The sequence below is a fragment of the Archangium sp. Cb G35 genome (genome assembly GCF_001896145.1).
Classification (GTDB): Bacteria; Myxococcota; Myxococcia; order Myxococcales; family Myxococcaceae; genus Archangium; species Archangium violaceum.
Genome location: NZ_MPOI01000009.1, coordinates 173,899 through 231,569, shown reverse-complemented (window position 1 = coordinate 231,569; position 57,671 = coordinate 173,899). Strand labels below are relative to the sequence as shown.

Genomic DNA, 57,671 nt, shown 5'->3' with positions numbered 1-57,671 from the left:
GAGAGGCTGCCATCGCCGATGTAGTCGGTGTAGCCCGGGTCCACGCCGTAGTCGAAGACGTTGTGCCACTCGAGGCCATCGGTGGTGAACTCCACCACGGCGCCGTCGAAGCCGGGGGGAGCGCCGCCGTTGTCGGTCTCGAAGGAGTGGCGGTACTTGAAGCGGAAGATGAAGTCCGCGTCGGCACCCGCCTTCACCCACGGAGAGGTGAGGGCGATGTCGGCGGTGAAGGGCAGGTCACGGCCGTTCCAGAAGCGGTTGCCGTTCTCCACCACGCGCTGCCAGGGCTGGGTCGGGCCGGAGCCGTTGACGGACGAGGTCCACGTGGTCGCCTGGCCCTCCACCGTGTCCAGGGCGCTGGTGCCCACGGACTCGTCGGTGTTGACGAGGCCGTTGTAGTGCACCGGCCGCAGCGCGTCCGGGAGCGAGGGCTCATCGAGCGCCAGGGTGATGCCCGCGCGGGGCTCGGTGCCGGTGGTGCTCACGAGCTGGAGCTGCAGCTTCCGGGTCACCGTCTGTCCGGGCGCCAGGGCCGGGAAGGCGATCGTGTTGCCCGCGGGCGTCGCGAACGTGGCGGTGGAGCCGGTGGTGGCGAGCGTGGCGTTGAAGGCGCTGGTGTTGCCCTCGCCCACGTTGCGCAGGGTGACGGTGAGGTTGCCCGTCTCGCCCACGTCCAGCACGCCGTCCTGGTCACACCCGGTGACGTTGTCGTCCAGCTTGACGCTCACGACCTCCAGGTTGTTGCCGGTCTGGTAGCTCTCCACGACGCCGATGAAGTCCTGGGAGTCGCGGTCCGGCGCCTTGGCGCCGAAGCCCATGCCGCGCCTGGCGAAGGCATTGACGAAGCGCGTGTAGTCCGCGGGATCCGACGCCTTGGCCACCGACAGGAGGGCGTCACGCGCCTCGATGTAGGTGGGGCTCGACGGGGTGGCCTTGTAGGCGGCCACCAGGTACTGCTTCATCCGGTTCTCCGCCTCCGCGAAGGGGTAGGCGTTGAGCAGCGAGACGTAGCACTCCCACAGCATGGTGGTCCAAACCTCGCCACCGTTGTGGACCTCGGAGTTGGCCCGGCCGTCGTGGCCGAACGCCAGCGCGTTCGTCTCCGGCAGCGGGTTGCCGTTGGCGATGTGCTTGAAGGTGAGGGCGTTCTTGCTGAACGAGGTGGAGTACGGGATGCGGCGGATGCCGTAGTAGGCACCGGGCACGCCGGGGCCGCTGGTGACGTAGGCGGACACCGAGTAGACGCCCTGGAAGAGCTCGTTGCCGGCAATCGTCCGGTCCGACTCGCGCACCTGCATCATCAGGGCGTGGAAGTCGCCCCAGCCCTCGCCCATCGCGCCGCCCTGGTAGTTGACCAGGCCGTTGGCGTCGCCGATGAGGCGGTTGCTGATGTAGTGACCCCACTCGTGGGCGACGATGGCGCTGTCCAGCGTACCGTCGCGGGCCGCGCCGGGCTTGAACTTCACCAGGCTCACGTTGACGGGGCCCCCCGCGAGCGCCGACTTGATGGCGGCGCCATCCGTCTGCAGCACGGCCACCACCGGGATGGTGATGCTGGCGTCCTCACCGATGGGGGTGATGCCGCCGGGCGCGTTGTTGGCGAGGATCACACCCGCGGCGCCCGCGAGCTGCGCGTTCTTGGCCTTGATGGTGAAGGAGCAGGTGCCGCGATCCATCAGGGCGATCTTGCCAGTGATCTCCGCCGCGTTGGTGAAGGCGGCCGTGCTGCAGCCGTCGGTCACCGTCCCATGGCGCGCGACCACCACGTCCTGGGTGAGGTTGTACTCCTGCGAGCCGAACTGGGCGGCGTAGCCGGTGACCTTCAGGCTCGTGGGGGTGTTGACGTCCACGCTGAAGCGCGAGACCGGGTTGAACACGTACATCTGCATCCGCGGCGGTGCGCCGTCCGCGGGAGTGGACATGTTCGCGTTGTCGGTGCTGCCGTAGTCCTGGGCCTCGGCGCGCATCCGGTCGCCCTCGACACCGCCGCGGCCGAAGTTGTAGGCCTGCGCGTTGCCGGAGGCCTCGTCGAAGCCGGCGGCGTAGAACGAGTCGTGCAGCCAGTTGGTGACGTAGAAGAGGTTCGTCACCGCCGCCTGGCGCTGGGTGGCGTTGAAGCTGGGCGCCTGGGTCAGGTCGTATACGTAGTCGAAGCCCGGATCGGAGGCCTCGCCCGTGAGGACCGCGCGCACGTCGTTGGTGCCGGGCTGGAAGCCGTCCGGCGCCACCAGGTCGGCGTAGGCGTCCACGTTGTTGCCCACCGTCTCGGTGGAGCCCGCGGGGAGCCACGGATCATTGCCGGGCAGGCTGGAGATAACGATGCTGTTGGGCAGCCGGTCCAGCGGCACGTCCACGCCATCCGGAACACCGGGCCGGTAGGGCGTGGTGTCGGTGCCGTGCGGGCCGTCATGCGGGGTATAGGGCGCCGTCGAGTCCGCCCACACCTTGTAGCGGTAGCTGGTGCTCCCGGAGTGCGCGGACAGGTTGTTGCGCATCAGCAGCGAGCCGTCCACCGCCGACACCACGAAGGAGTGGTAGTCCGAGCCCGTGCCGTTGCGGGCGCCGGAGTTCACCTCCACGTACCAGGCCGGCACCAGGCCGTCCGGCATCGTGTAGTAGACCTGCTTGGCGCGGGCGGGCACCACCAGGGCGTGGGTGAGGACGGGGGCGGAGCTCGCGTCCAGCTCGTAGTGCGAGTAGGGCCCGTTCACCTTGCCGGTGGACACGAAACCACGCGCCGGCATGGAAATACCGGTCTGGTCCTGGAAGGCGATGGCGATGGCCTGCTCGGCGGGGAGCCTGAAGGCGTTGGCCGCGCCGAGGCTGGCCTGGCGGGCCGACTGCGCGGGCGCCAGGTAGCCGGAGACGGCCACCAGGTCGAGGTTGCGGTCCATGATGACCTTCACCTCGTTGCGGAAGACCTCGATGCCGTCCACCTTCTGGCCGAAGCGGGCGATGACGGGGCCCTTGCCGGTCTGGTGCACCGACTTGAGCACCGCGGCGGACACGTCCTCGGAGCCCACGCGGTACAGGTCCGCCACCGACTGCAGGTGCGCGCGAGCGGCCTGGTCCGGCTTGCGGGCGCCCAGCGCCTTGCTCATGCTCGTCGTGGAGCCCGAGACCTCACGGGTGCTCCATACGAAGCTCGGGACTCCGAGCCGATCCTCCATCTGAGAAACACGCAGGCCGCGCGTCCGGAGAGCGTCGTCCTTGGCGGCGAGAGCCATCTCCTCCTGGCGAGCCAGGAAGGCGTCGAAATTTCCTCGAGTCGCGGCCAGGGCACTTCCGCTCGCGAGGGGCGTGAGCAACAAGCTGGCCCACAACGTTTGCCTCAAACGCATGCAGCCTCCATCTGAAACTGGGGGGGTTCCCGGTCTCCACATCCCCTACTGAACGAGCCAGGGTCCGGGAGGTCGCATGATAGTCGCAATTTCGACAGGTCGTTCAAGCACCCCCCAATCGCTGGCGCGTCTTCCGCGAAGCGGGCAATGGAGTTGCATGAGGCCGAAGCACCGGATTCCCGGCGCGATTTACATGGATGGCTGAGCTTCGCGGTTTCCTGTGCGCGCGTTTCTCAATTTCGAGAGAAACGATTGATCAGATTGGCGAGCGCCATCACCAGTTCGATGGGATCCACGGGCTTGGGCACGTACACGTGGAAGCCCGCGCTCAGGGCACGCGTGCGATCCTCCAACCGCGTATAGGCGGTGAGGGCGGCGGCGGGCACCTGGCCTCCTCGCGCTGGGGGCAGGGCGCGCACCTGGCGGATGAGCGTGTACCCATCCGCGTCCGGCATGCCGATGTCCGAGACGAGCAGATCCGGCGGGGCCCGCTGCAACTGCTCGAGCGCCTCGGCCGCGCTGGAGGCGGAGGACACCTCCGCGCCGCGTTCCTCCAGCAGCGCGCGCAGCAGCTCGCGGATGCCCTGCTCGTCATCCACCACCAGCACGCGCACGCCGGAGAGATCCGGCAGGTACGCGGCCAGCGAGGGATCCGGAAGCATCGACGCGATGCCTGGAGGCGCGCCCTCCGCGCCGCGCGCCGCGATCAGGGGCAGGCGCAAGGTGAAGGTGGAGCCGCGGCCCTCGCCCTCGCTGTGGGCCTGGACGGTGCCGCCATGCAGCTCCACCAGGTGGCGCACGATGGCCAGTCCCAGCCCCAGGCCTCCGTAACGGCGGGCGGAGCCTCCCTCGGCCTGCCGGAAGCGCTCGAAGACATGGGGCAGGAAGGCGGGATCGATGCCTTTGCCCGAGTCGGTCACCTGCAGTTCCACGTGCTCCTCCACGCACCGCAGCCGGGCCGACACCTTGCCTCCATCGGGCGTGAACTTGATGGCGTTGGTGAGCAGGTTCCACGCCACCTGCTGCAGCCGCTGGGCATCTCCCTGGACGGGGCCCACCCCGGACTCCAACTGGGGCTCGAGCTGGATGTTGCGGGCGGCCGCCACCGGGCGCACCGCTTCCAGCGCCGCCTCCACCACGGGCGCCAGCTTCACCGGCTGCATCTCCAGGCGCAGCCTCCCGGCGACGATGCGCGAGATGTCCAGCAGATCATCGACGATCTGCGCCTGGGCCCTGGCGCTGCGCTCCACCGTTTCCAGGGCGCGCATCTGCTTCTCCGGGGTGAGCGTGTTGGTGCGCAGGATGCTGGTCCAGCCGAGGATGGCCGTGAGCGGGGTGCGCAGCTCGTGCGAGACGGTGGCGAGGAAGTCGTCCTTGGCGTGGTTGGCCTCCTCGGCCCGATCGCGCTCCTGGCGCACCTGCTCGAACGCCTGGCGCGCGCGTTGCCGCGCGGTGATGTCCGCCGTCACGTCCCGGAGCAGGACGAGCACTCCCTCTCCGGAGGGGAACACCCGGGCCTCCAGCCAGACCCCGAGGGAAGCGAAGTACTCCTCCGCGGTGACGGCCGTGCTTTCCGCGAGCGCGCGGTGGCAGGCCCGGTGGAGCTCCGTCTCCTCCAACCCGGGCAGCTCCGCCCAGAGCCGTCGGCCGAGCAGCAGGTGCCGGGAGCGGCCCAGGATGCGCTCGGCGCTGGCGTTGACGTAGGTGGGCCGCCCCTGGACGTCGAGTGCGAGCACTCCGTCCGTGACGACCTCGAGGTGCTGCTCGAGTCGCGGCGGCGCGTGGCCGTGCGTGTCCGTCAGGGGAATCATGAAGGAGATCGTGACAGGTCGAACTCCCGCTTGCCTGCTCCTGCCTGTGGCGGCTCCGGGCCAACGCCCGGCAGTGAACGGGGTAAGTGGGGATTCTCAGGTCGCGAGACCGCCAGCGTTGGGCGCCCCACGCTTGCCTGCCCTGCTACGGGCGAGGCGCCTCTGGCTTGTGCCCGCGGAGCCTCGCCGTTATCTGGGGCGGCGTGTCGGAGCCAAAGGAAGTCCAGCCCCGGTGGGAAGGGCTGGTGTTCGTCTGCCGCAAGTGCATGAAGCGCGCGGGGGCGGAGGACGTGCGGAGCACGCTCAAGGAGGAGCTGGGCCGGGGCGTGCGCGTGGTGCGCAGCAGCTGCCTGAAGCTGTGCCCCAAGGGCCGCGTCACCGTGGTGGTGGGCAGCGGCGAGGGCATGCGCTGCCTGCTCGTCGATCCCGAGGAGGACGCGGACTCGCTCGTCCGCGCCGTCTCCCGTGCGCTCGGCCGTCCGCCGGAGTGACTACGGGATCACGCCCGCCTGCCGCAGCAGGGTGGAGAGATCGTAGAAGGCCTGGTAATGGCAGATGCGGCCGTCGCGGAACTCCCAGCGGTCCACGCCGGTGATGGACATGCGCTTGCCGGTCGGCTGGGCGCCGTTGGGCAGCGGGCCGGTCATCGTCCCCGACAGCCGCCAGTGGAACATCACCGACTTGCCGTCCGCGGCGAGGTAGGGCGGATCCATGATGTCGCAGGTCAGGTCCGGGAAGGCGGTGAAGGAGCCCTCCAGCAGCATCATCGCCGTGGCACTGCCCTTGCCGGGCTGCGGCAGCATGGGGTCCGCCCAGTGCACGTCCTCGGTGATCAGCGCCTGGAGCGGGTTCGAGGCGGACTCCTTCTTCGTCCATGCGGCGGCGTAGCGGCGCGCGAACTCGTTGATGAATTCCTGGGTGATTGCGGCCATGCGAGAAGGCTCCTCGGCTGTTAGATGGGGGTCCGGAGCCTGTCAGTTCGCTGTTCAACCTGCCAAGGACGCGGCGAGTACAGTGGTGCCCCCGCTCCGGGAAGGATGTGGCACAACGCCACGGTCCCGGAACGCCACGATCCCAGGGGGGTCCCCAGGGTTGTGGCGGGACGCTACAGTTCGAGTCTGGCTGGATTCGTGGAACTCCAAGAGAAGGAGCGTTGGCATGTCCGTCGCAGTGGGATCCCCCGACATGATCAATCGGGTGGAGACGTTGAAGAGGGACCACGGCCGGTTGCGCGTGCTCCTCAGCGCGTGCGACGGAGCGGGCCCGTTGGAGCTGCCGGGTCTGTTGCGGCAACTCAATGATGTCTTCGTTCCCCACCAGCGGGCGAAGGAGCAGCTCTACGAGGTGGTGGTGGCGAGCTGCCAGGAGTCGAAGGACGCGACCTCGCTCACGCTGCTCAACATCTTCCGCACCAACCTGACGGTGATGTCCAACGCGGTGCTCGGCTTCTTCTCGCACGTGGACTCGGATCCGGAGCGGCTCCGCCAGCGCTTCCGGACGGTGTCCGCCGCGCTGCGCTCCCTGATGGAGACCGAGGAGAAGTCCGTCTTTCCCCTGTGCCTGCGCCAGCAGACGCGCATGAAGCAGCCCGCCCAGGCGCTGCGTATCCAGACCCTCTCCTCGCCGTCGTGGCAGGCAGGTGGCCGATGAGCTTCGTGCCGCCCAAGGACATGTCGGTGCTCGACAACGCCGAGCGGATGTCCTCCTTCGACGCCCCGCTGCTCGATTCCTCGCCGGATCCGGAGCTCCAGGCGCTCGTGACCGAGGCCACCGCGTTGACGGGCTTCCCCATCGGGCTGGTGAGCCTGGTGGTGCGGAAGATCCAGTTCTTCCGGGCACAGGTGGGGCTGCCGCCGGATCTCTCCGCGACGCTCGCCACCGATCGCTGCACGTCCTTCTGCCAGTTCGTGGTGGCCCGGGGTGGGCCCCTGGAGATCGAGGACACCTCGCGCGAGCCCGGCCTGCCCAGGGATCTGGTGGAGCGCTACGGCATCCGGGCCTACGTGGGCTTCCCGTTGAAGGTGCGGGGGCAGACAGTGGGCTCCTTCTGCGTCATCGGCGCGCAGCCCGCGCGGCTGACGGCCGAGGTGCTGACGAAGCTGGAGCAACTGGCCGGGCGCGCCAGCGCTCGTCTGGAGACGCTGGCATGCCAGACGCCGGCCCCGGCGTCCGGCTCCGAGGCCGAGGAGAAGGCCCGGAACGCGTGGCTGGCCGTCGCCGAGGCCCAGCCGTTGCTGAGCCTCAGTGAGCGTTTCGCCGACGGGCAGATGTCGTTCGAGGAGTTCCAGCGCAGCCTCGGAGCCCTGGCGGGGCTCACGGACCCGTCGTCCGACTGACCCTCGTCCGGGCCGCCCGCGCTATGCTGCGGGCGGAGACCGAGGGGGCGCATGAATCTTCCAAGAGAGCTGGTCGAGGCGGTGCGCAGACACCAGGTGGTTCCCTTCGTGGGCGCCGGTGTGAGCATGGGGGTGAAGCGGGGGCTGTTTCCCTCGTGGAAGCAGCTTCTGGAAGGGCTCGCGGAGCGGCTGGAGCAGGAGGCGCTTCCGGAGCCGGTGGTCGCCGAGGTGCGGAAGTGCATCGCAGGGGGCGACTTCCTCACGGCGGCGGAGCTGGGCTTCAAGGAGATGGGGGCCTTCCGCTTCAACCGCTTCCTGCGCGAGCGGCTGCGCGTGCACCCGCCGGCCGACGCGGAGCTCTCGGTGGTGCGGGCGCTCTGGGGCCTGCGGCCCGAGGTGATGCTCACGACCAACTACGATGACGTCCTGCTGTGGGGCCAGGAGGGCGCGGAGCCCATCTCCAATGATCAGGACGACGAGCTGCACCTGATGGACGCGGAGGCCTCGCCGGACGCGCCGCGGCTCTGGTACCTGCACGGCACCATCCACCGGCTCTCGACGCTCATCCTCGGTGGGGCCGACTACGCGCGGCTCTACGGGGATGGGACCCAGCAGCATGGACGCTACTCGCACTACACGAACGCGCTGGTCCGGCTGCGCGAGTGGATCCGGGCCAGACCCTTCCTCTACGTGGGCTTCAGCTTCAGTGATCCCTACGTGCTCAAGCAGATAGAGCACGTGCTGGGCATCACGAAGGGACGGCACGTGCCGAGCTTCGCGCTGATGAAGAAGGGAAGCATCGAGCGCGGCGCGCTGTGGCCCCGCTACAACATCCAGCTCATCGAGTACGAGGATCACGGTCCTCCGCTGGCGGCCTGCCTGAACGCGCTGTCACGGGCGGCTTTCGGCGAGCCATCCGCGCCGCCGGGGAAGGTCCGTCCCGCGACGGGCATACCCGCGCCCGCGCCCGCTTCCATCAACAGGGGGCCCGCGATGGGGCCCGCGGCCGCATCGGACGACGCCTCCGTGCTCGAGCTCCTCACGTTCCGGTCCGGAGAGCCTCGCGCTTCTCCCGCACAACCGGCGCCCGCTGCCCCGCCGCGGCCCACTCCCGTTCCACTGGAGTCAGCTCCCATCCCGTTGGATCCGCCGCACGTTCCGCGGGAGGCGCTGGAGCATGTGTACACGCACATCCTCCGGCACCGGCACCGGCTGGTGCTGTTCGCCCCCGAGGACGGCGGAGAGGAGTCGATCGCGCGCCGCGTGGCACGGCAGTACGGGGAGCGGGTCTCCTGGCTGGAGCCGCCGAACGTGCCGGACTGCACGGAAGCCGACTACTGCCGGGCCCTCGCGGAAGACAATCGCGTCACGAGCTTCGACGCCCTGGTGGAGCACCTGCGCCAGCGGGCCGAGGGCCTCGGACGGGAGCACCTGTTCGTCCTGCGCTACGAGTGGGGGCCGTTGGGGCACCTGGACACGCTCGGCAAGCATCTGCGGCGGTTGATGGAGGCGCCGTCGAAGGTGGAGTTGCACCTGCTGGTGGCGGGAGGAGGGGCGCGGGGCGGGTGGCTGCTGCACAACGTGTCGAAGTCCTCCGTGTTCTCGGACGCGGTGAAGCGCGAGGTGCCCGACTTCACGGTGGACGAGGTGTGGCAGTTGCTCGACGCGGCGAACCTGGATGGGGAGCGGTGGGCCCGGGATGTCCACGAGGCCACGGGCGGTCATCCGGGCCTGCTCGAGGAGATCCTGGCCGGGGCGGGGGCGCTCGACCGGAAGTCGGTGACGGAGAGACTGGCGCGCAGCCCGTGGCTGCGAGGCGCGCTCCAGGAGCGGCTGCGTGAGGACGAACGCAACGGCGCCTCGGGGAAGCGGAGCTGCCGCTTCGTTCTGGAGGAGTTGCTCGCGGGCCGGCCCGTGAACGCGCTCGAACCGCTGGACTACCACCTCGAGCAACCGGAGGTGCGGCTGTACTTCGCCGGGCTGGTGCGCGGTGACGAGGAAGGGAGGACCGTGCTGCGGTGCCGGGCGGTGGAGCTCGCCGCGAGGGACGAGCTGGCGCGCAGGGACGGGCGGTCGTGAAGAGAGGGCCGGTGCTCCAGGGAGACACCGGCCCCGCGCGTCTCAGCCGAGCAGCGAGGCCACGATGGCCGGCCAGTCGGTGGTGGGAGGCAGACGGCCCTCGGCGTGCTCGGGGCGGCCACCGCCACGGCCACCGGCGGCCTCGGCGGCGCGCTTGAGGAAGGCCCCGCAGCCGAAGTTGGAATCACTGCCCCGGGTGATCAGCACCGACAGGCCCTCGGGGGTCCGGCCGGCGAGCAGCACCACGGCCTCGGGCCGGCTCGTCAGGCGTGTGGCGACGGAGCGCAGGTACTCGGGCGTGGCGCCGTCGAGCACCGCGACCACGGGCTTGCCGGGGGACTGCTCGGCCTGGGCGGCGAGCTCGGCGGCGGTGGACTCGGCGAGCTTCGCCCGGGCGGCGCCGAGTGCCTCACGAACCTCGGTCAGATCCCTCCGCAGCTTGTCCACGGATGCGGGCACATCCAGCGGTCCGCACGAGAAGCTCTTGCCGAGCGCGCGCAGGGTGCCGGCCTCCTCCCACAGCTCGCTCCGGGCGCGGCGGCCTGCGGAGAAGAGGACGCGCCCCTTGCCCTTGTTGCGCTCCACGCCGAGCACCCGCACCATGCCCACCTGCGCCGAGCGCGTGCAGTGGGTGCCACCACAGGGCGACACGTCGAAGTCACCCATCTGGATGACGCGGATGTTGTCCGTGACCTTGGGGGCGCGGCGCAGGGGGAGGGCGGCCAGCTCCTCGGGCGTGGGGAAGAAGGCGCGGATGACGATGTCGTCGTCGATGATGGAGTTGACCAGGTCCTCGGCCTCGGCGACGCGGCGCTCGTCGAGCACGTCCAGGTCCACGTCGATGGTGCACAGCGTCTCGCCCAGGCGCGAGGACACGGTGTGCGCGTTGGCCACGTCCACCAGCGCGCGCGAGAGCATGTGCTGGCCGGTGTGCAGCGCCATGTGGGTGCGGCGGCGGAGACGGTCGATCTCCCCGGCCAGCTCGGTGCCGGCCTCGGGGAGCGAGGCGCCCTCGGGCAGCTCCAGCATGTGGTGGACCACCCCCGCGTCATCCACCTGCACGTCACGGATGGCCCGGCCGCCGAGCACGCCCCGGTCGGCCATCTGGCCACCGGCTTCGGGATAGAAGGCGCTGCGGTCGAGCACGACGGAGGGAGCACCGTTCCACATGCCATGCGCGAGCACGCGCCCGGTGAACCGGAAGAGGAAGGGATCGCTGTAGTAGAGGCGCTCGGTGGGGGTCATGGCTCCGGGAGGGATAACACGGGGCGCGAGCCGGCGGACGAGGATGCTCGCCCGGCGGACGGGGGAGACCCCTGGGGCTACCTGGGCCCGTAGCGCGTCTTGAGCTCGGCCATGGACAGGCCGCTCCAGCGGGAAAGCAGCTCCACGACGTCCCGGGCATGCAGGAAGTGCAGAGTGTCTCCGGAGAACACGGAGAGGAAGACGCCGCCACAGTGGGGCAGTCTGGCGCCGCTCGACTCGAGGTAGTCCACGAGCCGGGGCAGGGTGTGGTCGAGCAGGAAGGAGCGGACGTTCCCGGCGGGCAGCACGAGCTCGTAGCTGGTGGCGCCGGAGAGCTCGTCTCCAGCCTCGGCGCGGACGCGGGCGATGGCCTGGTTGGCCTCCAGGGCGGGGGCGCGGTCGAAGGCGAGGCGGAGCAATTCGTCGGCGGCGGCGTCCATGCGTGGGCTCTCCTGCCTGGATTCCCACCATGGCCCTCCGGGAAGTGCAAGGGGAAGCCTCGGCGAGTGTCGCCGGGACGGGGGCGGACGCGGTGGCTGGCCGTCCCTTCCACGGGGGAGCGGGGCAGGGCCTGCGATGGCGGCCTCGCGTGGTTAGGCTCGTCCCATGGGTGACGTGGAACTCGCGGAGGCACTCCGGCGGCAGGGCATCTCCGACACGCGGGTGCTCGAGGTGATTCGGGAATTGGACCGGGCGGCATTCGTCCCGGAGTCGATGCGGGACGTGGCCGGACTGGACTCGCCACTGCCCATCGGCCATGGGCAGACGATCAGCCAGCCATTCATCGTGGCCTTCATGACGCAGGCGCTGAACCTCCAGCCCGGCGAGCGGGTGCTGGAGATTGGAACGGGCTCGGGCTACCAGACGGCCGTGCTCGCGCGGCTGGGGGCCGAGGTGTACACGATGGAGAGCCTCCCGGAGCTGGCCGGTCCGGCCCGGGAGCGGCTGGAGCGGATGGGCTTCAATGGCATCCATTTCCGGGTCGGCGATGGCTCGGCTGGCTGGCCGGAGGACGCGCCGTTCGACGCCGTCCTGGGCACGGCGGCCCCGGAGCGGTTGCCCCCGGCGCTCTACCAGCAACTGCGGCCGGGCGGCCGGCTGGTGCTGCCGGTGGGTCCGAGGCACGGCTCCCAGGAACTGCTCCGGGTCATCCGGCCCTCACGCGGGGAAGCTCCCCAAGTGGAGAAGCTGCTGGGCGTGCGCTTCGTGCCGATGACGAGCACGCCACCGCCTGGGTTCGTGCACTGAGGCGTTATCCGCTCGGGAACCGGGTTTCTCAATTCCTGTCAGACAGTTGGTGCGGCAAGCATTGTAGGTGGAACCCCGCGCGTGGGACGTCGCGGGGTTTGTTGTTTTCGCCATCCGGAATGGCTTTGTCGTTTCTGGTTTCTCAAACTTCTGGTTTCTCAAACTCCAAAAACATTGCGCGCTGAATTGAATTACATTTTGTTGACTACTTGTCCGTCGTTGAACTCGTGTGGTAAATGTGAATTTCCGGCAGTGCGTCTTGGGATTCGGGACACTGCGGCTTCCAGGGGGCACGCGCGCGAGCGCACCAATCGCCGGGGTTCACCCGAGTGAGCCGTGCCCCACACTGGCTTGCTCGTCTCAAGGAGTATCAATACATGAAGGACACGGCGTACCGGCCTGCCGGTAAGCGCGTACGGGCTTTGTCCACGCGCGCACTCGGAGTGGCTTGGCTTGCGACGACGCTGGCGTGCGGAGGCTCCGCGAAGGAGCCCAGCACCCAGCAGTCCGCGGGCTTCCGTTTTGACCCCTCACTCCACAAGGTGCAGATCAGCGCGGACAAGGCCGCTGCGCTGGAGGCGCAGGGAGCCTCGGTCCTCGCGGACTATGGTTCCTACAAGCTGTTGCAGGTGGATGACGCCACGCTCAAGCGGCTGCCCGCGCTCAAGGACGCGGAGCTGCGCGACGACTACAATCACATCCTGCTCAACTCGGGTGTGATCGACACCATGTCCGAGCACGGGCAGTCGCTGCGCGGCATGAGCAAGACGGCCGTTGGCAAGCGCTTCCACATCGTGCAGTTCGCCGGCCCCGTGCAGCCCGAGTGGTACAAGGCCCTCGAGGCCACTGGCGTCAAGGTGGTGACGTACATCCCCAACAACGCCTACCTCGTCTACGGCAACCCCGCCGCGATGAACTCGCTGGCGAAGCACACCGGCACGGCTTCCATCATCCAGTGGGATGGTGAGTACCTGGCGGACTTCAAGCTGCATCCGTCCGTCAACAAGATCGCCACGGGCGCCTACGCCATCCAGCTCGTCAAGGATGAGGTGACGAACGAGGAGACGCTGGCGCTCATCCGCAAGCTGCAGTCGCACGAGGCCATCGTCCGTAAGTCGATGGACTACGTGAACGTGGTGGCCTTCGTGGACCGCCAGGCGATCGATCAGCTGGTGCAGCGCCCGGACGTGCTGTCCATCCAGTCGCGCATCGAGCCCAAGAAGTTCGACGAGCGTCAGAACATGATCCTCGCCGGGCAGCTCTCCGGCACCACGCCCACGGGGCCGGGCTATCTGGCCTGGCTGGCGGCCAAGGGCTTCACCCAGGAGCAGTTCACCGCGTCCGGCTTCGGCGTGGACGTGAGCGACAGCGGTCTGGACAACGCCACGGCGACGCCCAACCACTTCGCCCTGTACGTCAACGGCGATGTCGCCAACGCCAGCCGCGTGGTCTACGCCCGTCTCGAGGGTACGCCGAACGCTGGCAGCACCAACCAGGGCTGTGACGGCCACGGCACCCTGAACTCCCACATCATCGGCGGCTACGTGGGCCTGACCGGCGCGCCCCACGAGGACACGGCCGGCTACAAGTACGGCCTGGGCGTGGCGCCCTTCGTGAAGCTGGGCTCCTCGGTGGTGTTCGATCCGGGCCGGTTCACGAGTCCCGACTACGCGAACCTGCAGTCGCGCGCGTACCGTGACGGCATGCGCATCAGCTCCAACAGCTGGGGCTCCAGCAGCAGCGCGTACACCATTGACGCGCAGGAGTACGACGCCCTCGTCCGCGACGCGCAGCCGGAAGGCTCCGCGGTGCCCAACCCGGGCAACCAGCAGATGATCATCGCCTTCGCGGCGGGTAACGACGGCCCGACGACGAACTCGGTGGGCAGCCCCAGCACGGGCAAGAACGTCATCACCGTGGGTGCCTCGGAGAACGTCCATCCCTTCGGTGGCGCGGATGCCTGCAATACCCCCGACGCCGAGGCGAACAGCCTCCTGGACGTGGCGTCCTTCTCCGGCCGTGGTCCCACGGATGACGGCCGCAAGAAGCCGGACATCATGGCGCCGGGAACGCACGTCTCGGGCGGTATGGCCCAGACGGATGGGCAGCGGGCCAACCCGCCGGCCCTCCCCAATGGCCAGGCGCTCTCCTGCTTCGACGCCTCCGGCGTGTGCGCGGGCTACAACAGTGACTTCCACCCGCCGGGCCAGCAGTGGACCTCGGCCTCCTCCGGCACCAGCCACTCCACCCCCGCGGTGGCCGGCGGCGCGGCCCTCCTCTACCAGTACTTCATCAATCAGGGCATGGCCCCGCCGAGCCCGGCGATGGCGAAGGCCTACCTGATGAACTCCACCCGCTACATGTCGGGCACGGGGGCCAACGACTCGCTCTACTCCAACAACCAGGGCACCGGTCTGATGGACCTGGGCATGGCCTTCGACGGCTTGCCCCGCATGCTGGATGACCAGAACCCGGACAACCTCTTCACCGCCACCGGCCAGACGCGCACCTTCTCCGGTGCCATCTCGGACTCGACCAAGCCCTTCCGCGTGACGCTGGCGTGGACGGACGCCCCGGGTTCCACCACCGGTAGCGCCTGGAAGAACAACCTGGACCTCACCGTGACGGTGGGCGAGAACACGTACAAGGGCAACGTCTTCACGGGTGCCAACTCCGTGACCGGCGGCACCGCGGACGTCGCCAACAACGTGGAGAGCGTCTTCCTGCCGGCCGGCACCGAGGGCTCGTACACCGTGACGGTGACGGCCACCAACATCAACTCGGACGGCGTGCCCAACAACGGCACGGCGCTGGATCAGGACTTCGCGCTCATCGCGTACAACTCCTGCAACCTGGCGCCCGCGACGCCCGAGAGCGTGACGGCCGCGGTGGCTGGTGACAACGCCATCGACGTGAGCTGGACCGCCAACGACGCGACCTCGTACAACATCTACCGGTCCATCACCCCGGGCGGGCCGTACACCCGCGTGGGCACCGCGACGGCGTCGCCGTACCATGACGTCGGCGTGTCCGGTGGCACGACGTACTACTACGTGGTGCGCGGCGTGAAGTGCGCCGAGTCGCCCCGGTCCACCGAGGTCTCCGCGACGGCCACGGGCGTGTGCACGCTGCCGCCCACCTTCGCCGGCCTCACCTCCGCCAGCAATGGCGCCGCCAGCACCTGCGCCAGCACCCTGAGCTGGTCCGCCGCCACGCCCGTGTGCGGGGGAGCCGTCAGCTACTCGGTGTACCGGAGCACCACCCAGGGCTTCGCTCCCTCGGCGGCCAACCGGATCGCCACCGGCGTGACGGGCACCTCGTTCGCGGATGACCTGAACCTGACGAACGGCGCCCGGTACTACTACGTGGTGCGCGCGACCGAGGTGAGCTCGGCCACGCTCGAGGAGTCGAACACGGTGGAGAAGGCGTCCGTGCCCACGGGCATCATCACCCCGGCCGTCGGCTTCTTCGACGACTTCGACGCCAACCGTCCCGCCAACGCCTCCGCGTACTGGACGCCGACGGTGCTCGCCGGCAACGCGGCCACGACGAACATCATCTCCGGTTGCCACTACCAGTCGGCCACCAACGCGTACCGCATGGGTGCGACCAACACGAGCTGCGGTGGACAGTACCTCGTCAGCCAGCAGCACGTGCTGGCGCTGGGTGGTAACGGCTCGACGGCGGGCATCAACGGCTTCGCCGTTCCGGCCACCGCCATGGGTCCCCAGATGACGTTCAACATCTGGTACGACTTCGAGACGCGCTACGACGGTGCCTGGCTCGTCTACAGCACCACGGGCGCCAGCGGTCCGTGGACCAACGTGTCCGACGCGGTGTCGTCGACGCAGCCGTACATCTCGGCGGGCGGCTACGACAACACGCTCAACAGCTCCTCCACCACGCGCATCTGGACCGGGAACAACGCGGGCGCCAACGGCTCGCTCAAGGCGGTCACCGTCAACCTCGACGCGCTGGCGGGCAGGACGGTGTGGTTCGGCTTCCGCATGCACAGCGACTCCACCAGCAATGGTGAGGGCTTGTACGTGGATGACGTGCGCGTCTCGGCGGACGCGGCGGGCACCTGCACCACGAACGTGCCGCCCGCGGGCCCTGCCGTCGGCTACAGGGTGGACGGGCTCGCCAACCTGGTGTCGGCGGGCAGGCCGGCCACCTTCGGCCTCTCGGCCGTTGACTCGGCGGGCGTGGTCGCCACCAGCTACACGGGCAGTGCGTCGCTGAGCAGCTCGGATGGCGCGGCGACCCTGCCGGCCACCGCGTCCTTCACCAACGGCGTGGCGAGCGGTCTGTCCGTCACCTTCGGTACGGCGGGCGTTCAGTCCATCCGCGCCACGGGCGTGGAGAACCCGGACCTCGTGGGCGGTGCCAGCACCAACGTCACCACCGCGAGCAAGCTGGTCTTCACCACCTCTCCGGCCAACACCGTCGCGGGCGTTGCCTTCGCCCCGAGGGTGGGCCTGGTGGACGCGTCGGGCACGGCGGTCACGTTGGGCTCGTTCAACGTCAACGTCTCCATCCAGAACAACGCGGGCGGGGGCACGCTGTCGGGCACCACGTCCGTGGCCATGGTCAACGGTGTCGCCAACTTCACGGGCCTGTCCATCAACAAGGTGGGCACGGGCTACACCCTGAAGGCGAGCGTCGCCGGCCTGGAGGATGGCATCAGCTCGGCCTTCAACATCACCCCGGCCGCGGCGGCGAGGCTCGTCTTCTCGACGCAGCCCTCCAACACCGTGGTGGGCTCGGCCATCACCCCGGCGGTGCAGGTGGCCATCCAGGACGCCCTGGGCAACCAGACCACCTCCACGGCCAACGTCACCCTCGCGCTGAACGCGAGTCCGACGGCCACCCTCTCCGGCACCACCACGGTGGCGGCGGTTGCGGGTGTGGCGACCTTCCCGGGTCTGTCGACGACCAAGGCGGGCTCCGGCTTCAAGCTGTCCGCCACCTCGGGCTCGCTCACCGCGGCGAGCAGCGATGCCTTCTCGATGATCGCTGGCGCTTCGTACCGGGCGGCCATCACCCGTCAGCCCACCAACGTGGATGCGGGTGCGCCCATCAGCCCGTCCGTCCAGGTCACGCTCTACGACGAGCATGGCAACCTGGCGACGCACTCGTCCGCGCCGGTGTCGGTGTACCTGGGCAACAACCCGGGGAACGCGACGCTGGGTGGCACCACCACCGTGAATGCCGAGGCGGGCGTGGCCACCTTCGACAACCTGACGGTGAGCCGTCCTGGCTCCAACTACACCCTGGTGGCCGGCACGAACGGCGTCTACCTGGGCACCAGCGTCGGCTTCGACGTGCGTGAGGGCGCGGCTTCGCGGCTCGTCTTCACCAGCACGCCGGCGGACAAGACGGCCGTGGGCTCCGCGTTCACGGTGCGCGTGGCGGTCCAGGACAGCGCTGGCAACCTCCTCACCAGTGCGACGCCCGAGGTGACGCTGTCGCTCGTCACCGAGTCGGGTGCCACCCTGGGCGGGACGAAGACGGTCACCGCCGCTGGCGGCGTGGCCACCTTCGGGGACATCTCCGTGGACAAGGTGGGCACGGGCTACGTGCTCCAGGCGGAGTCGGCGGGTCTCTCCTCCGGCACCTCCCCGGCCTTCAGCGTCGTTCCGGATTACGCCGGGACGGGGCGGCTGGTCTTCCGCGGTACGCCGGGCAGCGCCACGGCCGGGGACAACCTGGCTCCGATCGAGGTGGAGCTGCGTGACTCGCTGGGCAACCTGCTCACGGACAGCAAGGCCCTGGTGACCCTGGGCCTGGGGACGAACCCCGCCGCCGGCTCGCTGCTGGGCTCGGCGTCGGTGGCCGCGGTCAATGGCGTGGCCACGTTCGATGCACTCTCGCTGCGCAAGGCGGGCGCCGGCTACACGCTGGTTGCCGCGGCCGAGGGCTTCACGGGTGCGACGAGCGCGGCCTTCGCGGTGGCTCCGGGCGCGGTGGCCAGCTACTCGCTGGCGCTTCCCCCGAGCATCACGGCGGGCCAGGAGATCACGTTCTCCGCCACGGCGTATGACGCCTACGGCAACGTGGCCACCAACTTCTCCGGCCCCATCGCGGTGACGAGCTCGGACACGGCGGCGGTGCTGCCGGCCAACGTGCTCTTCGCCGAGGGTGTGAGCTCCGAGGTGAAGGTGACGTTCAAGTCGCTGGGCCTGAAGACGCTGTCCCTGGGCGAGGGTGCCCTGAGCAGCGTCGCGCAGACCAACGTGACGGCGTTCGCGCAGCCCACGGTGTCCATCACCAACCCCGCGGGCGGCACGGAGGTGTCCGGCAAGGTCACCATCACCGCCCAGGGCGCGGTGGCCTCCGGTACCACGCTGAGCCAGCTGTCCATCCTGGTGGATGGCGTGGTCATCGGCTCGGGTACGGAGAGCACGCTGTCGGCTGAGTGGGACAGCTCCGGCGCCACGGGCGGCAAGCACAGCATCACGGCCGTCATCACCGATGGTGCTGGCAACGTGGTGTACTCGGCCCCGGTGGGCATCAACGTGAAGGCCGAGGAGCCGGCGAGCTGCGGTTGCGCCGCCACCTCGGGCGCGGACGCGAGCCTGTACCTGGGTCTGTTCGCCCTGGCCCGGTACGTGTCGCTGCGCCGCCGCCAGTCGAAGAAGGCCGCCTGATGTGTGACAGGGTCCCGGGCGCCAGACGGCGCGCCGGGGCCAGGCCGGGCGGGGAGGTCTTCTCCGCCCGGCTGTCACCCAGACGAGCAGGTTGAAACGAACGCGCTGGTGTGGGTCAAACCCCGCCAGCGCGTTTTTTCATTGGGCGGGCGGGCGCGGGTGCATTGCCCGGGTGGAGCGGGGCCGCTAACCTCCGGATCATGATCATCTGCCCCGTGTGCGAGCACCAACAGGCTCAGGGCACCGAGTGTGAAGTCTGTGGGAAGAAGCTGTTCACGACCGCGCCGGTGGCGGTGCCGGTGACGAGGCTGGCCGAGCTGGAGCAGACGCAGCTGGCGGGAGGGCGCGCCCCGGTGCAGACCGCGGCGATTCCCGACCTGGAGCTGACGGCCCAGCAGGCGGTGCGGGAGGTCGCCGTGCAGCCGGTGCCCGAGCTGGACACGGGCCGTTCCGCGGCGGCGGGCAACGTCATGGTGGCGCCGGTCCAGGACATGGACACGGGCCGGGCGATGTCCGACGGGCTGAAGACGGCGGCGCCCACGGGTCCGGTCGTCTGCCGCTACTGCCGCAACGTGCAGGACATCGGGAACGTGTGCGATCGCTGCGGCATGCGGCTGCCCAAGGCGCGCATGGCGCGGCCCGAGGCGTCCGCGTCCAGCGGCCCGCCGCAGGCCGGTGAGCGGACGTCGTGCCCGAAGTGCCACACGCCGGGGTACGCGGGCCGGGCCTGTGTGACGTGCAGCACGATGATTCCAGCGGCGGAGTGAGCACCATGGGAACGCCTGCCTTTCACGCCGAGTACGCCTGCAGCGAGGGCTGTGGCTTCCGGGCCTCGTTGCTGGAGGTCGTCTACCGCTGCCCGAAGTGCGAGGGGCTGCTGGAGGTGGCGCACGACGTGGAGGCGCTGCGCTCGGTGGCCGCGGAGGAGTGGAAGCGGCGCTTCGAGCAGCGTTTCGGGGCCTCGCGGCTGCCGTACGCCTCGGGCGTGTGGGGCAAGCACGAGTGGGTGTACCCCCAGCTTCCGGCGGAGGACATCGTCTCGTTGGGCGAGGGGAGGGTGCCGCTCAAGGCGCTGCCGCGGATGGCGGCGGAGCTGGGGCTGGCGAGCCTGGACCTGAAGGAGTGCGGCGTCTCGCCGACGGGCAGCTTCAAGGACTGGGGGATGACGGTCCTGGTGTCCGCGGTGAAGCACATGCGGGCGAGGGGCGTGCCCATCCGGGCGGTGGCGTGCGCGTCGACGGGAGACACGTCGGCGGCGCTGGCGGCCTACTGCGCGGCGGCGGGGATTCCCTCGGTGGTGTTCCTGCCGAAGGACAAGGTGTCGCTGTCGCAGCTGGTGCAGCCGGTGGCGAACGGCGCGCGGGTGCTGTCGCTGGACACGGACTTCGACGGCTGCATGAAGCTGGTGCAGCAGGTGACGAAGGACTCGGGCCTGTACCTGGCCAACTCGATGAACTCGCTGCGCATCGAGGGGCAGAAGGTGGTGGCCATCGAGCTGTGCCAGGACCTGGGTTGGGAGCCGCCGGATTGGGTGGTGATTCCGGGCGGCAACCTGGGCAACGCGAGCGCGTTGGGCAAGGGCTTCGAGCTGATGCACGCGCTGGGGATGATCTCCAAGCGGCCGCGGATCGCGGTGGGGCAGGCGCAGCGGGCCAATCCGCTGATGCGCTCCTTCCGCGGAGGCTTCGCGGAGCTGGTGCCGGTGAAGGCGGAGAAGACGCTGGCGTCGGCGATCCAGATCGGCGCGCCGGTGTCGTTCCGGCGAGCGGTGAAGATGTTGAAGGCGTTCGACGGCGTGGTGGAGGAGGCGACGGAGTCGGAGCTGGCGAACGCGGCGGCGAGGGCGGACCGGGAGGGCACGTTCGCGTGTCCGCACACGGGCGTGGCGCTGGCGGCGCTGGAGAAGCTGGTGGCGCAGGGAGTGATCGCCCGGGGAGCGCGGGTGGCGGTGGTGTCCACGGCGCACGGACTCAAATTCCCAGACTTCAAGGTGGGGTACCACCGGAAGTCGCTGGAGGACGTGACGAGCCGCTACGCCAATCCCCCGGTGGATCTGCCCGCGAATCTTGATGCGGTGAGGGCCGCGCTGTCCGACCTATAGTGCCCCGCTTCACTCGTCGTCTCTTCAGGAGAGCGCATGAAGAAGTGGGTTGTCGGTATGGCCCTCGTTGTCTGTGGATGTGGCGGTAACAACCTGGTCGGTACGTGGAAGGGGAGCGCGTCCGGCTGGGATGTCACCCTGAACGTGAAGGATCAGGTCTCGAGCACCATCGTCGCCGTGACCGGGACGATGAGCACCAACAAGTCCGCCTGTTTCAACAACGCGCCCCTCAGTGGCACGCTGGCCGAGACGACCGTGGACTTCGGTGCGGTCGGGTCGGGCTCGGAGAGCTCGGCCACGGTCATCCAGATCGACGGCGAGTATGACGGCGACGAGATCACCGGTTTCTTCGAGGTGACCAGCGCCACCGAGGCGTGCGATGTGGCGCGGACCTCCATCACGCTGACGCGTCAGTAATCTTCGCTCCCAGGCCCTCTTCTCCTCTGGGGGAGAGGGTCGTGGCCGGGGTTTCTCGTCCCCCGGGTCGTGCAGTCCGGCGAGGTTGACCCGTGAATCCGCATGACTGGCATTGCCGGTAACGGCAGTCCCATGTCTGGAATCAGGGCGAGAGGGTGAATTTCAAACACGGTGGTTGTTGGGCTTCGCACAGGAATGTCAGTGCTGAGCAGGCGTGTGACGCAATTGTCACACCGGGCGGGCAGGGTGCCGCGGATACGAACCTGGAGAGAGCCCTTTGCGCAATCGCCTGCCTTTGAGTCCCTGGAAGCACTGTCTGTCATTCACCGTGCTCCTGGGGTTGCTGTGCCTCTCCAGCATTGGATGCGACACGACCCACCCGCAGCCTCCGGGTGGGGAGCCGCCCCAGGAGAATCCCGAGCCTCCACCGCCGCCTCCACCCGTGGGCACGGCGCCAAAGGGCACCAGCCTGTTGCTTCAGGTCGTCGATGACGCGGGCAACCCGGTGCCAGCGGCCGCCGTCACCTCCCAGGGCAGCCTGTTCCCCGTGGACGGCTCCGGGCACCTGCTGCTGGAGAACCTGCCTCCCGGGCGCGTGCTGGCCCGCGTGGATGCGCTGGGCTTCACGTCCGCCACGGCGGTGGTGGAGTTGCGGGAGGGTGCCCACGCCGGAGCGAGGGTGAAGCTGCTGCGCCTGCCCGAGCCCATTGCCTTCCAGGCCAGCGAGGGCGGCACCCTCCAGACGCCACAGGTGCGCGTCACCATTCCTCCCGACGCCGTCGTGGATGCACTGGGCCAGCCTGTTACCGGAACGGTGGACGTCACCATTGTTCCGTTGGACCCCACCACTCAACTGGCGGCCATGCCGGGACCGTTGGAGGCCACGCGCGTCGCGGAGGGAGAGACGGTGCAGCTGGAGAGCTACTTCATGGCGGAGGTGAGCCTGTGGAGCAACGGGGCTCCCGCGCAGCTGGCGCCGGGTAAATCCGCCACGCTGGAGTTCGTCCTGCCGGAGGCGCTGGCCAGCCAGTTCCACGAGGGAGACAGCGTGCCGGCGTGGTGGTTCGATCTGGAGGCGGGGCAGTGGAGGGAGGAGGGGGAGGGAATCATCCAGCCGGCCACGACACAGCCGGACAGATTGGCCTGGGTCGTCACGGTGAAACACTTCACGTGGTGGAATTGCGACAAGCCCTGGACGGACAAGAGCTGTGTGAACGTGCTCGTGGTGGACGAGAAGGGAGCACCCGCCAAGGGCGCGGTGGTACGCGCGGAGGGAGTCAGCTACTCGGGTGCCAGCATGGGCGCGTCCACCGGGGCCGATGGCCGGGCGTGCATCGAGATCAAGCGGGGCAACACGGCGAACGTGTTCGCGGGACTGGCTGGTGAGCCCGCGTCGGGAGCGGTGACGGTGACGGGGACGGAGGCGGCGGCCGTGTGCGGCAGCGGTCCGTGCACCGAGGTCCGGCTCACCCTGTCGGACACCGTCATTTGCGAGCCGGGGGCATACGAGACGTGTGCATACCCGGGGCCAGCGGGAACGGAAGGGAAGGGGATGTGCCGGGCGGGACGCCGGCAGTGCAACGTCCTCGGGACGGAGTGGAGTGCATGCCGAGGGCAGGTGCTGCCAGCGGCGGAGAACTGCCGGACACCCTTCAATGACGACTGCGATGGGGAGGTGAACGAGGAGTGCAGCTGTTCCGGCCAGGAGGGCTCGCCCTGCTATGGCGGGGCCAGCGGCACCCTGGGAGTGGGAGCCTGCCGAGCGGGGACGGTGGCGTGCGACAAGTTCGGCAACGTCGTCTGTGAGGGGCAACGGCTCCCGCGGCCGGAGACGTGCTCGACGCTGGAGGACGACAACTGCAATGGCAAGAACGAAGGCTGCGAGCCCACATCCGAGTGGCTCTGGGCCGTGGACGCCAAGAGCACGAGCTGCACGTCCTCCACGGAGATGCTGGGCATGGCGGTGGATGGCGAGGGCAACACGCTGACCCTGAGCGACTTCGATGGCACCACCACCCTCGGGGGCACGGTCTTCACGGGAGATAAGGGGGACATGCTCCTGGTGAAGGTGGATGCCAGGGGCGAGCCTGTCTGGGCCCAGCTCCTCGACATCCACGGAAGCGGCTCCTATTCCTCCACGAAGGAGGACATCGCCGTGGACGCGATGGGCGCCGTGGCGGTGGCGGCGTCCTACTACGGCACCCTCAGTATCGATGGTCTCTCACTGGTCAACGAAGGCCCTCCGAAAACGTTCGTGGCCAAGTTTGCTCCCAACGGCAGCGTGCTGTGGGTCCAGAGCTTCGGTGGGATGCTCGGCAGTGGGGCGGTGGCCATGGACGCGGCTGGCAACGTCGTCCTGCTGGCGATCTACGACGGCGGCGGCATCTTCGTGGCGAAGCTCGAGGCGGGCACGGGTGAGACCCTGTGGAGCCGGAGCATCCAGGGTAGCGGCACGGTGCTCTTCGCCAATAGCCTCGACGTAGATGAGGCAGGCGATGTCCTGCTGGCGGCCACCTTCAACGGCACGCTCGACATCGATGGAACCGTGCTCACCTCCTCCGTTAGCTGGGATGCCTTCGTCACGAAGCTCGAGGGCACCACGGGGAAGGCGCTCTGGAGCCGGAATACGGGCCGGGTCGCAGGAGAAGGAGCTGGGCCGGCGTACATGAAGGTGGCGGGGGCGGGCTCGGTGTTCGTGCTGAAAGTGCACAGGGGAGAGATGAAGCTCTCCAAGCTCTCCGCGGGCGGTGAAGAACTCTGGAGCCGAAGCATCGCCGACAGCGCCGAGGAGCTGCACCTGACGGCCGATGCCGCGGGCAACGCACTGGTCACCGGGACGTTCTCTGGCACCCTTGACCTGGGAGGTGGACTTCGTCGGTCCACCGGCTCGGCTGCGTTCGTGGCCTGGTATGACTCCGAGGGCGGGTATCTGAAGGACCACGTCTTCCCATCGCTGAGCCGCGAGGTGGACGGCGCGCCGCTGGGAAGATCCTGGGGAATCGGAGCGGGCGTCGACCCCGAGGGAAACCTGCTGCTGGGAGGCGGGTTCAACGGCACCGTGGACTTCGGGCTGGAGCAGGTGAGCGCGTGCGCTCCCACCACCTTCGTGGTGAAGCTCGACCCCACCCCCGCAACTCCCAGCCACTTCAAGCCCATCATCACCCGGGCCACCAGTTCCTCGGAGACGGCCACGCCTGGCCAGGTGCTTACCTTCGAGGTGGAGGCCTGGGACCCCGAGGGCTCGGCGCTTGGTTTCTCGTGGGCCGCCACCACGGGCTCGCCTGGCACACCGGACCATGGTGCCACCACGAGCCGGCTCACCTGGACGGCGCCTTCCTGCATCACCGCCGGCGCTCACCCGAGCATTACCGTCACGGTCACCAACGCCTTCGAGCAGACGGCGGAGGGGCGTTTCGTGGTCAGGGGATTGCCGTCCTGTGAGTGGACCTCGACGGCCTCCACGGCCGCGAGTCGCAGTGGTCACACGGCGACGCTGCTGCCGGACGGCAAGGTGCTCGTCGCGGGGGGCACGGGCTCGAGCGGCCCCCCCGCGACGGCGGAGGTGTACGGCCCGGCCACGGGCTCCTGGAGTGCTACGGGCTCCATGCTCTCGGTTCGTGGCAGCCACACGGCGACGCTGCTGTCCGATGGCAAGGTGCTCGTTACGGGAGGCTCCAGCGCGAGCGATACTCCCCTCGTGACGGCGGAGGTGTACGATCCGGCCAAGGGCACCTGGAGCGCGGTTGGCTACATGGGCTCGGCTCGCTCGAACCACACGGCGACGCGGTTGCCGGACGGCAAGGTGCTCGTCGCGGGGGGGTATGGCCGCAGTCCTGTCTACCTCGCGACGGCAGAGGTGTACGACCCTGCCACGGGCACCTGGAGCGCTACCGGTTCCCTGATGTCTTCTCGTTATGGCCACACGGCGACGCTGTTGCCGGACGGCAAGGTGCTCGTCGTGGGGGGATATGGAGTGGGCAGTACCCTCCTGTTGGCAGAGGTGTATGACCCGGCCACGGGTACCTGGAGTGCCGCGGGTCCCATGACGTCGTCTCGTTACGGCCTCACGGCGACGCTGATGCTGGACGGCAAGGTGCTCGTCGCGGGGGGAAATGACAGCCGTCTCGCCTACCTCGCAACAGCGAAGGTGTACGACCCGGCCACAGGGACCTGGAGCGCCACCCGCTCCATGGCCATGCCTCATTCTGGCCACACGGCGACGCTACTCCCCGATGGCAAGGTGTTCATCACGGGAGGAACCAATGGCACTGCTCCGCCGGCAGCGGAGGTGTACGACCCGGCCCTGGACACCTGGAGCAGTGCTGGCTCCATGGCCTCGTTTCGTCGTCACCACACGGCGACACTGCTGCCTGGCGGCAAGGTGCTCGTCGTGGGAGGAGAGGGCGCTGGCATGTCGTCGGCGGAGCTGTACACGCCCTGAGCCCGGGGTGTGACGAACCGTCCCGTGACGCCCTCTCCCCCTGGGGGAGAGGGCCGGGAGGACGCCGGGTGGCCCGTGTCCTCAGTTCTCGAAGTACTCGGTGTCCGGCGTCGCGTTCAGGTAGGGCCGCAGGGCGTCGGCGACGTCGTCGGGCAACACATCCAGCGCATGCTCGCGGAAGGCGGAGAAGTCACCCGAGGCGAGCGCGTTCCCCAGCGAGGCCTCCGCGTTGTACGGATCCGCGATGACGGTCTCGAACGCCGCGAGCGCGTCGCCGTGCTCCTGGATGAACCGGAACGCCTCATCCCCGCTCAGGCCGAACGCGGCGAGCGTCTCGAACATCGGGTTGGGGTTGCCGAACGGCACGTAGTCGCCCAGGCCGCCGGAGAAGGCGAACAGCGGCGGCTCCGTCTGGGTGAGCAGCTCGCGGATCTGCTCCGGCTCGAGCCCCAGCTCCTGCAGCCGCTCGCCGTAGCCGTTCTTGGTGTTCGCGACGAGCAGTTGCACCTCCGCGTCCGACAGGCCGAGCGTCTCGTGGAGGATGTCGCGCACCTCGCCCAGGTCGAAGTCCTCGAGGTCGGGGCCGAAGTCGCCATTCAGGAGACCGCCCACCAGGCGGAGCGTCTCTCCCAGGACCGTGGCCACCACGTCCACGGCCGTCCCCGCGACGGGGATGAAGCCCGCGACGTCTCCCACCAGCGACACCACCGAGCCGGCGAGGTTGAAGATGTCACCCGGCGAGACGCCATCCCTCAGCGCCTGGATGTCCTGGTACGCCTGGATGGCGTCGGCGCCCAGCCCGAGGATCGGCAGGAACTTCGCGCCGAACTTCGCCACGTCGGCGGCCGCGCCGGCCTTGCCGATGGTGCTGAGGATGCCGGAGGTCAGCTCGATGCCCGCGGCGCTCGTGGTGAGGGTGTTCTTGAGGGCCTCCAGGTACTCGCCCTCGGCGAGCTGGGACGGGAGATCGTAGAGGCCGAGCCCGAAGGTGGCGACCGCCAGCGACTTGCCGAGCGGCGACTTGTCGTCCCAGGAGTTGAGCAGATCCTGGGCCTGGTCCGGCGAGTAGGTCCCGGCGCGGATGGCCCGGATGTCATCCATCATCTGCCGGAAGTCCCCGGGGATGTCGTGCAGCGACTGCGCCGTCTCCAGGCCGCTGACGAGCGACGCGAACTTCTCCATCGCCGCGTCGAAGCCGCCTTCACCGGCCTCGGCGATCGCCTCCGCCTGCGCGTTGCCCACGGCCGGCGCGATGAGCTCATCGGCCAGCTTCTTCTCGAAGTCCTCGCCGTACTCCCCGCGCAGCGCGTTGGCGAGCCCGGCGTTCTGGTTGATCCGCCCGGCGAACAGCAGCGCCTCGTCCGCGTGGTTCGGGGTCTTGGCCAGGGCGCTGTAGCTCTCGAAGAGCGTCTTCTGCGCGTCGGTGTCTCCCTGGGCCGCGAGTGCCTCGAGCTGCTCGGTGCTGGCGGCGAGGGTCTCCGAGAGCTTGTCTCCCGCCGCGAGCGCTTCGTCGCGGATTTGCGCGTTCTCCGGCCGCTCCCAGAAGGCCTCCTTGTACGCCTCGACCTCCTCGGGCGTCAGCGCGGGCCCGAGCTGGCCGAGCTCCTCGTTGAGCCGCTGCTCCACCTTGCTCAGGTCTTCCGCCTTCGCCTCGTAGTCGGCGCGGACCTCGTTGATCGCGTCCGTCGAGGTGTTGAGCAGCGCGTTGCCCGCCTCGACGCGGCCGAAGTCGTTGATCAGCTTCTCCGCCACCCGGGCGGAGAGCGTCGAGCCGATGCCGTCCTCGGCCAGCTCGCCGAGCGCGTCATCGAACTGCCACAGCTGATCCGAGCCCGCGGGGATCGCATCGGCGAGCTTCTGGGCGATCGACGTCGCCACCCGGTCCTTCCCGGCCTCGCCGGCGAGGTTCATCGTCGCGTCGAGATCGCGGAGCGCTTCCCGGTTGGTGTCCTGATCGACGCTGTTTTCCCTCGCGCCGTTGGCGAGATCGGTGGAGAGCCGATCGATCGTCTCCTGGGACGAGGAGATCAGCGCGTCCACCTTGGCCGGATCGTCCAACTCCTCGGCCTGCTCGCGGAGCTCCTCGGCGGCGGCCTCCGCTCCGCCCGACGCGTAGGCCTGCTCGACTTCGCGCGACGCCTCGAGAACCTCGGGCGGGGTGGCGACCGGGCCCACGAAGCCGGGATCGCCCGGGGCCGGAGCGGCTGTCTGACCCACGAAGCCATGCTGGCCCGGGGCCGGGGCCGGGCCATCCGTCCGGGCCGCGGCGGGGGTGAACGCCGGCGTATCCGTCCGGGCGGCGAAGGGCGTGGTGAGCGCCACGGGGGCGCGCTTGCTGGTGGGCGACTCGAACGCGCTCGCCGGGCTGAAACCGCGCGGCTTGTTCGCCACCTGCTGCGGCTGCGTCTCACGCTTCGGGGCGGGGGGAGGCGGCGGGGGAGGGGGGCGGATGTTCCGCCTGTTGGGTCCGTCGATCATGGTGGGTCTTCCTGGTTGCTGGCGGTACGACAGCCCCGCTGATCCGGTTACACCGATTTATCGAATTCTTGGAGTATCGAATCTCTGTTCTGTAGGTGTTGCTGCGCCAGGTGCCTACCCACCCCAGACGCCCTGTGTGCGGAGTCGACGTGGCCTCCTCCTTCCGCTAGGTTGCCGCCCCCGTGAACGCAGAAACGCAGCAGAATCTCCACGAGCAGCTCGAGCGCCTCCAGGAGGCGCTGTCCACGCGGCAGAGCACGCTTCTCTTCGCCCACGCGGGCGTCTCTTTCGTCGTGTCCTTCATCTTCGGAGGCGCGACGGCGAAGCTCTTCTGGGACTCGACGAGGGCGCCGTACGTGGCGTGGCTGGGCCTGACGGTGACGCTGGGGCTGGTCATCTACGGAGTGGTGCGCTACCGCCAGGGCCGCACGGTGCTGGCGGACGAGCTGGTGCGCTTCGAGACGATGATGGAGCTGCGCCACCGGCTGGGACTGGACGATCCCAAGGCGTTGCTGCCCCGGTGAGCCCGGCACGCAAACCCGCGCGCAGCGGGCAGCTGATCGTCCTGGAAGGCCTGGATGGGGCCGGAACCACGACCCAGGTGGAGCGGCTGGCGTCGGCGCTCCGGGCCGAGGGCCAGTCCGTGCTCACCACGCGCGAGCCGTCGGACGGGCCGGTGGGTGTCCTCATCCGTCAGGCGCTGACGGGGCGGCTGGTGCTGCCCGGAGGCGCGGGGCCCCTGGCGCCCGAGACGCTGGCGCTGCTGTACGCGGCGGACCGGACGGATCACCTGCGGGCCAAGGTGCTGCCGGCGCTGGAGGCGGGGCAGGTGGTGCTGAGCGATCGCTCGGTGCTGTCGTCGCTGGCGTACCAGGGGGCGTCGCTGCCCATGGAGTGGGTGGAGTCCATCAACGCGCACGCGGTGCCGGCGGACCTGACGCTCTTCGTCGAGGTGTCCATCGAGGTGGCGGCGCGGCGGCGGGCGGCGCGGGGAGGGCCGGAGGAGCTCTTCGACGCGGAGGAGAAGCAGCGCCGCATCTCCAAGCAGTACGAGGCGGCCATCCGGCTGCGGGGCAAGCGCGAGCACGTGGTGCGCATCGACGGGGACCAGCCAGTGGAGGCCGTGACGGCCGCGTGTCTGGCCCAGGTGCACAAACTGCTCGGACGCAAGCCCACGCGCGCGGCGGTACGGTAGAGTCCCGGCCGCATGGAGCCCACGGGCGCAGCGGCGGTCATCATCGGCAACGAAGTCCTCACGGCGAAGGTGGTGGATGCCAATGGCCCCCACCTCATCAAGCGTCTGCGGGAGGTGGGCATCCCCCTGCGCACGCTGGAGATCGTCCCCGACGAGGTGGACATCATCGTGGAGGCGGTGGCGCGGGCGCGGCTGCGCGCGAAGTACGTCTTCACCAGTGGAGGCATCGGCCCCACGCACGACGACGTGACGGTGCGGGCGGTGGCGCTGGCCATGGGGCGCAAGGTGGTGCGGCTGCCGGAGATGGTGGCGCTCATCCGCGAGAAGGCGGTGGACGAGCCGACGGCCGAGGCGATGCGGCTGGCGGACGCCCCCGAGGGCGCGGTGCTGCTCCCCCAGCCGGGCAGCTGGTACCCGGTGCTGACGGTGGGGGACGTGTTCATGCTGCCCGGGGTGCCGCAGCTCTTCCGGACGCAACTGGAGGCGGTGCTGGCGAGGCTGCGCGGCACGCCCATGCACCTGCGCGTGCTGTACCTCAACCAGGGGGAGAGCGCGGTGGCGGCGGTGTTGGACCGGGTGGCGCTGGACATGCCGCACGTGGCCATCGGCTCCTATCCGATGTTCGACCACTCGCTGGACTACCTGGTGAAGGTGACGGTGGAGAGCGTGGAGCCGGACGCCGTGGAGCAGGCCCTGGCCCGGCTGCGGACCGGGCTGCCCGAGGGCTCGGTGGTCCGTACGGAGTAGTGTGGTGTGAGGGACATCTCCAGGTTCCTGTGAACCCCCTCACAGACAGGGAAGCCCCGGGCACGCACTCTGGGCGTGGATGAGCTCCACGACCCGGACTCCGGGGGAGCCCTATCAGAGGGGGGAATGATGTCCGATACGTTGCGGCAGCAAGGGGCAGGAGTTATTGAGTCCTTCGCTCATGAACCAGCGGAAGTGATGCTCGAGGGCTACGAACAACTGGCGGAACTCTGGGCGCGGCAAGGCTTGCTGGTGCGTGCCATTGCCTTGTGCAAGGTCATTCTCCGGCTGGATCCGGCCCATGAGCCGGCGCAGCGGCTGCTGGCGGAGCTGGATGCCCGCCGGGTGGATCCCTCCGCGCCGCCCGGGCCCGCCGTCCCGAGGACCCGGTTCCTGGAAACGGTCGCCGAGAAGGTTCCCTCCGAGGGCCAGGCCTTGCCCCGCGCCTCGTTGCTCTCGCGGGTGGGCCCGCGGGAGCTGCTGTCGATGATGGAGACGCTGGAGCCGCGGGTCTTCCAGGCGGGCGAGAGCATCGTCGAGGAGGGTCAGCCGGGCAGCTCCATGTTCGCCATCGTCGAGGGGAGCGTGGAGGTGGTGAGGACGCTCAAGTCGGGGAGGCGGCGCACGGTGGCCTTCCTGGGTGAGGGCGAGTTCTTCGGGGAGATGTCGCTGCTGGCCAGCACCCCGCGCTTCGCCACCGTCCGGGCCTTCGAGCGCACGGCGGTGTTGGAGCTGACGCGGGAGCAGTTGGAGCAGCTCCTCCAGACGCACCCGTCGGTGGAGGACGTGCTGCTGGGCTTCCACCGCGAGCGCCTGCTGGAGGACGTGCTCCGCGGCAACCCGCTCTTCCGCAGCCTCGGCCCCGAGCAGCGCGAGGCCCTGGCGCGGGACTTCCAGATCTGCACCCGGCCGGCGGGCACGCTCCTGCTCGAGCAGGGCCGGGAGGTGGACGCCTTGTACCTGCTGCTGCGGGGGCGGTGCCAGGTGCTGCACCGTCACGCGGATGGGAGCCAGGTCCCCCTGCGCACGCTCGGGGAGGGGGACATGTTCGGGGAGATCGCCCTGATGCTCGGCCTGGCGGCCACGGCGACCGTGAGCGCGGACACCCCCTGCGTCCTGCTGCGGCTGGACTGGGGCAGCTGCGAGCGGCACCTCCTGTCCGACCCCGGCGTGTGCGAGGCGCTCTCGCGGCTGGGCAACGAGCGCCTGCTGAGCAGCGCCGGGCTGTACTGGGAGCCCGGGACGCGAGGCGGCACCCCTCGGGCCTGAGCCCCCACCTGCCGCCGGGTGCCTACGCGCTGGTGCCCGGCGGGTTGGGGTTGTCCAGGTTCACGGGCGGTCCGCCGTTCCGGAGCACGGAGTGGCGGTAGCCGTAGGCGAAGTAGAGCGCGAGGCCAATGGCGAGCCAGATGCCGAAGCGCACCCAGGCGTGCGAGGGCAGGCCCTGCATGACGAAGAGGCAGGCGCCGGCTCCCGCCAGGGACACGGGCCACACGAAGGGCACCTTGAAGGGCCTCGGGCGATTCGGCTCCAGGATGCGCAACACGGGGACGCCCAGGCACACCAGCATGAAGGCGGACAGCGTGCCGATGTTGGTCAGATCGTAGGTGGCGGCGTCATCGGCCACCAGGGAGCCGACCGCCACCATCACTCCGGTGGCCAGCGTGGTGACATGGGGCGTGCGGTACTTGGGGTGGAGCTTCGCCGCCCACGGGGGCAGCAGTCCGTCACGGGCCATGGCGTAGAAGATGCGCGGCTGGCCGTACTGGAAGACGAGCAGCACCGCCGCCATGGAGACCACCGCCCCCAGGGAGATGATCCAGCTGAACTGCGTCAGCCCGGCCACCTCGAAGGCATGGGCCAGCGGGTCCGAGGACTTGAGCTGCTGGTAGGGGATGAGGCCCGTCGCGACCGCTCCGACGATGACGTAGATGAGGGTGCACACGGCCAGGCCGATGAGGATGCCGCGCGGCATGGTGCGCTGGGGATTCACCGTCTCCTCGGCGGCGGTGGAGATGGCGTCGAAGCCGATGTAGGCGAAGAACACGATGGCCGCCGCCTGGTGGATGCCGGGGAAGCCATTGGGCGCGAAGGGCGTGTAGTTCGCCGGGTTGACGTGCATGGCGCCCACCCCGATGAAGAGGGCGAGCACCAGCAGCTTCACCACCACCATGATGTTGTTGACCCGGGTGCTCTCCTTCACTCCGATGACCAGCAGCCAGGTGATGGCCATCACGATGAGGAAGGCCGGCAGGTTGACCAGCACGGGGATGCCGAGGACGCGCGGCGCCGTGTCCAGCAGGGCGCGGATGGCGGGGTCCGAGCTCGCGTGCACGTTGTAGTAGCCGTGCGTGAGCCAGTCGGGGATGTGCACCCAGGGGGAGATGAGCGAGTTGAAGTAGCCGGCCCAGGCGATGGCCACCGCCACGTTGCCCACCGCGTATTCGAGGATGAGATCCCACCCGATGATCCACGCGACGAGCTCTCCGAGCGTCGCGTAGGAGTAGGCATAGGCGCTGCCGGCCTGGGGGATCATCGAGGCCAGCTCGGCGTAGCAGAGCGCGGCCAGGGCACACACGGCCCCGAGCAGCAGGAAGGACAGCACCAGGGCGGGGCCGGCGCCGTAGCGGATCACCTCTCCGGTGGGCAGGGTTTCACCGGCGGCGGCGGTGCCGAGCGTGGAGAAGATGCCGGCGCCGATGACCGCGCCGATGGAGAGCATGACCAGGTCGCCGGTGCCGAGCGCGCGCTTCAGGCCGCCGGACGCCTCGGTGTCGTGCACGAGGTCGGCGATCTGCTTGCGTTGGAAGAGGGAACGCATGGGGGATGGGCGATTAGCACGATCCCACCCGCCGGGTCTCCCCCTGTGCTTGCCGCGATGCGTTGGCTTCCCCCCCTGGAGGGGGGAAGAAGTCACCGGCCGGTGCTCATGGGGCTTGTCCTCGGGCCAGGGTGCGGCTAACTCCGCGTTCCGCGAGACTTTTTCGGAGGAAGGACGGCAGTCATGCAGGTCGTCAGTGTGAAGAAGGCGCTGGATGGTTCGATCGCACCGGACACGAAGGTGGAAGTGCGCGGCTGGGTGCGCACGCGCCGGGACTCGAAGGCGGGCATCAGCTTCGTCAACGTCACCGATGGCTCCACGTTCGATCCGATCCAGGTGGTCGCGCCCAATACGCTGCCCAACTACGAGAAGGAGGTGCTGCACCTGACGGCGGGCGCCTCGGTGGTGTGCCGGGGCACGCTGGTGAAGTCGCAGGGCAAGGGCCAGTCCTTCGAGGTGCAGGCCGAGGAGGTGAAGGTGCTCGGGTTCGTGGATGACCCGGACACGTACCCCATCCAGCCCAAGCAGCACACGCTGGAGTTCCTGCGCGAGGTGGCCCACCTGCGGCCGCGCACCAACACGTTCGGCGCCATCACCCGCGTGCGCCACGTGGCGGCGCAGGCCGTCCACCGCTTCTTCCACGAGGAGGGCTTCTTCTGGGTGAACACGCCGATCATCACCGCCAGCGACGCCGAGGGCGCCGGGCAGATGTTCCGCGTGTCCACGCTGGACGCGGTGAACCCGCCCCGGACGGACGGCGGGAAGATCGATTGGGGCAAGGACTTCTTCGGTAAGGAGGCCTACCTCACCGTGTCCGGCCAGCTGAACGTGGAGGCCTACTGCCTGGCGCTGTCCAAGGTGTACACGTTCGGACCCACGTTCCGCGCGGAGAACTCGAACACCACCCGGCACCTGGCCGAGTTCTGGATGATCGAGCCGGAGATCGCCTTCGCGGACCTCAACGAGGACGCGAACCTGGCCGAGCGCTTCCTGAAGTACGTCTTCAAGGCGGTGCTCAACGAGTGCGGCCCGGACATGAAGTTCTTCGAGGAGCGCCAGCAGAAGGGCGTCATCGAGCGGATGGAGAAGTTCATCAACTCGAGCTTCGAGCGGATTGACTACACGGACGCGATCGAGATCCTGAAGAAGGCGAAGAAGAAGTTCGATTACGCGCCGGAGTGGGGGAACGATCTGCAGACGGAGCACGAGCGCTACCTGACGGAGGAGCACGTGGGCCGGCCGGTGGTGGTGATGAACTACCCGGAGAAGATCAAGGCGTTCTACATGCGCCTGAACGAGGACGGGAAGACGGTGGCGGCGATGGACGTGCTGGCGCCGGGAATCGGGGAGATCATCGGCGGGAGCCAGCGCGAGGAGCGGCTGGACATGCTGGACAAGCGCATGCAGCAGTTCGGCCTGAAGCCCGAGCACTACCAGTGGTACCGGGATCTGCGGCGGTACGGCACGGTGCCGCATGCGGGCTTCGGACTGGGGTTCGAGCGGCTGATCGTCTACATGTGCGGCCTGCAGAACATCCGCGACGCCATTCCGTACCCGCGCGTGCCGGGCTCGGCTCAGTTCTGAGCCTTCGCCTCCCATGAAAGACATCCGCGAGCAACTTGAGAAGCTGACTCCCAAGCAGCGCGCGCTCTACGAGCTGATGCTCAAGGAGAAGGCCCGCCCCCGGCCGGCCCTGGTGCGCCGCCAGGGCCCGGGCCCGGCCCAGGCCTCCTTCCCCCAGCAACGGCTGTGGGTGCTCCAGCAACTCGAGCCGGATTGCTCTTTCGCCTACAACGTTCACATCACCGTGCGCTTCACCGGCCCGCTCGACGTGGGCGTGCTGGAGCGCTCCTTCAACGAGGTGGTGCGCCGCCACGAGTCGCTGCGCACCACGCTCGGTTCCGAGCAGGGCGCTCCGGTGTTGGTGCTGCACCCGGAAGTACACGTGCCTCTGCCTGTCATCGAGCTGGGCGCCTTGCCCCGGGTCGAGCAGCAGACGGAGGTGGAACGCCGGACCCGCGAGGAGTCCCTGCGGCCCTTCGACATGGAGCGGGCTCCGCTCATGCGAGGCACGGTGCTGCGGCTGGCGGCGGATGACCACGTGGTGCTGGTGACCATGCACCACATGGTCACGGACCGCTGGTCCCTGGGTGTGCTGGTGCGCGAGCTGATGGCGCTCTACGCGGCCTTCTCCCAGGGCCAGCCCTCTCCGTTGCCCGAGCTGCCCGTGCAGTACTCGGACTATGCCGCCTGGCAGCGCGAGCAGATGCGGAACGAGCAGCTTCGCGAGCAACTGAGCTACTGGAAGCGCCAGCTCACGCCGCTGCCCCCCCCGCTGGAACTGCCCACGGACAGGCCGCGTCCCTCTCGCAAGAGCTACCGGGGTTCGCGCGAGTTCATCCGCCTGCCCGTCTCCCTCACCCGCGCGCTCAAGGCCGTGGCCCAGCAGCAGGACTGCACCCTCTTCATGCTCCTGCTGGCCGCCTTCAAGTCCGTGCTCTACCGCTCCTGCGGCCAGACGGACATCTCCGTGGGCTCGCCCATCGCCAACCGCAAGCTGCCCGAGTTGGAGCTGCTCATCGGCTTCTTCGTCAACACGCTCGTGCTGCGCACGGACCTGGGCGAGGACCCCACCTTCCGCGCCCTCCTGCAGCGCGTGCGCTCCACCTGTCTCCAGGCCTACTCCCACCAGGATCTGCCCTTCGAGCAGCTCGTGGAGGAGCTGCACCCCGAGCGCCATCTCAACCGCAACCCGCTCTTCCAGGTCATGTTCTCCTTCCAGAACACGCCCCGTCAGGACCTGGCCGTGCGGGGCCTCGGCTCGCAATACCTGCTGGTGGATCCGGGCTCCTCCAAGTTCGATCTGCTGCTGGAGCTGCGCGAGGAGGTGGAGGACGAGATCACCGGCTGGTTGGAGTACGACACGGACCTCTTCGACGGCGCCACGCTCGCGCGAATGCACGGGCACCTGCTGCGGGTGCTCGAGCGCGTGGCGGTGACGCAGGAGGATCGGCTCTCCGCGCTGCCCCTGCTCTCCGAGGCCGAGCGCCACCAGTTGCTGGTGGAGTGGAGCGGCCCGAGGCGCGATTACCCGCTGGAGGAGACCCTGCACGCCCGGGTGGAGGCCCAGGTGGAGCGCTCGCCCCACGCGGTGGCGGTGAGCTTCGAGGGCCACCTGCTCACCTACCGCGAGCTCAACACCCAGGCCAACCGGCTCGCCTGGCACCTGCGAGGGCTGGGCGCCGGGCCCGAGTCTCGTGTGGCCGTGTGCCTGGAGCGCTCCACCCACCTGGTGGTGGCGCTGCTGGCCACCCTCAAGGCCGGCGCCGCCTACGTGCCCCTGGATCCGGGCTACCCTCCGCAACGTCTGGAGTGGATGCTGGAGGATGCGCGGCCCCAGGTGCTGCTCACCCAGCGGTCGTTGCTCGGCGGGCTCCCCGCGCGGGCCCTGCCCACCGTGTTGCTGGACACCCCCTGGGACGAGGGCCAGGGGCTCTCCGAGGAGAATCCGCCCCCGCTCGCCTCGCCCGGCAATCTCGCCTACGTCATCTTCACCTCCGGCTCCACCGGCCGCCCCAAGGGGGCGATGAACACCCACCGCGCCATCTCCAACCGCCTGCTGTGGATGCAGGAGGCCTATGCGCTGGGTCCGGGGGAGGGGGTGTTGCAGAAGACTCCCTTCAGCTTCGATGTGTCCGTGTGGGAGTTCTTCTGGCCGCTGCTGGTGGGCGCGCGGCTGGTCGTGGCCCGGCCCGGGGGCCACCAGGACACGGCCTACCTGGCCTCGCTCATTCACGCGCAGCAGATCTCCACGCTGCACTTCGTTCCCCCCATGCTGCAGGCCTTCCTCCAGGAGCCGGAGCTGGAGCGCACCTGCGCCAGCGTGCGCCGGATCATCTGCAGCGGCGAGGCCCTCCCCGCGGAGCTGTCCCGCCGGTGTCTGCGGCGGCTGCCCCAGGCGGAGCTGCACAACCTCTATGGCCCCACCGAGGCGGCGGTGGATGTCACCGCCTGGGCCTGCCAGCGCGAGGACGAGCGTCCCTCGGTGCCCATCGGCCGGCCCATCGCCAACACCTTCGTGCGAGTGCTGGACGCGCAGGGTGGGCTGGTTCCGGTGGGGGTGCCGGGCGAGCTGTACCTGGGGGGCGTCCAGGTGGGCCGTGGCTACCTGGGCCGCCCGGAGCTGACGGCCGAGCGTTTCGTGAGCGACCCCTACGGCCCGACACCGGAGGAGCGGCTCTACCGGACGGGGGACCTGGCACGCTGGCTGCCGGATGGCAGCATCGACTTCCTGGGCCGCATGGACTTCCAGGTGAAGGTGCGCGGCTTGCGCATCGAGCTGGGTGAAGTGGAATCGGCGCTGCTGGGAGCACCGGGGGTGCGCGAGGCGGTGGTGGTGGCGCGGGAGGATGTGCCCGGGGACAAGCGGCTGGTGGGTTACGTGGTGCCCCAGTCCGGCCACACCCTGGACGTGTCCGCCGTGCGCACCCTGCTGCAGCAGCGGCTCCCCGAATACATGGTGCCCTGGACCCTGGTGGTGCTGCCGGCGCTGCCGCTCAGCCCCAATGGCAAGGTGGAGCGCAAGGCCCTGCCCGCGCCGCGAGGAAACGCCGAGCGCAAGGCCTCGCGTCCCCCCCAGGGGCCCGTGGAGCAGACCCTGGCCCGCATCTGGTCCGAGGTGCTGCGTGTGGAAACCGTGGGCGCGGAGGACGACTTCTTCGCGCTGGGAGGGCACTCGCTGCTGGGGTTGCGGGTGGTGTCCCTGGCCCGCCGCGAGGGCTTGGAGATGGAGGTGCGCCAGCTCTTCCAACACCCCACGCTCGCGGCCCTGGCGGCCACGTTGAGCGCCCCGGCTCCGTCCTCGCGGCCTCCGCTCCAGGCCGGCGCCTCCCCCACGTCCGAGGGCGACGAGGAGCTTCCCCTGTCTCCCAACCACGGCTGGTACGTGGAGACCTTCGACGTGGAGGACCACGAATGGGGAATGACCCTGTTGTGGGACGTCCCCCCCGGGTTCGACCCGGAGCTGCTGCGTGCCAGCGTGGCCCTGCTCTTCGAGCACCATGACGTGTTCCGCTGGCGCCTGTACCGGCGCGAGGGGCGCTGGGCGCAGCGGCTGCTGCCCTCGGTGGAGGTGCCCGGGGTGGAGGTGCGCGATGTGAGCGGGCTCACGCCCCAGGCCCAGCGCCAGACCCTGGTGGAGGCGGGCCGGCGGTTGCTCACGGGCCTGAACCTCGTCCGCGGGCCGCTGTTGTCCTTCGAGCTCTTCCGGCTCGGCGGCCAGGGGCCCGGCAAGCTCCTCATCTGCATCCACCACTGCGCCTACGATGCCTACTCCCTGCGGGTGTTCTTCGAGGACCTGAGTGCCCTCTACCGGCAGCTCAGCGCGGGGCAGACACCCCGGCCCCTGGAGGTGCCCACCGGTTACCGGCAGTACCTGCGAGCCCTGCGGGACCACGGCCGCTCCGGGGCCCTGGAGCAGGCTCGGGCCTTCTGGCTGGACGAGGCCCGGCTGCGCCCGCTGCCCCCCATGCCGGTGGACATGCCGGGCGGGCGCCACACGGATCTCAACTCGCGCCGCCTTCCGGTGCCGCTGCCCCGGGAGCTGCTCGGCGGGCTGCGGACCTGGTTGGGCGCCCATCCGGAGGCGAGCCTCAACGACGTGCTGCTCTACGGTCTGGCACGGGCCTATGTGCGGTGGGCGGGCACGGGGGCGCTGCGCCTGGATGTGGAGCACAATGGCCGCACGGATCTCCTGCCGGGGGTGGATCTGCTGCGCACCATGGGGTCCACCACCCTCAAGGTGCCCGTGCTCCTCGAGGTGACGGCGGACGAGCCACCCGGGCAGGCCTTCGCCCGTGTCCGGCGCTCCCTGCGCGAGACCCTGGGCCACGCGCTGGGCCACGGGCTGCTGCGCTATGGCCAGCACGAGGCCGAGCGGCAGCGCCTGGCCTCGCGAGGCTCGCCCCAGGTCTTCTTCAACAACCGGGGCGTGACGCTCACGGGGAGCGAGGTGGTCTCCTCCACGGAGGCCTCCTTCGAGTACCTGGTGTTGCCGGGGCCGGAGGGACAGGAGAACCCCGTGTCGTATGAGCTCATGGTGGAGTGCGACGACACGCCCCAGGGGCCGGTGGTGACGTGGGTGTACAGCTCGGCGCTGCACCGGGATCAGACGATGCGGGCGCTGGCGGGCGACATGCTCGAGCAGCTGCGGGCATTGCTCGAGGCGGGGTGATGAGCACGGCCGCGGCCAGCACCGAGCCCCCACCGGGGGAGAGCCCGGAGCAGCGGCCCCTGGCCGGGCCACTCGAGGGCACCGCCCTGCGGATGTCCATCCTCCGCTTCGCCCTGCCGGCGAGCGTGGAGGTGGTGCTGCATCAGCTCTTCGGGCTGGTGGATCAGATCTTCGTGGCCAGCCTGGGGGAAGCGAGCTTCGTGGCGGTGGGCCTCACCACACAGGTGGTGTCGCTGGCCTTCGTCCTGCTGGCGGCGCTGGGCAGCGGGGCCGCCATCCAGCTCGCGCGGTACGCGGGGGCGGGGGACGCGGAGGCCTTCTCGGCGGCGGCGGCGCGGATGCTCCAGGTGGCGGTGGGGGTGGCCGTGGTGGTGTCGGTGGGGGTCGCGCTGGGGGCTCGCCCGGCCATGCAGGCGTTGGGCGCGGCGCCCGAGGTGGTGGACAAGGGCGTGTTCTTCACCCGGCTGGTGGCCTGGAGCCTGCCCTTCATGGCGCTCATGGAGCTGGGCAACCAGGTGCTGCGGGCGAGGGGAGATGCGCGCAGCCCCATGGTGATCGGGCTCGCGGCGCTGGCGATGAACAGCGTGCTCAACTACGCGCTCATCTTTGGCTGGTGGGGGCTGCCGCGGATGGGGCTCGCGGGAGCGGGAGTGGCCACGCTGCTGGCACGGGTGCTGGGCTTCGGGCTGGTGTGCGGGCTGCTGTTCTCACGCCGGCACGTCCTGCGGGTGCGCTGGAAGGACATGGGACGGCTGGAGTCCGGACGGTTGCGGGCGCTGCTGGTGCTGGCGCTGCCCGTGGCGGCGGGGCAGGGCGTGTGGCTCCTGGGCATGATGGGCTACACGCGGGTGTACGCGGAGCTGGGGACGCGGGAGCTGGCGGCGGCCAATGTGATCAACCAGCTCGAGGCGGTCTGCATCCTCCTCTCGTTCGGGTTTGGCATGGCGTGCCTGACGCTGGTGGGGCAGGAGCTGGGCCGGAAGGATCCGGCGCAGGCGCGGCGGGTGGCGGCGGAGTGTCTGCGGCTGGCGCTGGGCGTGAGCGTGGTGACGGGCGCGTTGCTCGCGGGGGCGGCGCTGGTGCTGGAGCCGCTCTACCCGGGCCTGGAGGCGGGCACACGGGCGCTGGCGATGACGGGGCTCCTGGTCTCGGCGCTGATGCAGCCGGTGAAGGCGCGCAACATGGTCATGGCGCTGGGGGTGCTGCGCGGCGGAGGGGACGTGCGCTTCACCATGGTGTGCGAGGCCTTCATGCTCGTGGGCATCGTCTGCGCATGGGCGTTGGGGGTGCCCCTGGGCTGGGGGCTGGTGGGCGTGCTGGTGGGCAGGGCGTGCGAGGAGCTGCTCAAGCTGGCGGCCTTCTCCTGGCGCTACGCCTCCGGGCGCTGGGTGCATGAGGTGCGCTGAGCGAGAACCTTGTGGGGGGGAGGCGTTTGGGAGACCGTAGGGCCCTTGCAAGGAGAAGCCTCCGCAATGTTCCACCGCGCACCCTGGGTGCCCGCGCTGCTGGCCCTGGCCTGTCTCATGGGGCCGGGAGCCTCCGCCGCGGAGCCGGGTTCCCATGAGATTTCCCTGGGGCTGACCTCGTTCGGCTACCGATCCTTCCTGCGCTTCAGCCCGATCATGTACGCGGGGGAGCTGGCCTGGCACCACCCGTTGGCCCGTGAGGGCGCGCTGCGGGGGCTGGTGGTGGGCGCGGGCCTGCGGGGCGGGCCGGTGCCAGCCTACACGCCGGTGCGCGTGCCACTTGAGGGCTTCGCCCGGCTCCGGCTGCGTGCCCGGGTGGGCGCCTGGGAGCCCGAGGCCGGCCCCGAGGTGGGGCTGAGCGGCTTCACCACCGTCTACACCCGGCCCCTGCCCGCCGAGACCGAGGACGCGGTGGAGGAGCGCTACTTCTCCCGCGTGTACGTCGCGTTTGGAGCCGCGCCGCTGCGCTGGCGCCTGGGGCGGGTGACCCTCAGCGCCCTGGAGTTCCACGTGGCCACCTGCTCCTGGCCTCCCGGCGCGCTGGTGCGGCTGCACGTGGGGCTGTTCTCGGCGGGGGTGTCCCTATGAGGGCCGCATTGTCCCGGTGGGGGGTCGCGGTGGGCACGCTGCTGGTGCTCGGCTCCTGCTCCTCCCGCCCCCCGCGCCTGCCGGCGGGGACGGACCTGGAGGCGTTGCGCTCGCTCATGGGCGAGGTGAGCCAGGAGCGGCTGATGAGCACGGTGCGGGAGCTGGCCCAGGTCCACCAGGAGGACACGCCACTGGACTGCCACCGGTGGCCGGAGGTGATTCCCTTTGGTGACAACTGGTGCCACCTGACGAGCGCTCGCGCCACCGCCCTGGTGCAGTCCCGGTTCGAGGCGCTGGACCTGCGGGTCCGGCTCCAGCACGTGGACAGCGACATCTACCCCACCACCAATGTCATCGCGGACCTGCCCGGCCACACCCACCCGGAGGAGGTGGTGCTGGTGGGGGCGCACACGGATGCCTTCTTCAGTGGGGCGGATGACAACAGCTCGGGCGTGGCGGGAATGCTGGAGCTGGCGCGTGTGCTCTCCTCCCGCCGCTTCGCGCGCACCGTGCGCTTCGTGGGCTTCGATCTGGAGGAGGTGGGCAGCGAGGGCAGCTTCCGCTACGTCCAGCGGCTGGAGCCGGGAGAACGCCTGGCGGCCGTGCTCGTCCTCGAGTCCATTGGCTACTACGACAGCAGCCCCGGCTCGCAGCGCACCATGCCCGGGTTGCCCTCGCGCGATCGGGGAGACTTCATCGCCGCCATCGGCAATGCCCCCTCCAGCCGGCTGGTGAGCGAGCTGTATGCGATCAACGAGGCCCTGGAGATAACGGACGTCCTCCCCATCCTCTCGGCGGGCCAGGGCATCTCGCCGATGGTGGAGGCCCTGCTGCGCAGCGACCACGAGGGCTTCTGGCTCGCGGGCCACCAGGCGCTGTTCCTCACGGACACGGCGCCCTTCCGCAACCCGAACTACCACAAGATCACGGACACGCCGGACACGCTCAGTCCCGAGCCTTTCACCCGCACGGTGAAGCTCGCCACCGCCTGCGTGGCGGCCTGGGCCGGAGGGGTGCCATGAGCCGGCGGCTCGAGGTGGGCCGTGCACGTGTTGGCGCCATGCGCGCCCTGGGCCTGGCGGTGGTGCTGGCCTGTGCGACGGCCCGGGCCGGGCCGGGACCGGGAGACAGCCCGCACCGGTTCACCGTCTACTTCACCACCGGGGGCGCGGCCTATCTCTCGGAGGCCCGCACCTTCGGGGGCATTGGCGGTGGCCTGGGGCTGCGTGACACGGTGGGGCAGTACCTGTTGCTCCAGGCGGACGTCAGCTACCTGATGATGGTGGGCAACGCGGGGGTGCTGAGGGTGGGCGCGGGCCTGCAGCGGCCAGGGGTGTATGCGCCCGCGGCGCTCTTCACGCTCTCGTGCTTCTGGGGGGAGCGGTTGAGCTTCCTCACCCCCCAGCACCCGGAGCCCGTGGCCGGCCCGGCGGTGGCGGCGGGCCTGCTGCTGGCGCCGCTGCGCTTCGTCCATGACCGCACCGGGGTGTCGCTCTTTCAGCTCAACGTGGGGGTGGGCTCGGATCTGCCCGGCGCGGGGCTCGGCCTGCGGGTGGACGTGGCGGAGGTGGGCATCTCCTTCTGAGGCTAGTCCGCGCGCATGGCCTCCACCGGATCCAACCGGGCGGCGCGCGCGGCGGGGTAGATGCCGAACAACAACCCCACCCCGGAGCTCATGCCGAGCGAGAGCGCCACCGCCCAGGCGGGGACCACCGTGGGCACCCCCGCCACCCAGCGCGCGAGGAAGGTGACGCCATAGCCCAGCCCCACCCCGAGCACGCCCCCCACCAGCGCCAGCATCACGGCTTCCGTGGCGAATTGCCCCAGGATGCGCCGCTTGCGCGCGCCCAGTGCCTTGCGGATGCCAATCTCCCGCGTCCGCTCGGTGACGGACACCAGCATGATGTTGAGGATGCCAATGCCTCCCACCAACAGCGACAGCAGGCACACGCCGAAGCTGGCGGCGCTGATGACGGCGGACAGCTCGTTGAACATGCGCGTCATCGACTCGTTGGTGTGCAGCTCGAAGTCGTTGGGCTGGCCCTCGTTCAGTCCACGCCGCCGCCGCATGAGCACGGTGACCTCGTCCTCGGCCTGGCTCATCAGCTCGCCCGAGAGCGCCTGCACCTTCACGTCCAGCGAGCGGCTCTTCCCATAGAGGTTCTGGAAGGTGCTCATGGGGATGTAGACGATGTTGTCCATGCTCATGAGGCCCAGGAAGCTGCCTCGGCGCTGGAGCAGGCCCACCACGGTGAAGGGGCGATCCTGGATGCGCACGGTGCCCCCGAGCGGCTCCGTGCCCTTGGGGAAGAGCGCGTCGGCCACGTCCATTCCGAGCACGGCCACGTAGCGCTCCTCCTGCTCATCCACCCCGTGGAGGAACCGGCCCTGGCTCACCACCAGGGAGCTGGTCTCCACCGCCTCGGGCGTGGCGCCCTTGATCTCCACCGAGGGCCGTGTCTGCGCATGCACCGAGGCCACCTTCTGCCCCCACTGCGGCAGGCTCGCGGACACCTGCGCCACCGAGGGACAGGACTGACGGATGAGCGCCACGTCCTCCATGGTGATGTTCTTGCGCTTTGCGTACTTCTGCCAGTCGAAGCGGCCCAGGCCCAGGGGCCACTTGTTCAACTCGAAGGTGTTGGAGCCCAGTTGCGCCAGGTCTCCGTTGACCTTCAGGCGCAGGCCTTCGATGAGCCCCATCATCGCGATCACCGTGGTGACACCGATGACGATGCCCAACAGGGTGAGCAGGGAACGCAGGGGATTGCCCACCAGGGTGGTGAGTGCCAGGCGGAGGTTGTCCAGGAAGGCGAGCATGGGGGGAGCTCACTCGTAGCGGAGCGCTTCCACGGGATCGAGGTTGGCGGCACGGGCGGCGGGCCAGATGCCGAAGACGAGGCCCACCAGCGCCGAGAAGGATACCCCGCCGATCACCGTGAGGGGCTGGATGGCCGCGGCCAGCGGGGTGATGAGAGAGACGAGCTTGGCGGCGCCCAGGCCCACGAAGGTGCCCAGGGTGCCACCGAACGCGGAGACCGCGGAGGCCTCCATGAGGAACTGGAGGACGATGGTGCGCTTGCGTGCCCCCATCGCCCGGCGGATGCCTATCTCCCGGGTGCGCTCGCGCACGGAGACGAGCATGATGTTCATGATGCCAATGCCTCCCACCAGCAGGGTGATGAGGCCCACGCCCACGGCGACGCCGAAGAGGGCGCCGGTGAGCTGCGCATAGGTGTTGGCGATCATCTCCGGACGGTTGATGGTGAAGTCATCCGGCTGGCCGGGAGGGGTGGCGCGGGCGCGGCGGAGCAGGGCCACCAGTTGATCCTCGGCGCGGTTCACGTTGTCGGCGCTGTCCACCTTCATGGAGATGGAGAGGCTCTGGATGCGGCCGAAGCGTTGGACGAAGGTGCCGAAGGGCACCAGCACACGCAGATCCTGGTTGGTGTCCAGCAGCCGGCCCTTGCGCGCCAGGGTCCCCACCACCATGAAGGGGCGCCCGTCGATGCGCACCGAGCGTCCCAGGGGACTGACGCCCGGGAAGAGCGAGTCCGCCACATCCGAGCCGAGGACGGCGACGGGTTGGCTCATGGCATCATCCCCGGGGGTGATGAAGCGCCCGCGGGTCACCTCCAGGGCGGTGATCTCCTGGTAGTCCTGGGAGACTCCCTCGATGTCCACGGAGGAGACCTGGCGGGAGTTGGAAGCGACATCCGCCTGGCGCTCGACGAAGGGGGAGACATGGGTGATGAAGGTGGACTGGGCGCGCACCTGCTCGACATGGGCGAGGGTGAAGGGCTTGCGGTTGCGATACATCCACCAGTCGCCGGCGATGACCCAGGGGAAGCGCGAGGCCATGAGGGTGTTGGGCCCGAGCGAGGCGAGCTGTTTCTGGAAGGAGACGTTGAGGCCCTGGATGATGCCAACGATGGCCAGGAGCGTGGCCACGCCGATGCTGATGCCCACGGTGGTGAGCACGGTGCGCAGGCGGTTGGCGAACAGGGAGAAGAGAGCGATGCGCGCTCCCTCCAGGAAATCAACTCGCAGTGATGCGGCCCTCATGCACGGACGCTCTTACCACGATAAGCGCCCGCCAGGCCCCGCCATCAAGGAATCTGGCCGCTTTCTGGAGGCGCACGCTCCGTTGCTGATGCACCAGGCCATGGCGCGAGGTTCGGCTGGGGCGAGTCGAACACGCGCCAGGAGTACTGCTCACCGCCCGCCGAGTGGTTGGGCAGGTGGCAGTGGACGATGAAGTCCCCCGCGGCGGTGGGAAAGTCTCCCGTGCCCGAGGTGGTCAGCGTGATTCCACTGCCCGGGCTCAGCAGCTGGGGTGCCTCGAAAGCGGAATCGGGGATCTGTTTCGCCCGCTGGCCCTTGCGCCACCCATGCAGGTGGTGGACGTGGAACTCCGCGCTCCCCGCGTTCAGCACGCGCAGTTTGACGGGCTCGCCCAGGTACGAGCGCAGCCGTAACGGAGCCGCCACCCTGGTATTCGCGGGGCGAGCGTCCTCGTCCTCGGGGGACTCCTCGCGCTCGAAGTAGGGCTGGCTGCGGTAGTTGATGCCGAAGGCGCCGGGCCTGAACGGGCCCGCCATCTCGTCCTGGAGGGGGAGGAGCTCGCCCCGGGCGGAGCGCACGTCCGCGACCTCGGGTGGGCCCATGGCGTGGTACAGCAGCGCCATCTCGCGGAAGTCCTGGCCCTCGGGCACGTCGATGAGGGCCTCCCAGCCACTGCCATCGCGGAGTGGCTCGCCTGTCGCGACGCCGCGGTACACGGATCCGGCGGGCTCCAGCAGCAGGGCTCCGAAGAGTCCGCGTGCCTCCCGCTCACCACCGTCCTCCGAGTCGTGCAGGAGGTAGGCGCCCTCCGCCTCCGGTGACTCGGGCAGCGCGAGGACGTACGTGAGACTCTGTCCAGGGCGTACGGCCGTACCGGGGACGAAGCCTCCCTCCGAGCCCCTCACGGTAGCGCGCAGGCCCTCGATGCGCAGGGCCGCGGGCTCCGTGGGCAAGCGATTGGTGAAGCGCAGGACGAGGCACTCCCCCACATTGGCGCGCAGCACCAACGGCTGGGGCTCCCGCTCCTGGAGCGCGGGCAGGTCCTCCTCGAGGATGTACATGAGCCCTCGGGGCACATGGTCCCCATGTGGATTGAGCGGGAGGTCCACCGGGACGGCGGCCACGGCGTACGTCCTCACGCGGGCCCCAGGGGCACAGCCGCCCTCGCGCTCCGCGAGACCGGACATGGCCGGGGCAGGGCGCCGTCCATCCGACTCCCAGGCGCAGGACGCGCCCACCATGACGAGCAGCGCGAGCGGAGACACGACGGCACGTGCGCCGGACATGACTGGCTTCGAGCGGCGGCGCAGGAGCAGCAGCGCCAGGGGGAAGACGGGCACCTGGAGCACCAGCGCATCCCGCACGCCGGCCCACGCGGCCTCGGCCAACGAGCCCCCGTCCTGGTCCCCAGTGGCGGAGAGGTCCGGAGCGACCGCCGCGCAGAGGAATCGGCTCTCGTCACCCACGTCCTGGGGTGTCGCGGAGACGGGCTGTCCCTCGGCCGCCGCGGGCGGGGGAGTCCGCGCGAGCTGACGCTGGACGAGGCCCCGGCCGGTGGCCACGGAGACCAGCAGCAGGAGGAAGCACAAGGACAGCGTGGCGGCGGATTCCACCGTCGTCCTGTCCCGGCCTCCGCGCCGGGCGAGCCAGTGCTCGCAGCCCACCGCCGCCCAGGCCACGGGCAGCAGGAGCGCCGCGTCCCAGGCGAGCCGGGAGCCCAGTGCCTCCGCTCGCGGGCCGAAGCCTCCCGAGAGCAGCCACAGCAGGCCCACCTGCCAGCCCATCAAGCCGAGCGTGAGGAGGACGCCGAGCCCCCATCCTTTGCGTGCCATGCTCACTCCCCGGTCCGCAGGTTCACGAGGTAGCTGATGAGATCCGCCATCTCCTGGGGCGACAGCGTCTCGCCATACAGGGGCATGGTGCTGGTCTGGGCGCAGGGTCCCTGGCCGGAGCACTCGGGGGCAATGAAGGCGCCCGGGTTGAGCAGGGACTCATAGGCGTACTGCGCGGCGCTCATGCCCGAGACCCGCGTGGCGCCCACCCGCGAGAAGTTGGCCAGGGCCGGGCCGATGCCGCGGTTGTCCGGCTCGGCCGGGTTGCCATGGCAGGAGGCGCAGGCGAGCCGGCCATGGAAGAGGGCGGAGCCCGCGCTGGCATTGCCCGGGGGAAGCTCTTCCACGCGCCGGGGCCATCCGGGAGGGCCCTCGTTGGGATTCGTCGGCCGCCGGGTGGAGAGCAGGAGGGTGCGCTTCGTGCCGCGTGCCCACTCCAGCCGCAGGACGGAGGAGGTACGCGGGACGTCGAAGCCCAGCGTCACGGACAGCAGCTCCGAGGGCCGCATGGTGAACGCGGCGGAGCCCCTCGTCGCGGGCCGCCACTCCGTCCCCGCCGTCGCATCGGTGAGCAGCAGCTCCCCGGGGTTGAAGTCACCCGGGAGGTTCCGTGGGTTGAAGACGGTGAGCTCCACGGTGAGGCGGCGCTGTCCGGGGGCCGGTGCTCCGGGCAGGGCGGGCAGGGTCGCCGTGTCCCCATGGTCCGTCGGCTCGTGCAGCCAGACGGCCCGCTCCAGCCGCAGCCGGAGCCCACTCTGCTCTGCTTCCCTTCGTGGCTGGGTAGCCCAGGCCTGGAGCGACAGCGCGCCTCCCGTGAGCGTGGCGAGCAGCGCGAGCCCGCACGCCACCCACCGCGTGCCACTCCATCCGCGCTGACGGGTGCTCCTCTCCAAGGGTGGATGCATGGTGGCCCCGCGTGACTACGGCTCGTCCGCGCCCGGTGCGGAGACGGGGACGGTGAGTTGGACGGTGCCTGCCTTCTCGAAGTGCAGCGTGAGCGGCAGGCTCGCCGGCGCGTCCTGGAGGGCGTACAGCATGAGGTGCTTGCCCCCCGGTGCCAGCTCGACACGGCCTTTCGCTGGCACCACGAAGCCCTCGGGTCTCGGATGCATCTGGAGCAACTCCCCCTGCGCGATGACCTCGTGCAACTCCACCCTCGCGGCGGTGGTGGACTCGGCGGAGACGAGCCGATCCTCCCGTCCGCTCGTATTCACCAGCGTGAGATAGACGGCCCCGACGCGAGCCGGTGTCAGCCTCGCGCGGGCCTTCTCCACCCGGACTCCGGCCGCGGGCGTCCCTTCCTCCGAGAGGAGCCGCTCGACCTCCTGCTGCAGCCGCTCGACGGACACGGTGTACGGCATGCGCGCGCGCAATGCGCCCGCCTTGTCGACGAGGAAGAAGGCCCCGGTATGGTCCACCGTGTAGGGCATGTCTCCGGTGAAGGGGTGCTCGCGGTAGCGCTCGCTGTCCGGGTAACGGCGGGTGGCGGTGACACGCCATGCGGACAGCATGGGCGCGAGCGCCTCCGCGTCCAGCCGCAGGCCCGTGAAGCGCGGGTTGAAGGCGTGCACGTACGTCTCCAACTGCTGGGCGCTGTCACGCTCGGGGTCCACCGAGACGAAGACGACCTCCATGTCCCGCGCGGCCTCGCCCAGCCGCTTGTGGAGGCGCTGGAGCTGCGACAACGTGGTGGGGCACACGTCCGGGCAGGCCGTGTAACCGAAGGACAGCAGCACCACCTTGCCCCGCTGCTCGCTCAGCCGGAACACTTCGCCCGAGGCCCGGGGCGCTTCCAGGGTGGGAGCGGGCTGGACGGGCACCACCGCGAAGTCCTCGCCCCGCTCCTTGCGGCAACCCGCCACGAGCAGCACGGTGGCCAGTGCTGGCAGCAGCTTCCGCGCCCATCCCACCATTCCCTGGACCCTGCGACCTCCCATCACGCGCCTCCCGGCCGGGCAGCCAAGGGGCTGAGTTAAGAGGGCGATGCCGCGCTGGCGAGCCCCCCTGGAGGATGAGGCTCCTGTCGGATATCGCGCGAAGGCGCCTCAACTGTACGTGTGGGAGTCCTCCTCGGCCGATGTGGGGCTCAGCGGGAGGCTGAAGCAGAACGTGGAGCCCTCGCCCGGGTGGCTCTCCAGCCAGATGCGGCCTCCATGCGCCTCGATGATCTGCCGACTCAGGTGCAGCCCCAGGTACACCACTCCCGTGTAGCCCGGTGCCCCCGGAGGCAGTGGCTCATACAGGGGCTCGAAGACGTGGGGCTGGCGCTCCGGGGGAATCCCCGGCCCCTGGTCGTGCACCGACACCACCGCCTCGCCGCCGACGCGCTTCGCCCGGAGCTCCACCGGCCCGCCGGGAGGCGAATAGCGCACGGCGTTCTCCAACAGGTGGGCCACGACCTCTCCCAGCAGCTGGCGCTCGGCGTGGATGAAGAGCGCCTCCACGGCCTCGATGTGGATGGGGTTCTCCGTGATGCGGGCGAACTTCTCCACCTGCTCCTTCACCAACGCGTGCAGATCGAACCGCTGGCGCTCCAGCTTCGGGGGCCCGGGAGCCATCCGCACCGCCGCGAACAGGTGCTCCACCAGCCGGGAGATCCGCCGCGTGTTGCGCGCGATGGTGGTGAGCCCCTTCTGCTGCCGGGGCGTGAGCACCTCCAGGTTGAGCAACAGCTCCGCCCACGTCTGGATGGACGTCACCGGCGTCTTCAGCTCGTGGGCCGCCGCCGACATGAACTCCTCGCGCAGCCGCAGGGCCGTGCGCAGCTCCTGGAACAGGCGGGCCTTCTCGATGGCCACGGCGAACAGCCGGCCCACCATGGCGTGGAACTCCAGCGCCCGGGTGGAGACGGGGCGGGGCTCCCGCGTGAAATAGGACATGACCCCGACCAGCCGCTCGTGGGCGTGCAGCGGAATCGCCACCATGCCCCGGTAGCCTCCCTCCCGCGCCAGCCACCCGGAGCGTGCGGGGGCGCCTCCCTCCCGCACGTCCTCGACCACCTGGATGCGCTCCTCCCGGGCGGCCGTCGCGGTGAGCAGGGGCGCGTCGAATGGAATGCGGCGCAGCCCTTCCACCGCCGCCGCCGTCAGCTGGTGCGAGGTGATCATCGACAGCTCCTCGCGCTCCGAATCCGCCAGCCACAACCCGATGCCGTCGGCTCCCAGGGCATGGAGGCTCTGCTCGATGACCACGCGGGCGATCCGCTCCAGCTCCGTCTCGCTGACGAGCGCCTGGCCGATGCGCGAGAGCGCCAGCTCCCGCTCGAACATCCGTGACAGCTCCTGCTCCTCCTTCCGGCGCCGGGTGATGTCGCGCACCACCACCTCGCCGAAGAGGAGCCGCCCGGACGCATCCCGCACCGGAGCGCCATGAACACTGAGCAGGCGATCCCGGCCATCCCGGCCGCGCAGCAGCACCTCCACGTCGGTGAATGTCTCTCCGGCCAGGGCCCTGCGGATGGGCAGCTCCGCTGGCGTCATGGGACGTCCGTCCGGATGCCGCACTTCCTGGAGCAGCAGGTCGCCCGCGGACGAGCCTCCCAGCTCCGAGCGCTCGCCGAGCCCGAGCAGCCGCAGGCCCGCGGGGTTGGCGTCCACCAGCCGTCCCTCGGGGGTGGTGAGGAAGATGGCATCCGGCACGCTGGCGATGATGGCGGCGAGCTGCTGGGCCTGGTGCTCGGCCTGCGCGCGCAGGGCATCCACCTCCACCTGGCGCCGGGCGAGGTGGGCCGCCATCTCGTTGAACGAGGTGCCGAGCTCCTCCAGCTCATCCCCCGTGGAGATGTACACGCGCCGCCCCATCTCCCCGCGCCCCAGCGCCTGCGAGGCGCTCCGCAACTGCCGCACCGGCCGGGAGTAGAAGCGCGCCAGCACCGCGGCCAGCACGATGTTGAGCAGCAGGATGCAGCCAAAGGCCAAGAGCCGCGTGCGCGCCCGCTCGTGGATCGGCGCCATGGCCACGTCGGTGGGGATCGTCACGCCCACCGCCCACGGGTAGCGGGGGACCGGGACGAAGGCTCCCAGGCGCTCGTCGCCCTGGAGCGGACTGGTGAACTGGGCCATCCTCGAGGGCGTGCCGCGCAGCGCAGCCCGGAGGGGCTCGAAGCGGGCGTAGGTGTTGCTCTTCTCGAAGGAGAGCTCGGGATGGCCGGTGTGGAAGGCCAGACGTCCGTTCTGGTCCGCCAGGAAGAGTTCCTGCCCCGGCTGGAGCCGGGCGCCCACATAGCGCTGCTCCAGCAGATCCGTGCGCAGCACCACGTTGAAGACGGCGATCGGCTGCCCGTCCGCTCCCCGGATGGGCGTGCTCACCAGCAGTCCCGTGCGGATGGGACGCCGCAGCTCGAGCACCTCGGAGATGACCGGGGCGTTGGTGGCCAGCACCTTCTGGAAGTACGGGCGATCACCTATCCAGAGCCGGGGCTCGTCCGGCACGGTGGGATTGCTCCAGCCCCGGTTGACGCCCGCGGCATCGAAGACGGCCACGGAGTCATAGAGCGGACTCTGCGCGGCCAGATCCTTCAGGTGAGGATCCAATTGTTCCGGATCCAGGGTCCGCAGCAGCGGATCCTTGGACACGGCCCAACCAAAACTGATGGCGGCATCCAGTGTTTCGGAGGCCTGCCCGGCGACGGCCTGGGCCGTCATGAACTGGACGTCGAGGATGTCCTGCTGCGTCCGGTCCAGGTCCGACAGAAGATCAGCGAGCAGCAACCCCAGCACCGGCAGGAGCACGATGATGAACGCGACCAGTAGCTTGGCGTGGATACGCAGGTGAAGCATGTCCGCTCTGGTTCGCTGGCTTCCTCGGCAGAAGGTTGGTTCTCAGGATTCGAGCAAGGTGTGGCCTCGGCCCTCGCCTGTCCACTCCCCCCATTCACGCGGCGTGCCGCTCTGACTGCAAACTTCCGATGGGGCCGGGGAAGTCACCGCCTCCCGTGTGCCCGGCCGGTCCCCAGCCCACCGGCGGCGTCGTTGTTGTAACTGAGTTGCATATGTTCTGATGTGGCGATAGAAGCGTTCCACCATGCCCAAAGGCAACCGAACCATCATCTATCTGGTGTCCACCGCGGGCACTGGCCACTACTACACGACGACGAAGAACAAGCGCTCCACGCAGGAGAAGCTGGAGAAGAAGAAGTACGACCCTCGCGTGCGCAAGCACGTGGTGTACCGGGAGGGCAAGCCGTGAGGGACGGACGTCTGCCCGTCACCGTGCTCTCGGGCTTCCTGGGCGCGGGAAAGACGACGCTGCTCAACCACGTGCTCAACAACCGGGAGGGCCGGCGCGTCGCCGTCATCGTCAACGACATGAGCGAGGTGAACATCGACGCCCGGCTGGTGAAGGGCGGGGCATCGCTGTCGCGCGTGGACGAGAAACTGGTGGAGATGAGCAACGGCTGCATCTGCTGCACGCTGCGCGAGGATCTGCTGGTGGAGGTAGGAAGGCTGGCGCGCGAGGGGCGCTTCGAGCACCTGCTCATCGAGTCCACCGGCATCTCCGAGCCCATGCCGGTGGCGGAGACGTTCACCTTCGCGGACGAGCAGGGCCGGAGCCTGGCGGACGTGGCCCGGTTGGACACCCTGGTGACGGTGGTGGATGCCTTCAACTTCCTGAAGGACTGGGAGGACACCGAGGAATTGCGTGAGCGCGGGCTCGCCGCCGGCGAGGAGGACGAGCGCACGGTGGTGGACCTGCTGGTGGAGCAGGTGGAGTTCGCGGACGTGCTGGTGCTCAACAAGACGGACCTGGTGTCACCGGAGCAGCTGGGGGAGTTGGAGTCCATCCTCCGCCAGCTCAACCCGGGGGCGCGGATCGAGCGCTCGCGCCACGGCCAGGTGCCGCTGTCCTCGGTGCTGGAGACGGGGCTCTTCGACATGGAGAAGGCCCAGCGCGCCCCTGGCTGGCTCCAGACGCTGCGCGGCGAGGCTGTCCCCGAGACCGAGGAGTACGGAATCGAGAGCTTCGTCTTCCGCGCGCGCCGCCCCTTCCACCCCGGGCGCCTCTGGGAGTTCATCCACGGGAGCTGGAAGGGCCTGCTGCGCTCCAAGGGTTTCTTCTGGCTGGCCACGCGCATGGACGTGACGGGCGTGTGGGCCCAGGCGGGCGGGGCCTGTGCCTTCGAGCCCGCGGGGCTGTGGTGGGACGCCGTGCCCCGGGAGGAGTGGCCCGAGGAGCCCGAGGTCCGCGCCGAGCTCGAGCGGGAGATGCAGGCCCCCTGGGGCGACAGGCGCCAGGAGATCGTCTTCATCACCCGCCAGGTGGACCAGGTGCTGCTGCGCCGGGCGCTCGACGAGTGCCTGCTCACCGGCGAGGAGATGGCCCCGGGCCCGGCGGGCTGGAGCCAGCTCGAGGATCCCTTCCCACCCTGGGTGATGGTGGGCGAGGAAGGGGATGAACCGTCCGCCGGGGACGCGGCCTGACTCAGTAGTGCCAGGGGAAGCGCTTGTAGTTCTTGTCGCGCTTCTCCAGGAAGGAGTCGCGGCCTTCCTGGGCCTCCTCGGTGCCGTAGGCGAGCCGCGTCGCCTCGCCCGCGAAGAGCTGCTGGCCCACCATGCCGTCGTCGGGCAGGTTGAAACCGTACTTCAGCATGCGCATGGCCGTGGGGCTCTTGTCGTTGATGATCCGCGCCCACTCCAGCGCCGTGTCCTCGAGCTGCGCGTGCGGCACGGACGCGTTGATGGCGCCCATGGCGGCGGCCTGGTCCGCCGTGTACTCCAGGCCCAGGAAGAAGATCTCCCGCGCCTTCTTCTGGCCCACCTGCCGCGCCAGCAGCGCCGAGCCGTAGCCGCTGTCGAAGCTCGCCACGTCCGCATCCGTCTGCTTGAACATGGCGTGCTCCTTGCTGGCCAGCGTCATGTCGCACACCACGTGCAGGCTGTGCCCGCCGCCCGCCGCCCACCCGGGCACCACGGCGATGACGATCTTCGGCATGAAACGGATGAGCCGCTGCACCTCGAGGATGTGCAGCCGGCCCATGCGGCCCACGTCCGGCTTGTTGGCCGCGTCACCCTCGTACTTGTAGCCGTCCTTGCCGCGGATGCGCTGGTCTCCGCCCGAGCAGAACGCCCAGCCGCTGTCCTTGGGCGAGGGGCCGTTGCCGGTGATGAGCACGCAGCCCACGTCGGTCGTCACGCGGGCGTCCTCCAGCGCGGTGTACAGCTCGTCCACCGTCTTGGGCCGGAAGGCATTGCGCACCTCGGGCCGGTTGAAGGCGATGCGCACCGTGCCGTGCTCCACGGAGCGGTGGTAGGTGATGTCCTCGAACTTGAAGCCTTCCACCTCGCGCCAACGCGCGGGATTGAAGAGGGCGGAAACGGTCATGGTCGTGACTCCTGGAAGGGGCCGCGACCCTAGTGACGCCCGCCCCGAGCGTCAATCGAGGCCCGCGCGCGCGGAGACGGGTGGCAAGCAATGGGTGACAAGGAAGGGCGGAGCATGCTTGTAGGGAGGGCATCATGCGCTCCCGTCCTCTCCTCCGCGCGTTCCTCCTCATGGCCCTGGCCGGAGGCGTGCTGCTGTGGCCCCGGCCCGGAGCGGCCCAGGGTCTTCCTCCCACCACCGGTGAGCAGCGCGCCGTGGAGGTGGACGTGCACGCCTCCGATGCGGGCACCACGCTTTCCGCCGAGGACGCCCGGCGGTTGGGGTTCTCCACGGATGGGGGCGAGGCCACGCTGGTGCCGCCGGTGCTGCTCCAGGAGTCCCCCGCGGCGTACCCCGAGGGCCTGGAGGGCGTGGACGGCGAGGTGGTGCTGGAACTGCGCGTGGACGAGCAGGGCGGGGTGGCGGAGGTGTACGTCACGGGCGGCACCCAGGAGAAGGCGCTGGTGGCGTCCGCCGTGGCCGCGGCGAAGGGGCTGCGCTTCTCGCCCGCGACGCTCGGGGGCCAGCCGGTGTCGGTGCGCCTGCCCTTCGTCTACCGCTTCGAGTCGCCCCTGCCCGAGTCCTTCATGAGCCACCTCGCGGGCACGGTGCGCGCGAAGGGCACGCGCCGGCCGCTCGTGGGCGCGGCCGTCTTCCTCGATGGGAGCACCACCCCCGCGGCCACCACGGACTCCGACGGGCGCTTCTCCCTGAAGACGCTTCCCGGAGACCACCGGCTGGAGGTCCGCGCGCCCGGCCATGCGCCGGAGCGCTTCGAGGAAGTGCTCGTCCAGGGCGAGACGCTGGAGGTGCTCTACCGGCTGGAGCCCCTGGTGGTGAATCCCTACGAGACGGTGGTGCGCGACGAGCGCGAGCGCACCGAGGTGTCACGCATCACCCTGCACGAGCAGGAGCTGCGCGAGGTGCCCGGCACGGTGGGAGATCCGTTCCGCGTGGTGATGCTGATGCCGGGCGTGGGCAGCCTCGCCTCGGGCATCTCGTACCCGGTGGTGCGCGGCAGCCAGCCGGCGGCCACCGGCTTCTTCCTGGATGGCGTGCGCATCCCCATGCTGTACCACCTGCTGCTCGGGCCCGCGGTGGTGCACCCGGACTTCATCGACTCCATCGACTTCCACGTGGGCGTGCCACCGGCGCAGTACGGGCGGCTGCTGGGCGGCGCGGTGGAGGGGCGCATCAGCCGGCCTCGCGAGGACCGGCTGCACTACACCGTCTACGCGGACCTGCTCAACAGCGGCGGCTTCGTCGAATACCCCTTCGCCTCCACCGGCACCAGCGTCAGCGTGGCGGGCCGGGTCAGCTACGCGGGGCTGGCGATCGTGCCCCTGGCCGAGGCCCTCAATGAGGCTGGCTCGGATTACTCCCGCTCGCGCGCCAGCTTCTGGGACTATCAGGCCCGAGTGGAGCAGAAGCTGGGGCAGGGGCGCCTGCGGCTCTTCGCCCTGGGCAGCTCCGACGACTTCGGCTCGACGCCCATCCCGGACATGGCCCACAAGGAAGGCTTTGGCGTTCACACCACCTTCCACCGGGTGGATCTGCGCGGCACGCACCCGCTGGCCGGTGGCGAGGCGGAGCTGGGCGTCACCTGGGGCGTGGATGACTTTGGGTTCATCGGCGAGCGCACCGTGGCGCGTCCCCAGGGCATCGGGGTGGAGCGCGTGGGCGAGTACACGCTGCGTCAGATGAGTGTCTCCGCCCGGGCGCGCTGGCAGCGGCGCTTCTCCGGCTCGCTGGAGCTCTCCGCGGGCGCGGACGTCGAGCACCGGCGAGCGGCCATCGTCCTCCGGGGCACGGGGCTCGCTCCGGGCCAGCGCGAGGACACGCTGAGCGATGATCCCTTCCAGAGCCCCTCGTCGCTGGCCACCTTCAGTGGTGGGTGGACGCAGCTCGTGTGGAAGCCGTCATCCCCCTGGACGGTATCGGCGGGCCTGCGCGCGGACGCCTACCACCTGGTGCCGGGAATCACCCACCCGGTGCTGGAGCCCCGGCTGGCGGTGCGCCATGCGCTCTCGGAGTCCCTCACCCTCAAGGCCGGCGCGGGCCTCTTCCACCAGCCTCCCACGGTGCTGCTGCACGTGCCCGTGCTGGACACCTCGGGCCTGCGCTACGGGCTCCAGCAGGGCATGCAGGTGGACGTCGGCGCCGAGTGGAAGCCCGTCCAGGGGTGGGAGGTGGGCGTGGATGTCTTCTACAACCCGCTGCGGCGCACGGTGGAGTTCGACCTCACCGAGGTGGCCCTCGAGCGCCGCCGGATGGGGCTGATGGGGCCGGACCCGGCCGAGAGCGGCTATGCCTACGGTGCGGAGTTGATGGTGCGCCACCCGCTCGGCGACAACTGGTTCGGCTGGGTTTCCTACAGCTTCCTGCGCAGCAGGCGTCACCAGCGCTTCGCCCGCTTCGATACCGAGGGCAACGTGGTGGGGTGGACGCGGGCGTCGCTGCCCTTCGCCTTCGAGCAGGAGCACGTCCTCAACGCCGCGCTCAGCTACAAGCTCGGCAAGAGCATCACCCTGGGCGCGGTGGTGCACTTCAACACCGGCCGCCCCGAGTCCGGGGAGATCACCTCCAAGACGATGTCCGCGCGCTTCGACGCGACGGGCAATCCTCTCTGGGTGCGCCAGGACGTGGACCGCGCCGGGCGGCTGCCTCCCTTCTTCCGCGTGGACTTCCGCGCCGCGAAGAGCTGGGCCCTGGAGGACCTCACGTTGGATGTCTACCTGGACATCCTCAACGTGTCCTTCCAGAGGGAGATCTACGGCTTCATGTATGGCTTCTCGGATCCGAAGGAGACGGGCGGCAGGCGCGAGCACGTGCGTGAGCCGGTGACCCTTCCCCTCATCATTCCCATGCTCGGCCTGAAGGCGACCTACTGACATGAGACCTTCCTTCCGCCACTTCCTTCCCCTCGCCGCGTTGCTCGCCGGGTGCGAGCTGTACCCGGAGGATCCGCTCTTCGCCTACGGGCAGATGTCGCGCGCGGATGGCACGCCCGTCTCCGGCGCCACGCTCTCCTTCGAGCGGGCGCCCTCGCACCGGCCGAGGCCATACCCCACGTTGATCCCCCCGGAGTTCTCCCCGCACGCCACCGCCACCACGGGAGCGGAGGGGGCCTACATCCTGGAGCTGGTCGCGGGCGCCACCGTCGAGCGCGTCATGACCGAGGCGGGGCCCGACCCACGCCTCTACCGCTTCCGTGCTGTC

General features: G+C 69.7%; 38 protein-coding genes (2 of these 38 only partly in view). 24 read left to right on the top strand and 14 right to left on the bottom strand.

Annotated features, from left to right (window positions below):
• Both BO221_RS27185 and BO221_RS27180 read right to left on the bottom strand, forming a co-directional pair.
• Positions 1-3,341: the 5' portion of a myxosortase-dependent M36 family metallopeptidase gene (locus BO221_RS27185; protein WP_073563437.1), read on the bottom strand. 1,555 nt of this gene lie to the left of the window's left edge; only the first 3,341 of its 4,896 coding nucleotides appear in the window; its start codon is at positions 3,339-3,341; its stop codon lies off the left edge, out of view.
• A gap of 233 nt (positions 3,342-3,574) precedes the next feature.
• Positions 3,575-5,152: an ATP-binding protein gene (locus tag BO221_RS27180; protein WP_073563436.1), complete on the bottom strand. Its 1,578-nt coding sequence runs from the start codon at positions 5,150-5,152 to the stop codon at positions 3,575-3,577.
• 203 nt (positions 5,153-5,355) lie between these two features.
• Between BO221_RS27180 and BO221_RS27175 the strand changes: the two genes are divergently transcribed.
• The gene (locus BO221_RS27175) at positions 5,356-5,643 is read left to right on the top strand and encodes a (2Fe-2S) ferredoxin domain-containing protein (RefSeq protein WP_073563435.1); all 288 of its coding nucleotides are present in this window, start codon (positions 5,356-5,358) and stop codon (positions 5,641-5,643) included.
• Here the strand turns inward: BO221_RS27175 and BO221_RS27170 are convergent, their stop codons facing one another.
• The gene (locus BO221_RS27170; RefSeq protein WP_073563434.1) at positions 5,644-6,084 is read right to left on the bottom strand and encodes an ester cyclase; all 441 of its coding nucleotides are present in this window, start codon (positions 6,082-6,084) and stop codon (positions 5,644-5,646) included.
• Between the two features lie 226 nt (positions 6,085-6,310).
• Between BO221_RS27170 and BO221_RS27165 the strand changes: the two genes are divergently transcribed.
• The 3 genes from BO221_RS27165 to BO221_RS27155 are packed head-to-tail and all read left to right on the top strand — an operon-like array spanning position 6,311 to position 9,567.
• On the top strand, positions 6,311-6,802 hold the full coding sequence (locus BO221_RS27165) for a hemerythrin domain-containing protein (RefSeq protein WP_143195709.1): 492 nt from the start codon (positions 6,311-6,313) through the stop codon (positions 6,800-6,802).
• Positions 6,799-7,488 carry a GAF domain-containing protein gene (locus BO221_RS27160; protein WP_073563432.1) on the top strand — a complete coding sequence of 230 codons (690 nt, stop codon included), beginning with the start codon at positions 6,799-6,801 and terminating at the stop codon, positions 7,486-7,488. The genes BO221_RS27165 and BO221_RS27160 overlap by 4 nt, the downstream gene beginning before the upstream one ends.
• Positions 7,489-7,539: 51 nt before the next feature.
• The gene (locus BO221_RS27155; RefSeq protein WP_073563431.1) at positions 7,540-9,567 is read left to right on the top strand and encodes an SIR2 family protein; all 2,028 of its coding nucleotides are present in this window, start codon (positions 7,540-7,542) and stop codon (positions 9,565-9,567) included.
• 42 nt (positions 9,568-9,609) lie between these two features.
• Here the strand turns inward: BO221_RS27155 and BO221_RS27150 are convergent, their stop codons facing one another.
• Both BO221_RS27150 and BO221_RS27145 read right to left on the bottom strand, forming a co-directional pair.
• The gene (locus tag BO221_RS27150) at positions 9,610-10,812 is read right to left on the bottom strand and encodes an alanyl-tRNA editing protein (protein WP_073563430.1); all 1,203 of its coding nucleotides are present in this window, start codon (positions 10,810-10,812) and stop codon (positions 9,610-9,612) included.
• Positions 10,813-10,889: 77 nt separating this feature from the next.
• On the bottom strand, positions 10,890-11,252 hold the full coding sequence (locus BO221_RS27145) for an STAUR_1299 family protein (RefSeq protein WP_073563429.1): 363 nt from the start codon (positions 11,250-11,252) through the stop codon (positions 10,890-10,892).
• Between the two features lie 166 nt (positions 11,253-11,418).
• On the opposite strand from BO221_RS27145, the gene BO221_RS27140 reads away from it, so the two are divergent.
• The 6 genes from BO221_RS27140 to BO221_RS56420 all read left to right on the top strand — a co-directional run bounded on the left by BO221_RS27140 (position 11,419) and on the right by BO221_RS56420 (position 25,669).
• Complete coding sequence (locus tag BO221_RS27140; protein WP_073563428.1) at positions 11,419-12,060, top strand: protein-L-isoaspartate(D-aspartate) O-methyltransferase; 642 nt, start codon at positions 11,419-11,421, stop codon at positions 12,058-12,060.
• A gap of 377 nt (positions 12,061-12,437) precedes the next feature.
• Complete coding sequence (locus BO221_RS27135) at positions 12,438-18,710, top strand: S8 family serine peptidase (RefSeq protein ID WP_083681412.1); 6,273 nt, start codon at positions 12,438-12,440, stop codon at positions 18,708-18,710.
• Positions 18,711-18,910: 200 nt separating this feature from the next.
• Positions 18,911-19,477, top strand: coding sequence for a hypothetical protein (locus tag BO221_RS27130; RefSeq protein WP_073563427.1), 567 nt, complete (start codon positions 18,911-18,913; stop codon positions 19,475-19,477).
• Positions 19,478-19,482: 5 nt separating this feature from the next.
• On the top strand, positions 19,483-20,811 hold the full coding sequence (thrC, locus tag BO221_RS27125) for a threonine synthase (protein WP_073563426.1): 1,329 nt from the start codon (positions 19,483-19,485) through the stop codon (positions 20,809-20,811).
• A gap of 36 nt (positions 20,812-20,847) precedes the next feature.
• Positions 20,848-21,228, top strand: a complete 381-nt coding sequence (locus BO221_RS27120; RefSeq protein ID WP_143195708.1) for a hypothetical protein — start codon at positions 20,848-20,850, stop codon at positions 21,226-21,228.
• Positions 21,229-21,505: 277 nt separating this feature from the next.
• A complete protein-coding gene (locus BO221_RS56420; protein ID WP_233166283.1) occupies positions 21,506-25,669 on the top strand; it encodes a kelch repeat-containing protein in 4,164 nt (1,387 codons plus the stop codon).
• 81 nt (positions 25,670-25,750) lie between these two features.
• On the opposite strand, the gene BO221_RS27110 is transcribed toward BO221_RS56420, so the two are convergent.
• A complete protein-coding gene (locus BO221_RS27110; RefSeq protein ID WP_073563423.1) occupies positions 25,751-28,147 on the bottom strand; it encodes a hypothetical protein in 2,397 nt (798 codons plus the stop codon).
• A 182-nt stretch (positions 28,148-28,329) separates the two neighbouring features.
• Here BO221_RS27110 and BO221_RS27105 point away from each other — a divergent pair, with 182 nt between their 5' ends.
• The 4 genes from BO221_RS27105 to BO221_RS27090 all read left to right on the top strand — a co-directional run bounded on the left by BO221_RS27105 (position 28,330) and on the right by BO221_RS27090 (position 31,358).
• Positions 28,330-28,671 (top strand): hypothetical protein, encoded by a 342-nt coding sequence (locus BO221_RS27105; RefSeq protein ID WP_073563422.1) that lies wholly within the window; start codon positions 28,330-28,332, stop codon positions 28,669-28,671.
• Positions 28,668-29,342: a dTMP kinase gene (tmk, locus tag BO221_RS27100; RefSeq protein ID WP_073563421.1), complete on the top strand. Its 675-nt coding sequence runs from the start codon at positions 28,668-28,670 to the stop codon at positions 29,340-29,342. The genes BO221_RS27105 and tmk overlap by 4 nt, the downstream gene beginning before the upstream one ends.
• Positions 29,343-29,354: 12 nt before the next feature.
• Entirely contained in the window at positions 29,355-30,089 is a 735-nt protein-coding gene (locus BO221_RS27095) for a molybdopterin-binding protein (RefSeq protein WP_073563420.1), read from the top strand.
• A 126-nt stretch (positions 30,090-30,215) separates the two neighbouring features.
• The gene (locus BO221_RS27090; protein WP_073563419.1) at positions 30,216-31,358 is read left to right on the top strand and encodes a cyclic nucleotide-binding domain-containing protein; all 1,143 of its coding nucleotides are present in this window, start codon (positions 30,216-30,218) and stop codon (positions 31,356-31,358) included.
• A gap of 22 nt (positions 31,359-31,380) precedes the next feature.
• On the opposite strand, the gene BO221_RS27085 is transcribed toward BO221_RS27090, so the two are convergent.
• Positions 31,381-32,910: an amino acid permease gene (locus BO221_RS27085; protein WP_073563418.1), complete on the bottom strand. Its 1,530-nt coding sequence runs from the start codon at positions 32,908-32,910 to the stop codon at positions 31,381-31,383.
• 183 nt (positions 32,911-33,093) lie between these two features.
• Here BO221_RS27085 and asnS point away from each other — a divergent pair, with 183 nt between their 5' ends.
• From asnS to BO221_RS27055, 6 genes are all read left to right on the top strand, one after another.
• Positions 33,094-34,494, top strand: coding sequence for an asparagine--tRNA ligase (gene asnS / locus BO221_RS27080; RefSeq protein ID WP_073563417.1), 1,401 nt, complete (start codon positions 33,094-33,096; stop codon positions 34,492-34,494).
• Positions 34,495-34,507: 13 nt separating this feature from the next.
• Entirely contained in the window at positions 34,508-39,142 is a 4,635-nt protein-coding gene (locus tag BO221_RS27075; RefSeq protein ID WP_073563416.1) for a non-ribosomal peptide synthetase, read from the top strand.
• Positions 39,142-40,548 carry an MATE family efflux transporter gene (locus BO221_RS27070; RefSeq protein ID WP_073563415.1) on the top strand — a complete coding sequence of 469 codons (1,407 nt, stop codon included), beginning with the start codon at positions 39,142-39,144 and terminating at the stop codon, positions 40,546-40,548. The genes BO221_RS27075 and BO221_RS27070 overlap by 1 nt, the downstream gene beginning before the upstream one ends.
• Positions 40,549-40,614: 66 nt before the next feature.
• The gene (locus tag BO221_RS27065) at positions 40,615-41,196 is read left to right on the top strand and encodes a hypothetical protein (RefSeq protein WP_073563414.1); all 582 of its coding nucleotides are present in this window, start codon (positions 40,615-40,617) and stop codon (positions 41,194-41,196) included.
• An 8-nt stretch (positions 41,197-41,204) separates the two neighbouring features.
• Positions 41,205-42,218: a M28 family peptidase gene (locus BO221_RS27060; protein WP_073563413.1), complete on the top strand. Its 1,014-nt coding sequence runs from the start codon at positions 41,205-41,207 to the stop codon at positions 42,216-42,218.
• On the top strand, positions 42,215-42,781 hold the full coding sequence (locus tag BO221_RS27055; protein ID WP_073563412.1) for a hypothetical protein: 567 nt from the start codon (positions 42,215-42,217) through the stop codon (positions 42,779-42,781). Before BO221_RS27060 ends, BO221_RS27055 begins: the two co-directional genes overlap by 4 nt.
• 2 nt (positions 42,782-42,783) lie before the next feature.
• On the opposite strand, the gene BO221_RS27050 is transcribed toward BO221_RS27055, so the two are convergent.
• From BO221_RS27050 to BO221_RS27025, 6 genes are all read right to left on the bottom strand, one after another.
• A complete protein-coding gene (locus BO221_RS27050) occupies positions 42,784-44,016 on the bottom strand; it encodes an ABC transporter permease (protein ID WP_073563411.1) in 1,233 nt (410 codons plus the stop codon).
• Between the two features lie 9 nt (positions 44,017-44,025).
• A complete protein-coding gene (locus BO221_RS27045; protein ID WP_073563410.1) occupies positions 44,026-45,261 on the bottom strand; it encodes an ABC transporter permease in 1,236 nt (411 codons plus the stop codon).
• 44 nt (positions 45,262-45,305) lie between these two features.
• Entirely contained in the window at positions 45,306-47,093 is a 1,788-nt protein-coding gene (locus BO221_RS27040) for a hypothetical protein (RefSeq protein WP_073563409.1), read from the bottom strand.
• A gap of 2 nt (positions 47,094-47,095) precedes the next feature.
• Positions 47,096-47,998, bottom strand: a complete 903-nt coding sequence (locus BO221_RS27035) for a cytochrome c family protein (RefSeq protein WP_083681409.1) — start codon at positions 47,996-47,998, stop codon at positions 47,096-47,098.
• A gap of 15 nt (positions 47,999-48,013) precedes the next feature.
• Positions 48,014-49,030, bottom strand: a complete 1,017-nt coding sequence (locus tag BO221_RS56415; RefSeq protein WP_233166282.1) for an SCO family protein — start codon at positions 49,028-49,030, stop codon at positions 48,014-48,016.
• Positions 49,031-49,138: 108 nt separating this feature from the next.
• Complete coding sequence (locus BO221_RS27025; protein ID WP_073563406.1) at positions 49,139-51,871, bottom strand: cache domain-containing protein; 2,733 nt, start codon at positions 51,869-51,871, stop codon at positions 49,139-49,141.
• A gap of 244 nt (positions 51,872-52,115) precedes the next feature.
• Between BO221_RS27025 and rpmG the strand changes: the two genes are divergently transcribed.
• Both rpmG and zigA read left to right on the top strand, forming a co-directional pair.
• Entirely contained in the window at positions 52,116-52,280 is a 165-nt protein-coding gene (gene rpmG, locus BO221_RS27020) for a 50S ribosomal protein L33 (RefSeq protein WP_043409257.1), read from the top strand.
• Positions 52,277-53,512, top strand: a complete 1,236-nt coding sequence (gene zigA / locus BO221_RS27015; protein ID WP_073563405.1) for a zinc metallochaperone GTPase ZigA — start codon at positions 52,277-52,279, stop codon at positions 53,510-53,512. Before rpmG ends, zigA begins: the two co-directional genes overlap by 4 nt.
• 1 nt (position 53,513) lies before the next feature.
• Here the strand turns inward: zigA and BO221_RS27010 are convergent, their stop codons facing one another.
• Positions 53,514-54,413 carry a 1,4-dihydroxy-2-naphthoyl-CoA synthase gene (locus BO221_RS27010; RefSeq protein WP_043409261.1) on the bottom strand — a complete coding sequence of 300 codons (900 nt, stop codon included), beginning with the start codon at positions 54,411-54,413 and terminating at the stop codon, positions 53,514-53,516.
• Positions 54,414-54,547: 134 nt separating this feature from the next.
• Between BO221_RS27010 and BO221_RS27005 the strand changes: the two genes are divergently transcribed.
• Together BO221_RS27005 and BO221_RS27000 are read left to right on the top strand one after the other, a co-directional pair.
• Positions 54,548-57,343, top strand: coding sequence for a TonB-dependent receptor domain-containing protein (locus tag BO221_RS27005; RefSeq protein WP_073563404.1), 2,796 nt, complete (start codon positions 54,548-54,550; stop codon positions 57,341-57,343).
• A 1-nt stretch (position 57,344) separates the two neighbouring features.
• A protein-coding gene (locus BO221_RS27000; RefSeq protein ID WP_073563403.1) for a hypothetical protein crosses the window boundary here: on the top strand, positions 57,345-57,671 show its 5' portion. Its footprint extends 990 nt past the window's final position; only the first 327 of its 1,317 coding nucleotides appear in the window; it begins with the start codon at positions 57,345-57,347; its stop codon lies off the right edge, out of view.

What these genes read in the sequence shown, in the direction of transcription:
- BO221_RS27180 (WP_073563436.1), bottom strand. Translation starts at nt 5,152, where the DNA reads ATGATTCCCCTGACGGACACGCACGGCCACGCGCCGCCGCGACTCGAG.
- BO221_RS27170 (WP_073563434.1), bottom strand. Translation starts at nt 6,084, where the DNA reads ATGGCCGCAATCACCCAGGAATTCATCAACGAGTTCGCGCGCCGCTAC.
- BO221_RS27165 (WP_143195709.1), top strand. Translation starts at nt 6,311, where the DNA reads ATGTCCGTCGCAGTGGGATCCCCCGACATGATCAATCGGGTGGAGACG.
- BO221_RS27160 (WP_073563432.1), top strand. Translation starts at nt 6,799, where the DNA reads ATGAGCTTCGTGCCGCCCAAGGACATGTCGGTGCTCGACAACGCCGAG.
- BO221_RS27155 (WP_073563431.1), top strand. Translation starts at nt 7,540, where the DNA reads ATGAATCTTCCAAGAGAGCTGGTCGAGGCGGTGCGCAGACACCAGGTG.
- BO221_RS27150 (WP_073563430.1), bottom strand. Translation starts at nt 10,812, where the DNA reads ATGACCCCCACCGAGCGCCTCTACTACAGCGATCCCTTCCTCTTCCGG.
- BO221_RS27145 (WP_073563429.1), bottom strand. Translation starts at nt 11,252, where the DNA reads ATGGACGCCGCCGCCGACGAATTGCTCCGCCTCGCCTTCGACCGCGCC.
- BO221_RS27140 (WP_073563428.1), top strand. Translation starts at nt 11,419, where the DNA reads ATGGGTGACGTGGAACTCGCGGAGGCACTCCGGCGGCAGGGCATCTCC.
- BO221_RS27135 (WP_083681412.1), top strand. Translation starts at nt 12,438, where the DNA reads ATGAAGGACACGGCGTACCGGCCTGCCGGTAAGCGCGTACGGGCTTTG.
- BO221_RS27130 (WP_073563427.1), top strand. Translation starts at nt 18,911, where the DNA reads ATGATCATCTGCCCCGTGTGCGAGCACCAACAGGCTCAGGGCACCGAG.
- thrC (WP_073563426.1), top strand. Translation starts at nt 19,483, where the DNA reads ATGGGAACGCCTGCCTTTCACGCCGAGTACGCCTGCAGCGAGGGCTGT.
- BO221_RS27120 (WP_143195708.1), top strand. Translation starts at nt 20,848, where the DNA reads ATGAAGAAGTGGGTTGTCGGTATGGCCCTCGTTGTCTGTGGATGTGGC.
- BO221_RS27110 (WP_073563423.1), bottom strand. Translation starts at nt 28,147, where the DNA reads ATGATCGACGGACCCAACAGGCGGAACATCCGCCCCCCTCCCCCGCCG.
- BO221_RS27095 (WP_073563420.1), top strand. Translation starts at nt 29,355, where the DNA reads ATGGAGCCCACGGGCGCAGCGGCGGTCATCATCGGCAACGAAGTCCTC.
- BO221_RS27090 (WP_073563419.1), top strand. Translation starts at nt 30,216, where the DNA reads ATGATGTCCGATACGTTGCGGCAGCAAGGGGCAGGAGTTATTGAGTCC.
- BO221_RS27085 (WP_073563418.1), bottom strand. Translation starts at nt 32,910, where the DNA reads ATGCGTTCCCTCTTCCAACGCAAGCAGATCGCCGACCTCGTGCACGAC.
- asnS (WP_073563417.1), top strand. Translation starts at nt 33,094, where the DNA reads ATGCAGGTCGTCAGTGTGAAGAAGGCGCTGGATGGTTCGATCGCACCG.
- BO221_RS27075 (WP_073563416.1), top strand. Translation starts at nt 34,508, where the DNA reads ATGAAAGACATCCGCGAGCAACTTGAGAAGCTGACTCCCAAGCAGCGC.
- BO221_RS27070 (WP_073563415.1), top strand. Translation starts at nt 39,142, where the DNA reads ATGAGCACGGCCGCGGCCAGCACCGAGCCCCCACCGGGGGAGAGCCCG.
- BO221_RS27065 (WP_073563414.1), top strand. Translation starts at nt 40,615, where the DNA reads ATGTTCCACCGCGCACCCTGGGTGCCCGCGCTGCTGGCCCTGGCCTGT.
- BO221_RS27055 (WP_073563412.1), top strand. Translation starts at nt 42,215, where the DNA reads ATGAGCCGGCGGCTCGAGGTGGGCCGTGCACGTGTTGGCGCCATGCGC.
- BO221_RS27050 (WP_073563411.1), bottom strand. Translation starts at nt 44,016, where the DNA reads ATGCTCGCCTTCCTGGACAACCTCCGCCTGGCACTCACCACCCTGGTG.
- BO221_RS27045 (WP_073563410.1), bottom strand. Translation starts at nt 45,261, where the DNA reads ATGAGGGCCGCATCACTGCGAGTTGATTTCCTGGAGGGAGCGCGCATC.
- BO221_RS27040 (WP_073563409.1), bottom strand. Translation starts at nt 47,093, where the DNA reads ATGGCACGCAAAGGATGGGGGCTCGGCGTCCTCCTCACGCTCGGCTTG.
- BO221_RS27035 (WP_083681409.1), bottom strand. Translation starts at nt 47,998, where the DNA reads ATGCATCCACCCTTGGAGAGGAGCACCCGTCAGCGCGGATGGAGTGGC.
- BO221_RS56415 (WP_233166282.1), bottom strand. Translation starts at nt 49,030, where the DNA reads ATGGGAGGTCGCAGGGTCCAGGGAATGGTGGGATGGGCGCGGAAGCTG.
- BO221_RS27025 (WP_073563406.1), bottom strand. Translation starts at nt 51,871, where the DNA reads ATGCTTCACCTGCGTATCCACGCCAAGCTACTGGTCGCGTTCATCATC.
- rpmG (WP_043409257.1), top strand. Translation starts at nt 52,116, where the DNA reads ATGCCCAAAGGCAACCGAACCATCATCTATCTGGTGTCCACCGCGGGC.
- BO221_RS27010 (WP_043409261.1), bottom strand. Translation starts at nt 54,413, where the DNA reads ATGACCGTTTCCGCCCTCTTCAATCCCGCGCGTTGGCGCGAGGTGGAA.
- BO221_RS27005 (WP_073563404.1), top strand. Translation starts at nt 54,548, where the DNA reads ATGCGCTCCCGTCCTCTCCTCCGCGCGTTCCTCCTCATGGCCCTGGCC.